This window comes from Tessaracoccus sp. OS52, from assembly GCF_020687685.1.
In the GTDB taxonomy this organism is placed as follows: Bacteria; Actinomycetota; Actinomycetes; order Propionibacteriales; family Propionibacteriaceae; genus Arachnia.
Genome location: NZ_JAJEWM010000003.1, coordinates 1 through 57,542, shown reverse-complemented (window position 1 = coordinate 57,542; position 57,542 = coordinate 1). Strand labels below are relative to the sequence as shown.

General features: G+C 67.8%; 49 protein-coding genes and 1 tRNA gene (1 of these 50 running past the window's edge). 23 read left to right on the top strand and 27 right to left on the bottom strand.

All coding sequences use genetic code 11. The features are described 5' to 3' along the window. The 13 genes from LKO27_RS11440 to LKO27_RS11375 form a co-directional block, all read right to left on the bottom strand. Positions 1 to 414, bottom strand: partial view of a 3-hydroxybutyrate dehydrogenase gene (locus tag LKO27_RS11440; RefSeq protein WP_227737638.1) — the 5' portion only. The gene continues 336 nt to the left of window position 1, outside the view; only the first 414 of its 750 coding nucleotides appear in the window; its start codon is at positions 412 to 414; its stop codon lies beyond the left edge, outside the window. Then, positions 407 to 1,075 (bottom strand): TetR/AcrR family transcriptional regulator, encoded by a 669-nt coding sequence (locus LKO27_RS11435; RefSeq protein ID WP_227737637.1) that lies wholly within the window; start codon positions 1,073 to 1,075, stop codon positions 407 to 409. Before LKO27_RS11435 ends, LKO27_RS11440 begins: the two co-directional genes overlap by 8 nt. Continuing rightward, positions 1,048 to 2,586, bottom strand: a complete 1,539-nt coding sequence (locus tag LKO27_RS11430; protein ID WP_227737636.1) for an AMP-binding protein — start codon at positions 2,584 to 2,586, stop codon at positions 1,048 to 1,050. Before LKO27_RS11430 ends, LKO27_RS11435 begins: the two co-directional genes overlap by 28 nt. Beyond that, on the bottom strand, positions 2,583 to 3,629 hold the full coding sequence (locus tag LKO27_RS11425) for a branched-chain amino acid ABC transporter permease (protein ID WP_227737635.1): 1,047 nt from the start codon (positions 3,627 to 3,629) through the stop codon (positions 2,583 to 2,585). Before LKO27_RS11425 ends, LKO27_RS11430 begins: the two co-directional genes overlap by 4 nt. After that, positions 3,629 to 4,504, bottom strand: coding sequence for a branched-chain amino acid ABC transporter permease (locus tag LKO27_RS11420; protein ID WP_227737634.1), 876 nt, complete (start codon positions 4,502 to 4,504; stop codon positions 3,629 to 3,631). The genes LKO27_RS11425 and LKO27_RS11420 overlap by 1 nt, the downstream gene beginning before the upstream one ends. Then, entirely contained in the window at positions 4,501 to 5,355 is an 855-nt protein-coding gene (locus LKO27_RS11415; RefSeq protein WP_227737633.1) for an ABC transporter ATP-binding protein, read from the bottom strand. The genes LKO27_RS11420 and LKO27_RS11415 overlap by 4 nt, the downstream gene beginning before the upstream one ends. Continuing rightward, positions 5,352 to 6,119: an ABC transporter ATP-binding protein gene (locus LKO27_RS11410; protein ID WP_227737632.1), complete on the bottom strand. Its 768-nt coding sequence runs from the start codon at positions 6,117 to 6,119 to the stop codon at positions 5,352 to 5,354. The genes LKO27_RS11415 and LKO27_RS11410 overlap by 4 nt, the downstream gene beginning before the upstream one ends. Positions 6,120 to 6,450: 331 nt before the next feature. Beyond that, a complete protein-coding gene (locus LKO27_RS11405; protein ID WP_227737631.1) occupies positions 6,451 to 7,710 on the bottom strand; it encodes a substrate-binding domain-containing protein in 1,260 nt (419 codons plus the stop codon). Positions 7,711 to 7,831: 121 nt separating this feature from the next. Beyond that, entirely contained in the window at positions 7,832 to 9,010 is a 1,179-nt protein-coding gene (locus tag LKO27_RS11400) for an acetyl-CoA C-acetyltransferase (protein ID WP_227737630.1), read from the bottom strand. After that, complete coding sequence (locus LKO27_RS11395; protein WP_227737629.1) at positions 9,003 to 9,653, bottom strand: CoA transferase subunit B; 651 nt, start codon at positions 9,651 to 9,653, stop codon at positions 9,003 to 9,005. Before LKO27_RS11395 ends, LKO27_RS11400 begins: the two co-directional genes overlap by 8 nt. Then, positions 9,650 to 10,363: a CoA transferase subunit A gene (locus tag LKO27_RS11390; RefSeq protein WP_227737628.1), complete on the bottom strand. Its 714-nt coding sequence runs from the start codon at positions 10,361 to 10,363 to the stop codon at positions 9,650 to 9,652. Before LKO27_RS11390 ends, LKO27_RS11395 begins: the two co-directional genes overlap by 4 nt. Positions 10,364 to 10,525: 162 nt before the next feature. Continuing rightward, positions 10,526 to 11,089 (bottom strand): hypothetical protein, encoded by a 564-nt coding sequence (locus LKO27_RS11385; RefSeq protein ID WP_227737850.1) that lies wholly within the window; start codon positions 11,087 to 11,089, stop codon positions 10,526 to 10,528. Between the two features lie 561 nt (positions 11,090 to 11,650). Continuing rightward, a complete protein-coding gene (locus tag LKO27_RS11375) occupies positions 11,651 to 12,565 on the bottom strand; it encodes a hypothetical protein (RefSeq protein ID WP_227737627.1) in 915 nt (304 codons plus the stop codon). 103 nt (positions 12,566 to 12,668) lie between these two features. On the opposite strand from LKO27_RS11375, the gene LKO27_RS11370 reads away from it, so the two are divergent. The 3 genes from LKO27_RS11370 (at position 12,669) to LKO27_RS11365 (ending at position 13,815) form a co-directional block, all read left to right on the top strand. After that, a tRNA-Leu gene (locus LKO27_RS11370) sits at positions 12,669 to 12,751 on the top strand. Between the two features lie 538 nt (positions 12,752 to 13,289). Continuing rightward, positions 13,290 to 13,415: a hypothetical protein gene (locus LKO27_RS15275; RefSeq protein WP_255622499.1), complete on the top strand. Its 126-nt coding sequence runs from the start codon at positions 13,290 to 13,292 to the stop codon at positions 13,413 to 13,415. A 175-nt stretch (positions 13,416 to 13,590) separates the two neighbouring features. Continuing rightward, on the top strand, positions 13,591 to 13,815 hold the full coding sequence (locus LKO27_RS11365; protein ID WP_227737626.1) for a hypothetical protein: 225 nt from the start codon (positions 13,591 to 13,593) through the stop codon (positions 13,813 to 13,815). A 281-nt stretch (positions 13,816 to 14,096) separates the two neighbouring features. Here LKO27_RS11365 and LKO27_RS11360 read toward each other — a convergent pair whose 3' ends face one another. The 3 genes from LKO27_RS11360 to LKO27_RS11350 form a co-directional block, all read right to left on the bottom strand. Then, positions 14,097 to 16,832, bottom strand: coding sequence for a cation-translocating P-type ATPase (locus LKO27_RS11360; RefSeq protein ID WP_076062388.1), 2,736 nt, complete (start codon positions 16,830 to 16,832; stop codon positions 14,097 to 14,099). Positions 16,833 to 17,094: 262 nt separating this feature from the next. Beyond that, entirely contained in the window at positions 17,095 to 17,622 is a 528-nt protein-coding gene (locus LKO27_RS11355; protein ID WP_143570989.1) for a YqhA family protein, read from the bottom strand. Positions 17,623 to 17,764: 142 nt separating this feature from the next. After that, complete coding sequence (locus LKO27_RS11350) at positions 17,765 to 20,494, bottom strand: phosphoenolpyruvate carboxylase (protein ID WP_076062272.1); 2,730 nt, start codon at positions 20,492 to 20,494, stop codon at positions 17,765 to 17,767. Positions 20,495 to 20,542: 48 nt separating this feature from the next. On the opposite strand from LKO27_RS11350, the gene LKO27_RS11345 reads away from it, so the two are divergent. The 4 genes from LKO27_RS11345 (at position 20,543) to carB (ending at position 26,081) form a co-directional block, all read left to right on the top strand. Then, positions 20,543 to 20,869, top strand: coding sequence for a helix-turn-helix domain-containing protein (locus tag LKO27_RS11345; RefSeq protein ID WP_083665557.1), 327 nt, complete (start codon positions 20,543 to 20,545; stop codon positions 20,867 to 20,869). 120 nt (positions 20,870 to 20,989) lie between these two features. Continuing rightward, complete coding sequence (locus LKO27_RS11340; RefSeq protein ID WP_076062274.1) at positions 20,990 to 21,487, top strand: carbonic anhydrase; 498 nt, start codon at positions 20,990 to 20,992, stop codon at positions 21,485 to 21,487. 59 nt (positions 21,488 to 21,546) lie between these two features. Continuing rightward, positions 21,547 to 22,665: a glutamine-hydrolyzing carbamoyl-phosphate synthase small subunit gene (gene carA / locus LKO27_RS11335; RefSeq protein ID WP_227737843.1), complete on the top strand. Its 1,119-nt coding sequence runs from the start codon at positions 21,547 to 21,549 to the stop codon at positions 22,663 to 22,665. Continuing rightward, the gene (gene carB, locus LKO27_RS11330) at positions 22,665 to 26,081 is read left to right on the top strand and encodes a carbamoyl-phosphate synthase large subunit (RefSeq protein WP_227737625.1); all 3,417 of its coding nucleotides are present in this window, start codon (positions 22,665 to 22,667) and stop codon (positions 26,079 to 26,081) included. Before carA ends, carB begins: the two co-directional genes overlap by 1 nt. A gap of 28 nt (positions 26,082 to 26,109) precedes the next feature. Here carB and LKO27_RS11325 read toward each other — a convergent pair whose 3' ends face one another. The 3 genes from LKO27_RS11325 to LKO27_RS11315 all read right to left on the bottom strand — a co-directional run bounded on the left by LKO27_RS11325 (position 26,110) and on the right by LKO27_RS11315 (position 29,700). Beyond that, complete coding sequence (locus LKO27_RS11325) at positions 26,110 to 27,288, bottom strand: ATP-binding protein (RefSeq protein ID WP_227737624.1); 1,179 nt, start codon at positions 27,286 to 27,288, stop codon at positions 26,110 to 26,112. A 234-nt stretch (positions 27,289 to 27,522) separates the two neighbouring features. Further along, a complete protein-coding gene (locus tag LKO27_RS11320) occupies positions 27,523 to 28,380 on the bottom strand; it encodes a hypothetical protein (RefSeq protein WP_076063916.1) in 858 nt (285 codons plus the stop codon). A gap of 216 nt (positions 28,381 to 28,596) precedes the next feature. Then, a complete protein-coding gene (locus LKO27_RS11315) occupies positions 28,597 to 29,700 on the bottom strand; it encodes a TerC family protein (protein WP_227737623.1) in 1,104 nt (367 codons plus the stop codon). A gap of 186 nt (positions 29,701 to 29,886) precedes the next feature. Between LKO27_RS11315 and murF the strand changes: the two genes are divergently transcribed. Further along, the gene (gene murF / locus LKO27_RS11310; RefSeq protein ID WP_227737622.1) at positions 29,887 to 31,293 is read left to right on the top strand and encodes a UDP-N-acetylmuramoyl-tripeptide--D-alanyl-D-alanine ligase; all 1,407 of its coding nucleotides are present in this window, start codon (positions 29,887 to 29,889) and stop codon (positions 31,291 to 31,293) included. A gap of 271 nt (positions 31,294 to 31,564) precedes the next feature. Here the strand turns inward: murF and LKO27_RS11305 are convergent, their stop codons facing one another. Further along, the gene (locus LKO27_RS11305; protein ID WP_227737621.1) at positions 31,565 to 33,304 is read right to left on the bottom strand and encodes an HAD hydrolase family protein; all 1,740 of its coding nucleotides are present in this window, start codon (positions 33,302 to 33,304) and stop codon (positions 31,565 to 31,567) included. Positions 33,305 to 34,008: 704 nt separating this feature from the next. Here LKO27_RS11305 and LKO27_RS11300 point away from each other — a divergent pair. Further along, positions 34,009 to 34,353, top strand: coding sequence for a hypothetical protein (locus tag LKO27_RS11300; RefSeq protein WP_227737620.1), 345 nt, complete (start codon positions 34,009 to 34,011; stop codon positions 34,351 to 34,353). 371 nt (positions 34,354 to 34,724) lie between these two features. Continuing rightward, positions 34,725 to 34,901 (top strand): hypothetical protein, encoded by a 177-nt coding sequence (locus tag LKO27_RS11295; RefSeq protein ID WP_227737619.1) that lies wholly within the window; start codon positions 34,725 to 34,727, stop codon positions 34,899 to 34,901. 213 nt (positions 34,902 to 35,114) lie between these two features. On the opposite strand, the gene arfB is transcribed toward LKO27_RS11295, so the two are convergent. Further along, positions 35,115 to 35,561, bottom strand: coding sequence for an alternative ribosome rescue aminoacyl-tRNA hydrolase ArfB (gene arfB / locus LKO27_RS11290; protein WP_227737618.1), 447 nt, complete (start codon positions 35,559 to 35,561; stop codon positions 35,115 to 35,117). A gap of 255 nt (positions 35,562 to 35,816) precedes the next feature. Here arfB and LKO27_RS11285 point away from each other — a divergent pair, with 255 nt between their 5' ends. Together LKO27_RS11285 and LKO27_RS11280 are read left to right on the top strand one after the other, a co-directional pair. Next, positions 35,817 to 36,494: a ketopantoate reductase family protein gene (locus tag LKO27_RS11285; protein WP_227737617.1), complete on the top strand. Its 678-nt coding sequence runs from the start codon at positions 35,817 to 35,819 to the stop codon at positions 36,492 to 36,494. Next, the gene (locus LKO27_RS11280) at positions 36,439 to 36,825 is read left to right on the top strand and encodes a hypothetical protein (protein WP_227737616.1); all 387 of its coding nucleotides are present in this window, start codon (positions 36,439 to 36,441) and stop codon (positions 36,823 to 36,825) included. The genes LKO27_RS11285 and LKO27_RS11280 overlap by 56 nt, the downstream gene beginning before the upstream one ends. 7 nt (positions 36,826 to 36,832) lie before the next feature. Here LKO27_RS11280 and LKO27_RS11275 read toward each other — a convergent pair whose 3' ends face one another. Beyond that, the gene (locus LKO27_RS11275; RefSeq protein WP_227737615.1) at positions 36,833 to 38,491 is read right to left on the bottom strand and encodes a hypothetical protein; all 1,659 of its coding nucleotides are present in this window, start codon (positions 38,489 to 38,491) and stop codon (positions 36,833 to 36,835) included. Between the two features lie 206 nt (positions 38,492 to 38,697). Here LKO27_RS11275 and LKO27_RS11270 point away from each other — a divergent pair, with 206 nt between their 5' ends. The 4 genes from LKO27_RS11270 (at position 38,698) to LKO27_RS11255 (ending at position 43,983) form a co-directional block, all read left to right on the top strand. Continuing rightward, complete coding sequence (locus tag LKO27_RS11270) at positions 38,698 to 39,591, top strand: serine/threonine-protein kinase (RefSeq protein WP_227737614.1); 894 nt, start codon at positions 38,698 to 38,700, stop codon at positions 39,589 to 39,591. Positions 39,592 to 39,864: 273 nt separating this feature from the next. Further along, positions 39,865 to 41,721: an ABC transporter ATP-binding protein gene (locus LKO27_RS11265; protein ID WP_227737613.1), complete on the top strand. Its 1,857-nt coding sequence runs from the start codon at positions 39,865 to 39,867 to the stop codon at positions 41,719 to 41,721. After that, complete coding sequence (locus LKO27_RS11260; RefSeq protein WP_227737612.1) at positions 41,714 to 43,642, top strand: ABC transporter ATP-binding protein; 1,929 nt, start codon at positions 41,714 to 41,716, stop codon at positions 43,640 to 43,642. Before LKO27_RS11265 ends, LKO27_RS11260 begins: the two co-directional genes overlap by 8 nt. 170 nt (positions 43,643 to 43,812) lie before the next feature. Beyond that, the gene (locus LKO27_RS11255; RefSeq protein WP_227737611.1) at positions 43,813 to 43,983 is read left to right on the top strand and encodes a hypothetical protein; all 171 of its coding nucleotides are present in this window, start codon (positions 43,813 to 43,815) and stop codon (positions 43,981 to 43,983) included. Between the two features lie 13 nt (positions 43,984 to 43,996). Here the strand turns inward: LKO27_RS11255 and LKO27_RS11250 are convergent, their stop codons facing one another. The 5 genes from LKO27_RS11250 to LKO27_RS11230 form a co-directional block, all read right to left on the bottom strand. Further along, a complete protein-coding gene (locus LKO27_RS11250) occupies positions 43,997 to 44,560 on the bottom strand; it encodes an RpiB/LacA/LacB family sugar-phosphate isomerase (RefSeq protein WP_227737610.1) in 564 nt (187 codons plus the stop codon). Then, on the bottom strand, positions 44,557 to 45,606 hold the full coding sequence (locus LKO27_RS11245) for an ABC transporter permease (RefSeq protein WP_227737609.1): 1,050 nt from the start codon (positions 45,604 to 45,606) through the stop codon (positions 44,557 to 44,559). Before LKO27_RS11245 ends, LKO27_RS11250 begins: the two co-directional genes overlap by 4 nt. A 14-nt stretch (positions 45,607 to 45,620) precedes the next feature. Then, positions 45,621 to 46,634, bottom strand: coding sequence for an ABC transporter permease (locus LKO27_RS11240; protein ID WP_227737608.1), 1,014 nt, complete (start codon positions 46,632 to 46,634; stop codon positions 45,621 to 45,623). After that, positions 46,634 to 48,148, bottom strand: a complete 1,515-nt coding sequence (locus tag LKO27_RS11235; RefSeq protein ID WP_227737607.1) for a sugar ABC transporter ATP-binding protein — start codon at positions 48,146 to 48,148, stop codon at positions 46,634 to 46,636. The genes LKO27_RS11240 and LKO27_RS11235 overlap by 1 nt, the downstream gene beginning before the upstream one ends. Positions 48,149 to 48,262: 114 nt before the next feature. Continuing rightward, positions 48,263 to 49,315, bottom strand: a complete 1,053-nt coding sequence (locus tag LKO27_RS11230; RefSeq protein WP_227737606.1) for an autoinducer 2 ABC transporter substrate-binding protein — start codon at positions 49,313 to 49,315, stop codon at positions 48,263 to 48,265. A 281-nt stretch (positions 49,316 to 49,596) separates the two neighbouring features. Here LKO27_RS11230 and LKO27_RS11225 point away from each other — a divergent pair, with 281 nt between their 5' ends. The 7 genes from LKO27_RS11225 to LKO27_RS11195 all read left to right on the top strand — a co-directional run bounded on the left by LKO27_RS11225 (position 49,597) and on the right by LKO27_RS11195 (position 57,285). Next, on the top strand, positions 49,597 to 52,533 hold the full coding sequence (locus tag LKO27_RS11225) for a Na+/H+ antiporter subunit A (protein ID WP_227737605.1): 2,937 nt from the start codon (positions 49,597 to 49,599) through the stop codon (positions 52,531 to 52,533). Next, positions 52,533 to 52,964 carry a Na(+)/H(+) antiporter subunit C gene (locus LKO27_RS11220; RefSeq protein WP_227737604.1) on the top strand — a complete coding sequence of 144 codons (432 nt, stop codon included), beginning with the start codon at positions 52,533 to 52,535 and terminating at the stop codon, positions 52,962 to 52,964. The genes LKO27_RS11225 and LKO27_RS11220 overlap by 1 nt, the downstream gene beginning before the upstream one ends. Then, complete coding sequence (locus LKO27_RS11215; RefSeq protein ID WP_227737603.1) at positions 52,961 to 54,601, top strand: Na+/H+ antiporter subunit D; 1,641 nt, start codon at positions 52,961 to 52,963, stop codon at positions 54,599 to 54,601. Before LKO27_RS11220 ends, LKO27_RS11215 begins: the two co-directional genes overlap by 4 nt. After that, entirely contained in the window at positions 54,598 to 55,230 is a 633-nt protein-coding gene (locus LKO27_RS11210; protein ID WP_227737602.1) for a Na+/H+ antiporter subunit E, read from the top strand. The genes LKO27_RS11215 and LKO27_RS11210 overlap by 4 nt, the downstream gene beginning before the upstream one ends. Next, positions 55,227 to 55,544 (top strand): monovalent cation/H+ antiporter complex subunit F, encoded by a 318-nt coding sequence (locus tag LKO27_RS11205; RefSeq protein WP_227737601.1) that lies wholly within the window; start codon positions 55,227 to 55,229, stop codon positions 55,542 to 55,544. Before LKO27_RS11210 ends, LKO27_RS11205 begins: the two co-directional genes overlap by 4 nt. Then, complete coding sequence (mnhG, locus tag LKO27_RS11200) at positions 55,541 to 56,125, top strand: monovalent cation/H(+) antiporter subunit G (protein WP_227737600.1); 585 nt, start codon at positions 55,541 to 55,543, stop codon at positions 56,123 to 56,125. Before LKO27_RS11205 ends, mnhG begins: the two co-directional genes overlap by 4 nt. 77 nt (positions 56,126 to 56,202) lie before the next feature. Next, positions 56,203 to 57,285, top strand: a complete 1,083-nt coding sequence (locus LKO27_RS11195) for a LacI family DNA-binding transcriptional regulator (protein WP_227737599.1) — start codon at positions 56,203 to 56,205, stop codon at positions 57,283 to 57,285. Positions 57,286 to 57,542: the final 257 nt, after the last annotated feature.

Here is a 57,542-nt window from a genome sequence, read left to right as displayed (position 1 = left end):
GGAGGCCACGAGCCCGTGCACCGACGAGACGTTGATGATGCGGCCCCAGCCGCCGGCGTACATGTGCGGCAGCGCGGCGCGGATCAGCAGGAATGGGGCCTCCAGCATGATCCGGTGGATCAGGCGGAACCGAGCCGGGTCGAACTCCTCGATGGGGGAGACCTGCTGGATGCCGGCGCAGTTGACCAGGATGTCGCAGTCCAGCCGCAACTCCTCCAGGGCCGCGGTGTCGGAGAGGTCCACCACCCACGCCTCCCCGCCGAGTTCGTCGGCCTTGGAGCGTGCGGCGTCCTCGTTGAGGTCGGCGACGACGACGTGGGCGCCGTCGTCGGCGAACCGCTTGGCAATCGCGGCGCCGATGCCGCTGGCGCCGCCTGTGACCACGGCCTTTCGGCGGATGAGTTCCTCAGCCATTCCGCTGCTCCTGTCTGCTGGATCGGGGTGGGTTGAGCGCGCCGTCGACCAGCACCATGAGCTGGTCCAGGACGTGCTCGGGAAGGGTGGTGGGGGCGCCGTCGTCGGCGGGCCAGACGAGCCAGCGCATGGCGATGATCTCGCCGATGCCCATGAAGGCCCACGCGGCCACCTCCGGGTCGATGTCACCGACCTCGCCGCGACGCTGGGCCGTCTTCAGGCCGCGGACGTAGCCCTCGGCGATCAGGTGGTAGTGGCGGCGCATCGAGCCCGGGTCGACGAACTCGGCCTGGCGGATGATGCGGTGGAGCTCGGGGTGCTCGGCTGAGAACTCGAAGAACGCCCGGAAGCCTGCGCGTTCGATCTCGGAGCGGGTGTGTCCCTGCAGTCCGGCCTCCGACATGGCTCGGCGGACGCGGTGGTTGAGGTCCTCCACCACTTCCCTGAACAGCTCGAACTTGCCCTCGAAGTACAGGTAGAACGTCCCGAGCGCGACCCCGGCACCCTCGGTGATCTTGACGATCGAGGCGTCGTGGTAGCCGTGTTCGGCGAACACCTTGGTGGCCGAGTCCAGGATCCGCTGCCGGGTCTTGCGCCCCTTGGCCGTGGGCGGCCGTTCGGGTTGCGGCGGATTCAGGTCGTAGGCACGCTGTGCGACCATGCCTGCGCCTCCTTCCTGAGGGCCGAGCGCTGTACCTTGCTCAGACCGGCTGTCGGCAGTTCGTCGGCCCAGATGAACCGGCGCGGGACCTTGTGCGCCGCAAGCAGCCCACGGCAGTGCGCCGCCAGTTCGTGCTCGTCGACGGGGACCTCGGGCTTGCGGACCACCCACGCCCACGGGACCTGGCCGCGGGCGTCGTCGGGGGCGCCGACCACTCCGCAGTTGGCGACGGCGGGGTGCTGCAGCAGCACCTGTTCAACCTCGCTGGGGTGCACGTTCTCCCCGCCGACGACCATGACGTCGTCGAGGCGTTCAAGGATGGTGTAGTAGCCATCGGCGTCGCGGTTGACGAGGTCGCCGGTGCGCAGCCACTCTCCTGCCATGCGGGCGGCGGTGGCCTCAGGGTCGCCGAGGTAGCCGGCGAAGACTCCAGGTCCGCGGACCAGCAACTCCCCCTCGGCCTCGCCGTCGAGATGCTCACCGGTGGCGAGGTCCGCAACGGCGACGTCGAGGTGCGGGTAGGGCTTGCCCGCCGAGCCGGCATGGCTGTAGGCGTCGGCGGCGGGCAGGCAGAGCACGTTGGGGGAGGCCTCGGTGAGGCCGTAGCCCTGGATGAGTGCGACGCCGCGCGCGTGCCAGGTGCGCAGCAGCGGGGCGGGCATCGGGGCGCCGCCGACGACGGCCGTCCGCAGGGCGGACAGGTCGGACGTCTCAAAGCCTGGGCTGGTGGCCACCATGTGGTACTGCATCGGGACGGCCATCAGGGCGGTCACGCGGCGCTCGGTGAGCAGGCGCAGGGTGCGCCGGGCGTCGAAGTGCCGCTCCAGCACGACGGTGGCGCCCACCCACAGCGCGAGCAGGGTCTGCACGTTCCAGCCACCGGAGTGGAACTGCGGCATGACCGACAACACCACGTCGTCGTGGGTCAGCGGCACCGTGCGTGAGAAGGACAGGTTGGTCCAGAAGCAGTTGGAGTGGGTCAGCACCGCGGCCTTGGGTGCGCCGGAGGAGCCGGAGGTGAACAGCACCAACAGCGGGTCGTCGTCTTGGGCGGGCCGCGGCAGGGTGACCGGTGTGCGGTGCTCCCGAGGCGGGACGCGGGCCTCCACCTCGGTGGTGAGGACGCTCGGTGGCGGCTCGGGCAGCCGGTCCAGCGCCGACCTCGTCAGGGAAGCCAGTTCGCTCTGGTGCACGACCAGGACGGCGTCGACGATCTCCAACTGGGCGGTCAGTTCCGTCGCCGACAGCCGCCACGAGAGGGGGGCCAGCGCAATGCCGGTGCGGGCACAGGCGAACAGCAGCACCACGTGGGTGGCGCAGTTGCTGGTCACCGTCGCGATCCGGTCCCCGGGTCCGTAGCCCGCATCGGTGAGGGCGCCAGCCAGGGCTGCGATCCGGGACTCGAGCTCGGTGTAGGTCACCTCGAGGCCACTGTCGTCGAGCGCCACGTGGTTGCCGAAGACCCGTGCGTTGTCGCTGACCCAGCGGCCCAGCGTGTGTAGTTCGCTCACGCCTCGACCCTCCTGGTCCTGCGGCGCAGGTCCGCGACGGCGCCGCTGATGCCACCCGGCATCAGGATCACCACGAGGATGAACAGGGTGCCCAGGATGAACATCGGCTCGCTCAGGGGGATGCGCAGCACCACGGGCAGGTCGCTGATGAACTGCGAACCGGCCAGCGCGGCGAGCCGCTGGTTCAGCAGCGTGTAGATGACCGCGCCGACGATGGCTCCCCATCTGCTCCCGACGCCGCCGAGCACCACCATGACCAGGAGGGTCAGGGTGAAGTCCGCCGACGTCGTGGTGTGGCTGGCGGTCGACTGCAGCAACAAGTAGGCCATGCCCACAATGATGGCCAACACACCGGCGGCCACGAAGGTGAAGAACTTCACGATGAACGGGTTGCCCCCCAGCACCTTCACGCGCGTCTCGTTCTCCCGGGTGGCGGCGACGACGTGGCCGGCACGGGAGTGCTCGATCCATGCGACCACCGCGTAGACGAAGATCATCACCACCAGCGCGAGCCAGTACAGGTTGCGGGTGTTCAGGACCCCGACGAGGCCCTCGGGGATATTCGTGGTGTTGAGCGACAGCCCCTCGTCGCCACCGGTCAGGCGGCCGGGGTTGCGGCGCACCAGCACGTTGGCCGCGTGCGCGAACGCCAGCGTGACCATGGCGAAGGCGATTCCGCCCACCCGCAGGCTGATCGCCCCGAGGATGTGGGTGAGGACGACGCCGCCGGCGAGGACGATCAGCGCGGCCGGGATGAGACCCAGGTCGGTCTGGTCCAGCAGGATGGCCAGACCGTAGACCCCCATGCCGAAGTACAGGGCGTGGCCGAAGCTGAGCAACCCCGCGACTCCGAACAGCAGGTGGTAGCTCAGCGCCAGCCCCGCCGTGAGGAGCGCGAGGGCCATGATCTGCAGGGATCCGGGGGTCCACGTCGGGCCGGGGAGGATGCCGAGCCCGGGGATGTTGAACAGGGGCAGCAGGAACGCGATCACGGCGGCGATCGCGACGGTGATGACGGTGCGCATCGACTTGAGGCGGGACATCAGACTGCCTTCCTTCCGAAGAGGCCCTGCGGGCGGACCAGCAGGACTACCGCCAGGAGCAGTACGACGACGAAGTCTCCGAGCCCGTAGTGGTAGTTGATGAACTGCTGCAGGACCGCCACGAGGACCGACGCCACGGCCGCGCCCCAAAGCGAGCCGAGGCCGCCGATGACGGTGACGATGAACGCGAAGATCAGCAACGTCCCACCGAGGAGTGGCGAGACGTAGCCGTAGTACTGACTGGCCATGACACCGCCGATGCCGGCGACCATGCCGCCGATCGTGAACACCAGGGTGAAGGCGCGCCGCACGTCGATGCCGAGAGCGGTCACCATGGACCGGTTCTCCACACCGGCCCGGATGATCAGGCCGTAGCGGGTCTTCTTGAGGAACAGCACCAGCGCAACCAGGACCACGACGGCGACGCCGATGACCAGGAAACGGTCGTTGGGGATGGGCGCGCCCAGGACGTTGGTGGTGGCGGTGAGCCAGCCGCGGTTGGTCAGGAAGATCGGGTCCGAGCCCCAGATGCCCTCGAACAGGGCCACGGAGGCCAGCGCGAGGCCGACGGTGACCAGGACCTGTTCGATGTGGCGCTTGTACAAGCGCCTCACCAGGAAGAACTCGGTGGCAGCGGCGAACAGGCCACCGGTGACCGCGCCGGCGAGCACGGCCAGGGTCAGGCCGGTCCAGGTGTCGAAGCCCAGGCGCCTGCCGACCTCCCAGCCCGCGAAGGCGGACAGGGTCAGGAACGAGCCGTGGGCGAAGTTGAGCACGCCCATCAGGCCGTAGATGAGCGACAGCCCGGAGGCCACCAGGAAGTAGAGCGCGCCCAGGCCGAGGCCGGTGACAAGGAGAAGGATGAAGGTGCTCACGGGGCGGAATCCTCCGTCGTGTCAGTCGGTCGGGTGATGGGCGCCTTCGCGCTGGCGGGCCCCCGTTCGGGATCCTGCTCGACGGCGCGCGCGGCTGCCGCGGCGTCGGCCCGGGCGGCGTGCCGGGCGGGGCCCCGGACCCCTTCTCCCGGCTTGGCACCATGGACCCCGAGGAGCCGCTGGAGCCGGTCGGCGTCGTCGAGCAGTTCGGCGGCGGGGCCGGTGTGGACGGTGTGGCCGGCGTCGATCACCACGACGTGTTCGGCGAGTTGCTTGATCACCTGCAGGTTCTGCTCCACGAGGAGGATCGGGACGGTGCGGGCGGCCTCCGCGAGCACCTTCGCCACCTCCGTGACCAGGCGCGGGGCGAGGCCCTTCGTGGGCTCGTCCACCAGGAGGAGCCGGTTGTCGTTGATGAGGGCGCGGGCGAGCGAGACCATCTGCTGCTGCCCACCCGAGAGGGTGCCGGCGCGCTGTGACGCGCGTTCGGAAAGTTCGGGGAAGAGGTCGAAGATGAAGTCGAACCGCGGCTTCGGCTGCCGGACCGCGAGGTCCAGGTTCTCGCGCACGGTGAGGGTGCCGAAGACCTCGCGGTCCTCCGGCACGTAGCCGACGCCGCGCTGGACAATCCGGTGGGTGGGCAGCTTGTCGATGGGTTCGCCGTCGAAAACGACGGTTCCGGTGCGGTCGATCAGGCCCATGATGGATTTCAGGCTGGAGGTCTTGCCGACGCCGTTGCGTCCCAGGACGGCGGTGACGCCGCTGGCCGGCACCTCGAAGGAGACGTCCTCAACCACCTGCTGCCCGGCGATGCTGCCGCGCAGGTGCTCGACGGTGAGCAGGGCACTCATGCGACGTCTCCGATGTAGGCGCTCTGGACGGTCTCGTTGTGCATGATGACCTCGGGGGAGTCGATGGCGAGCAGTTTGCCGTAGTGCATTACCGCCACCCGGTCCACGATGCCGAGCAGCACGTCCAGGTGGTGCTCGACGATGAGGATGGTCCGCCCGGTGTCGTTCAGGTCCGAGATGACGCCGATCAGTTCCGGCACGTCGGAGGAGTTGACCCCGGCCATCGGCTCGTCGAGCAGGATCACCGCCGGATCCATGGCGAGCAGGACGGCGATCTCGAGCTTGCGCTTGTCGCCGTGGGAGAGGTCCCCGGCGTAGGCGTCGATGGCGTCCAGGCGCACGGTCTGGAGGTGCTGGAGCGCCTCGGTGGTGGCTTCGTCGTCGTGGCGCGGGCTCCGGAAGACCGAGAGGTTGCCGCCGAGCCGTTGCTGTGTGGCGAGCCGGACGTTCTCGAGGACCGTCAGGCGTGGGAACAGGCTCGAGGTCTGGAAGGTGCGGCCCAGCCCCAGCCGCGCGCGGCGCGAGATGGAGGTGTGGGTGATGTCCTTGCCGTCCAGGAAGATGCTGCCGGAGGTCACGGGATTGATGCCGGAGATGAGGTTGAACAGCGACGTCTTGCCCGCGCCGTTCGGCCCGATCACGCCCACCATCTCTCCGCGGGCGACCTCGAAGGAGACGTCGATGACGATGTTGGCGCCTCCGACGCTCCAGCTGAGGTTCCGGACCTCCAGCGCGTTCCCCTGCTGGGGAGTTGTCTCACTCATTTGCCTGTTCCTGTAGTGGTGGGTGCGGTTGGTCTCGACACGCCCGCTCGTTCCTCGCGGGCTACTCGACCAGCGGTTTTGCCCGCTCGTTCCTCGCGGGCTACTCGACCAGCGGGTCTGCCCGCTCGTTCCTCGCGGGCTTCGGCTTGCCTTCCGCTGGTCGAGTAGCGGCTCGGGAGCGTCAGCGACCGAGGTGCGTGTCGAGACCTCTTGCCGTGGCGGTTGGTCTCGACACGCCCGCTCGTTCCTCGCGGGCTACTCGACCAGCGGTTCTGCCCGCTCGTTCCTCGCGGGCTACTCGACCAGCGGATTTGCCCGCTCAGCGGTGTGGTCAGCCGGCCTCGGGCGGCGCGACCTCTTCACCGGGGATCTCCGCCACCAGTTCGGGCACCCAGTTGGCGCCGTCCTGGACGAGCTTGACCTGGTACATCGGCTGGATCAGCGCGTGGTCGCTCTCCCGGATCTGGTAGGAGCCCTTCGGGCCCTCGAACTCCCAGCCCTCAAGGGCGGAGACCATCGAGTCGACGCTGCCGTCGCCCTCCTCCACGGCGTGGACGATCATCTGGGCCGTGACGAAGCCGTCGGGGGTGAACAGGTCTCCCGCCTTGCCGTCTGCCTCCAGGAAGTCGAGCATCGCGGCGTTCACCTCGTTGTCGGCTGCGCCGGCGAAGTAGTGGTTCAGGAACTTGATGTCCGCGGAGGCCTCACCGAAGGCGTTGTAGGTGCTGGTGTCGCCGAGTCCGGTGACGACGCTGGTCGCGTCGAAGACGCCCTGCTGGGTCAGCGCCTGCCACATGGCGCCGCTGGTGGCACCGGCCCAGGCGACGAAGACCAGGTCGGGCTTGGCATCGATGATCTGGCGGGCGAACGGGGTGAACTCGGTGGCGTCCTCGGGGACCAGAACGCTGCTGACCTCGGCGTTCTTGGCGGCGAAGGCCATCTCGACCGCCGCGACGTTGCCCTGGCCGAACGCGTTGTCCTGAGCGAAGACCAGCACCTTGGCGCCGTCCTCAATGTAGGACGCGGCGGTGGCGACGTCCTGCAGGGACTGCCTGCCGGCGCGGAAGGTGTAGTCGTTGATGCCGGTGATGGCGTCTGCGGCTGCCGGCCCGGAGATGAACAGGACCTTGTTCTGGGCGGCCTGCTCAGCGACGGCGAGCGCGACGCCCGAGGCGGTGCTGCCGGCGATGATCTGGGTGCCCTGACCGATGAGGTCCTTGGCGGCCGAGACGGCCTTCTCAGGGTTCCCGGTGTCGTCGACGTAGGTGATGTCGAGCTTCTGCCCATTGACCTCACCGGTGCCGTCGGTGGCGTAGTCGAGTCCCGCCTCGAAGCCCTCGAGGAACTTCTCGCCGTAGGCGGCGAGCGGACCGGTGCGGGAGTAGATGATGCCGACGGGTACGGGCTCGCCCGCGGGCGCCTCCGAGGTGGCCTCCTCGGAGCTGGTCTCCTCCGAGGTGGTTTCCTCGGCGGTCGACGCGCCGTCGGCGGTGGTCTCCGGGGCGGTGTCCGGCTCGGCCGGGGTGCCGGGTGCACAGGCGACGACTCCCAGGAGGAGCGCGGCGGCGCCGGTGGCCAGCAGAGACTTCATTGTCCGCATGATGTGCCTTTCGTTGAGCGGTATGTGGTTCCGGGTCGGTTGTCGGGTTGTGGTCGGTGCCCCTCGACGGGCTCAGGGCAACGGATGGGGGTGGTCGAAACGGGTGGGTGGGTCAACGGCGCAGGAGCACCGCCTCGCCCTGTCCGCCGCCTCCGCAGAGGGCGACGGCGGCCCTGCCGCCGCCGCGGCGCTGCAGTTCCAGGGCCGCGGTGAGGACGAGCCGCGCCCCGGAGGCGCCGACGGGGTGACCGAGCGCGATCGCTCCGCCATTGGGGTTGGTCTTCTCCAACGGGTAGCCCAGGGCCTTGCTGGTGGAGATGGCGACGGCTGCGAAGGCCTCGTTGACCTCCAGGAAGTCCAGCTCCTTCAGCGAGGTGCCCGACGACTCCAGCGCAGCTGCGATGGCGCCTGCGGGCTGCTCGTGCAGCTGGGTGTCGGGTCCGGCGACCTGGCCGTCGGCGCCGACGACGCACAGCCAGTCCCAGCCCCGTTCCTCCGCGTACTGACGGGTGGTCAGGACCAGCGCGGCGGCGCCGTCGGAGATGGGGGAGGAGTTGCCGGCGGTGATGGTGCCGTCCTTGGCGAACGCTGGACGCAGCTTGCCCAAGCCCTCCAGGCTGGAGTCGGGCCGGATGCCCTCGTCGTGCTCGATGACGCGGGTGCCGCGACGATCGGTCACCTCCAGGGGCGCGATCTCCTCGGCCAGGCGTCCGGCCTCCTGCGCGGCCGCGGCCCGCAGGTGGCTGTCCACGGCGACGGCGTCCTGCGCCTCGCGCGCCATGCTCCGGTCGGTGTTGCCCTGCTCGGTGAGCTGCCCCATCGAGATGTGGTGCTCGGCGTCGTCGAGGCCGTCGACGGCCAGGGAGTCCTCGAACTGCGCGGGACCGTACTTCACTCCGGCCCTCACCCGGGTCAGGTGCGGCGCCGAGGTCATCGACTCCTGACCGCCTGCGACGACGACCCGCGCGGCACCCAGCCGCAGCAGGCGGGCGGCCTGCACGACGGTGTCCAGCCCGGACAGGCAGACCTTGTTGGTGGTGGCGGCGGGCACCGACATCGGTAGTCCCGCCGCGACGGCCGCCTGCTTCGCGGGGTTCTGGCCGCTGCCGGCCTGGATGACCTGGCCCATCAGGACTTGGTCCACCTCCGCGGCGTCGACGCAGGCCCGCTCCAGGGCGTGCCGGATGGCGTGTGCCCCGAGGTCGACGGCGCTGAACCCTGTCAGCTGGCCCAGCAGGCGCCCCTGCGGCGTCCGGGCACCGGCCAGGACCACCACCTCGACCTCAGACATAGGATTCCTCCAGTTCCACGGTGAACTCCGGTTCGGTGATCTCGCGCAGTTCCTCGACGGTGACGCCGGGCGCGACGCGCCGCAGGACCAGGCCGTTGCCGGTGACGTCGAGGACGCAGCGGTCGGTGATGATGCGGTCCACCACGCCCACGCCCGTGAGTGGGAGCGAGCACTCGTTGACGATCTTGGGGGTGCCGTTGCGCGAGACGTGCTCGGTGATGACGATCACGCGCGGGGTGCCGGCAACCAGGTCCATCGCACCGCCCATGCCCTTGACCATCTTTCCGGGGATCTGCCAGTTGGCCAGGTCCCCGGAGCCGGAGACCTCCATGGCGCCCAGCACGGCGATCTTCACCTTGCCGCCCCGGATCATCCCGAAGCTCGTCGCGGAGTCGAAGATGGCCGCTCCGCGGGTGAGCGTGATCGTCTGCTTCCCGGCGTTGATGAGGTCCGGGTCCTCGTCGCCCTCGTAGGGGAACGGGCCCATGCCCAGCACCCCGTTCTCGCTCTGGAGGATGACGTCGACGCCGTCGGGCAGGTTGTTGGCCACCAGCGTCGGGATGCCGATCCCGAGGTTCACGTAGTCGCCGTCGTTCAGTTCCGAGGCCGCGATGGCGGCCATCTCGTCGCGGGTCCAGGTCATGCCATGACCTCCACCCGCTGGCGGACCGTGCGCTGCTCGATGTCCTTCGGGGCGCCGGAGTACCGCACGAGCCGGTCGACGTAGACGCTCGGCGTCACGATGACGTCGGGGTCCAGCGAGCCAGCCTCGACGATGTGCTCCGCCTCCACCACGGTCACCTTCCCGCAGGTGGCCACGACGGGGTTGAAGTTGCGCGCCGTGCGCCGGTAGGTGAGGTTGCCGAGCGTGTCGGCGGTGTGGGCGTGCACCAGGGCCAGGTCCGCGACGATGGCACGTTCGAGCACGTGCGTGCGGCCGTCGAACTCGGCCGTCGGCTTGCCGTCTGCGACGACGGTGCCCACGCCGGTGGGCGTGTAGAAGGCGGGGATCCCCGCACCGCCGGCGCGCATGCGCTCGGCCAGGGTGCCCTGGGGTACGAACTCGACGTCGAGTTCGCCGTCGATGAACTGCTTGGCGAACAGCGCGTTCTCCCCGACGTAGGAGGCTAGGACCTTGGAGATCTGGTGGTTCTCCAGCAGCAGGCCCAGGCCCTTGCCGTCGATGGCCAGGTTGTTCGACACGATCGTCAGGCCGGTGACGCCTGAGTCGCGGACCACCTCGATGAGGTCGCGCGGGATGCCACACAGGCCGAAGCCCCCGGCGGCGATCACCATCCCGTCGCGCAGGAGGTCGGTGAGCGCCTCCGTTGCGCTCTCCTTTAGTTTCGACACGCTCCACTCCTTCGTCGGCGATGTCCGTAGCCCAATCATGAAACATGATTCAGGTTTTGGAAAGGGGGTGTCTTCAACGTTATTGATTCGTTACCTTTCTTTCGCGGGCATGGGAAGGGGCGGTGGGCCATTGTTCGCCCACCGCCCCAACCAGAAGTCCCCCTACACCCAGAGGGTCAGGAACTCGTCCCCGAAGGCGACCATCTCCTCCACGGTCCCGCCGCCTAGGAGGAGCGTGCCGTCATAGACCTCTGCGGCGCAGGCCTCTTCACCTTCCTTGGCGGTGCAGAGCCACTGCCCGACGGTGGTCGTCTCCATGCCCGTCATCGTCATGTCCCTCTGCACGTCCGGGATGAACATCGTGAAGATCACGACGCCGTCCGGGCTGCTGTACATGGCGAACTCGCTCTCCGGTTCACTCACCGGGGTGTACTCGCCGACCTGTGACGGCATGATCGGCAGGTTCGAGGCGGGAGGGGCGTCGGTCGGCTGGTCCGTGGGCTGGTCGGTCGGCTCGGTGGGTTGCGCCGGTTCGTCCGTCGGCTGATCAGTTGGCTCGGTGGCCTGGTCGGTCGGCTCGTTGGTCGGCTCCGTCGGGTCGACGGTGGCCTCGTCGCTCGGGGAGGTGGTCGCAACCGTGGCGCTGGTCGTCGGTTCCGCGACGGTGTCGTCCCCGCGGTCGAACAGGTACCACGCCACCGCGCCGATGGCCGCAAGGAGCACCACCGCGACGATGATCAGAGGGAGATTGCTCCTGCCGCGCTCCGGTTCCGGCTGGTAACCCGGCTGGCCGTAGGGGCCCTGGGCTCCGTAACCCTGTTGGGCCGAGGCGTACCCCTGCGGGCCGGCGTAGGGAGGCTGTCCCGATCCATACCCGGCTTGCCCGTAGCCGGGCTGAGCGTATCCCGGGGGTGCGTAACCGGGCTGGCCCTGCTGCGGGTAGCCCGGCTGGCCGTACCCCGCCGGGCCCGGTGGGCGACCTGCTTGCCCGTATGCGCCCGGCCCCGGGCCTGGCGCATGGCCCTGGGATCCGGCCGAAGGGTAGCTCCCCGGCTGTCCGGCAGAAGCGTAGCCGCCCGGCTGTCCTGCGGACGCGTAGCCGCCCGGCTGACCTGCCGAGGGGTACCCCTGCGCGGGTTGGCCCTGGCCCGGTGGGTGACCGGGCTGAGCCGGATGCATCTGCGTCGGCGGCGTCGGCTGACCTTGAGGCTGACCAGGTCCGTCCGGACCGGGGCCGGGGGGAGTGGGGTTGTTGCTCATCGCGCTCCTTGCGGGTTCGAGCCTGGGTCAGCCGTCGATCGGGTTGCCGTAGGGATCCAGGCGCCGACCCTGCGCGTCGCGCGGGATGTCGTCGTCGGCCCGGGAGTCCGCCACCGGGCTGCCGTAATCCTCGCGATCCGCGTACGGCGGAGGCTCAGGGGAACCCTGCGGCCGGACGGTACGAGCCGGCTCGTCGAGCGGCAGGCTGTCCTCTACGACGTCCTCGTCCTCGGCGTCCTCATCCTCGACGGCGTCCTGGCTCCAGGCGGGAGAGGCGGGCTCGGGCGAGGCCTCGTTCGCGGGAAGGGGCTCGGAGGCCGCGACGACGTCAGGCTCCCCCCATGCGGTGGGGTCTTCGCTGAGTTCCGGCTCCAGGTCGAGTTCGTCCAGCTCTTCCTGGAGATCCGTGGTCAACCTGCTCTCCCGGTCCAGCTCTTCCGGGTGGTCCGTGGTCAACGACGGCTCCCGATCGGACTCGTCGAATGCCTGCTGACGGTTCTGGTTAAACTCCGACTCGCGGTCCGGCTCCTGCTGGCCGTCCCCGGCCGCGAAGTCCGCGGCCGGTTCGTCGGCGGGCGCGGCCGGAGCATAGCCCTCGCTGTAGCGGCCAGCAGCCGAAGCGGCGGTGTCCTCATCATTGGCGACTGAGTCGTCGGGGACGACCAGGGGACCGTGCATGGTCTCCTCGTCATCATCCAATGAGCTTGCGTCGACGCGGCGCCCCACGGGCGCGGATTCGGGGTCGGTGGAGAGCTCGTCCTGCGAAGGGTCGGGTTCGACGCCGCGGCGGGGTTCGCCGGGGGAGTGGCTGTGGTGTTCTTCAGCGAAGGGGCCGTCGGGGTCGACGTGGTCCTTCTTGCGGAGTCCGAGAATGATTGCGATGACGATGATCAGGGCGATGACAACGATCAGAACCCAGACCCAAACTGGCCAGTCAGCCATGTGATCCCTCCTTCGAATGGGGAACTTGCCCCAAGCGTAGTGTGATTGGGTCCTTCCCGGCGGACCGTGCTAATGTTTCTCGTCGGGTCGGATTCGGCCCACTGCGCGAGTGGCGGAATGGCAGACGCGCTGGCTTCAGGTGCCAGTGTCCTTCGGGACGTGGAGGTTCAACTCCTCTCTCGCGCACAGATAGTGCCTCTGACTAGGGCAAATACCGGGAATCGGCGAGAGGAGAAAACCTCTCGCCGATTCTCTGTCTTTGGGTGCTGGTTCGCCTTTGGCAGCGGGTGACACCCGGGGACGCGGTCCCGATTGCCGTCGAGGACAGGCTTCTTGCCTGGTTGGGGGATCATCATTCCCCACGGGTTGCCCGTGGGGAATGATGATCCCGGGCCTCAAGGAGGGGACTGACTTTCGGCCAGGCTCTGGGTCGTGTGGGCCGCAGGTGACCCGGGGCACCTGTGATACTACGGCTCGTCGTTCTTGCTGGGGGTGCGGTGTGGTCGGCGCGAGGGTGCGTCGGGGGAGTGGCTTCGGCGCTGACGATCAGGTCGCCTCCTTGGATAGTGTCGATGGTGCGGTAGCGGCGCAGGGTCTTGGCCGGCTGCTGGATGCTGACCCTGGTCGCGGCTTCGAGCGTGGGGTCCAGCGGAGGTCTGCTGACTGACACGGATGTGCGAGCCAAGTTCATGACCCTTGGCTGGGCAACGACTGTGATGTGCTGGTGTTCACCTCGGAGGAGTTCGGGCGGCTCGCGATCAGCGGCGAGGAGCCGGTCGTCGCTCAGATCGTCGCTGACGGGGTGGTCCTGCTCGGGTCGCTGCCGCAGGCGACGGTTGGTGTGGCGTGATGGCGACGCTCGAACACCGCAATCACGCACGAAGCTTCCTGAGGAAGGCCGAGGAGTACTTGGCCTCCGCGGAGGCGTATCTGAGTGCGGAGCGGTACACCGTGGCTGCGGGGATGCCATCCATGCGGGCATCTGCGCCAAGGACGCCATCGTCACTCAGCTCACCGGTTCGAGGGTGAAGGGCAAGGACCACGCGCTTGCCGCGAAGGAGCTTCGTCGGGCACTGGGGCAGCGACCGGACGCGGCCGGTGCCGAGAAGGGACTCCGCGAATTGGTGTCGAACAAGGCTGACGTTGAGTACGGCGTCAGCCTCATGTCTGTTGTGAAGGCTGAGGCGCTCGTCCGTCGCGCTCGGAGCGTGGTCGAGATCGCCGTCCGCGTCGTCCGACTCAACGGGTGACGGCGACCCCCAGGTGCCGAGCTCCCGTGCAGGCTGTCCGGTTGCTACGCTTCCGCCTGTCCCGTTCCATGGCGCCGAGGATGCTGAATATCCGCGTCGCTGGGGTCCGCTGATCGTGTGGTTGGGGGCCGGCCGTGTGGTGTCACGGTCGTGTGATGGACTCCTCTGGAGCTCTCCGGATGACCGGCATGTCCGCATCGATGCCGGTGATGCCCTCCATCTGGACGGTCTCCGCTGCGGCCAACGGGCACACGATCCGCGCTGGCTGCACCAGCCCGGCCTCAGTCGCGTCCGATGCTGATGACCACGCCCCTGCCACGATCCACGGCCTTGACGCTCTCGATAAGCACCAGCAGTCCGACACCGGCGGCCGCTGCGATCAGCAGATCGACCGCGCCCAGCGGCTCCAGCCGCAGGAGCACACCCAGCGGCGTGTAGAGCGCTACCAACTGCAGTGCCAGCACCAGTGCGGCGATCCACAGCAGCAACGGGTTGGAACGCCAGCCGATCGTGGTGAGCGAGTCGTGGTGGGACCGGGTGGCGAAGGCCTGCCCGATCTGCAGGAACGCAAGGGTGGTGAACAGCATCGACTGCCACGCCGGGTTGCCGGTTTCGTGGTACCAGAAGCCGATTCCCAGCGCCACGACGCCGATGACCAGGCCGACCCACACCGTCCGACGGCCCAGACCACCCGTCCAGAGACTCCCGCCGGGCACGTGGGGCGGCCTGCGCATCACGGTGGACTCAGCGGGCTCCTTGCCCATCGCGAGGCCGAGCAGGCCGTCGGTCATGAGGTTGAGCCAAAGCAGCTGCAGCGGGAGCAGGGCCACAGCCGCCGTGGCATCGAATGGGAGGAAGAGGAACGGGATGGGCCAGCCGACCATGACGATGATCTTGCCGAGGTTGCCGGCCACGGCGAACGAGACGAACCGGCGAAGGTTGTCATAGATGACCCTGCCCTCCTCGACGGCGGCGATGATGGTGGCGAAGTTGTCGTCGCGCAGCACCATGTCCGAGGCCTCCTTCGAGACGTCGGTGCCGGTGATGCCCATGGCCACGCCGATGTCGGACTTCTTCAGCGCGGGTGCGTCGTTGACGCCGTCGCCCGTCATGGCCACGATCTGGCCATGACGCTGCAGCGAATCGACCAGGCGGAGCTTGTGCTCTGGCGAGACGCGGGCGAACACGCTCACAGTCCTGGTGGCGAGATCGAACTCCTCGGCGTCAAGGCGGTCCAGCTCGACGCCTGTCAGCACTCCACCGTCGCGCCCGATGCCGAGCTCGCGGGCGATGGCCTGCGCAGTCAGGGGGTGGTCGCCTGTGATCATGACCGGTCGGATGCCGGCGCCCTGACAGGTGGCCACGGCTGTGGCCACCTCGGGCCGAGGGGGATCGATGATGCCGACGACGCCCAGCAGGACGAGGTCGGTCTCAGGGTCGGCCGGCGTGTGCCCGGGGCGGATGAGCCGCAGGGCGAGGCCCAGCACCCGCTGGCCACGTGAGGCCAGGTCCTTGTTGGTGTTCTCGACCCAGGCGCGCGTGGCGTCGTCGAAGGCTCGGACGCCGCCGTCGGCGAGCACGCCAGCGGTGCGGGGAACGAGCGCGTCGACGGCTCCCTTCACGAAGAGGAGATCGTGGTCCTGCGGTAGCTGCGCCAGCTCGGAGACCCGCCCGGCTAGCGCCGCGTGCCGGGTGCTCATGCGTTTACGTTCGGAATCGAAGGGCAACTCCCCGATCCTCGGCAGGACCGTGCGCAGGGTTACCACGTCGATCCCGCCCCGCTTGGCCGCGTCGAGCAGGCAGGTCTCAGTAGGGTCGCCGATCGCCTCAGCCCCCTCCCCGGCGACGTGGCGAAGCTCGGCGTCGTTGCACAGTGCCCCGGCCGCCAAGGCGACGAGGGCCAGACCTGACGGCGGGCCACCTCCCGGTGTCCAGAGGCCCTCGGGCAGGATCAGCGTTGAGACGGTCATCCTGTTCTGGGTCAGGGTGCCTGTCTTGTCCGAGCAGATGGTGGTCACCGAGCCCAGGGTCTCCACCGCAGGCAGTTTGCGCACCAGGGCGTTGCGCCGCAGCATCCGCTGGGCACCCACGGCCAGCGTGAACGTCACGACGGCCGGTAGACCCTCTGGGATGACCGCAACGGCCACCGAGATGGCGGTGAGCACCAGGTCGCTCCACGTCTCGCCGGCGAGCGCGCCAAGGACCGCAACGACCCCTGCGGTGACGACGCCCAGGACGGCAAGTTGTTTTCCGACGCTGTCGAGGCGCGCCTGGAGCGGGGTCTGCTCCGCCGTCACCCCCTGGAGCAGGTCGGCGATCCTGCCCAGTTCCGTGGCCATGCCAGTGGCGATGACCAGACCCACGCCACGGCCGTAGGTGACCTCGGTTCCGGAAAATGCCATGTTGACGCGATCACCCACGGGGAGGTCTGAACCCGCTAGAGGTGCGGTCATCTTGTCCACGGCCTCGGACTCGCCCGTCAGTGCCGCCTCCTGGATCCTCAAGGAGACCGCCTCGAGCAGTCGTAGATCGGCCGGGACCACGGTGCCCGCGTCCAGATGGATCACGTCTCCCGGTACCAGTTGCCGTGCCGGTAATGGGACGGTGCCGCCGTCGCGGAGGACCCGCACGGTGGGTACCGTCATTTGGCGCAGGGCGGCGATGGCTTTCTCTGCTCGGTACTCCTGGAAGAAGCCGAGTAGTGCGAACAGCAGCACGATCCCGCCGATGGCACCGGCCTCCAGGAACTTGCCGAGGATCAGCGAGAGGACGGTGGCCGCGATGAGGATCAACACCATCACCGAGGTGAACTGCTCCCACAGGATCTTCCAGGCCGGTGTGCCGCCGCGGTCGATGAGTTCGTTGGTGCCGTAGCGCTTCAAGCGCTCCTCGGCCTCTGGCGTCGTGATCCCGGAGGCCCGCGAGTCAGTTCGCGCCAGAGCGTGGTCGGTGGTGATCAGATGCCAGGACGGATCAGTCTCGGCTGGGCTGTCGTCGGTGAGGCTGTCCGTGGGCAAGCTGTCTCCCGGAGTGAGGTGCATACGAGTGAGGTTCATGCAAAGGAAGAACGTCGAGTCTCTCCCGCCTTACGGCCGATCCGACGGGCTTGCGCCGTGCTGACGTCGGACCCGTTGTGGGGATACTCCCTCTCCGCACAACTCGAGGGTACCTGCCCTTGGGGGCAGCCGCAACTACGCTAGACGCATGCCTGGGCCGCCCCAGTTGCGTGGGACTTGACAGTGAGACAATACGCTGGGCCGACACTTGGCGGAGATGGCCCTATTGGGGTCGGTGCCAGTTGGAGAAAGCGAAGAGCAGTGCACCGATGAGGGTGACACTTAGCCCTACCGCCAACAACTCGTCCGGTTCCGGCCTGGCAACGAGCACCTCAAGGAATCGCACCACGATCACGAGCAGCAGCGTCCCAGCCGTTCGGCCCTTGAGGTGGTCAAAGGAGAGCGTGGTGAGGCTTGGGGGCAGGTTGAGGTCGCCCACAAAGAGTTCCCACAGTCCGTAGCCGACGATGAGCATCACCGTGGCGATGAGGATCGAGTCCACGCTCTCGTACAATTTGACCAGCGCAGCGTCGGGGTTAGTCGACGCGGTGAGCAGCGTCTCGACAAACAACAAGGCCTTGCTGAGTGCCCAGAGGTAGGTGGTCACGGACAGCAGAAGTGCTGTGACCGCCCCGATGGCCGCGATGTAGCGAAAAAGCTCGAGACCCCGTTTCATCGCCCCGGCGCCCCGCATGGATGGCCCTACGCCGGGGGCCTCAGCCTCGTCCCGGTGGGTCGGCTCAGTGTTCATCACGGTCCACAGGGACAAGCGTCCGGGGGTTGCAGCACCGTGGGTATCATGCCGAGAGTGTAGCAGTCCGGCAGACGGAGCATCGGCGCGGGAGCCGGCGCGCCACAAGCAAGTTACGAGGGCACGCCGGTCGTCCTTACGGCTATCCCGTGTTCTGCAGACCGGCAGCCGCTCCGTTCACGGTCGTCAACAGGACCCGCGTCCACTGTTCCCGGTCCTCCTCAGACGGGGCGTCGTCCCCCGGACCGCCCTCGCGGATGACGCGCAGTGCGCGCAACTGCAGGTGGCTGAGCGCGTCGATGGACGGGGCCCGCAGTGCAACCCGGGTGCCGAGGCGGAGTTTGCGTTCCAATAGCTCCTCCTGCTCCAGGGTCGCCAGCACCAAGCTGCGCGTCAGCTCGTACTCCGCCAGCACGGCGCTGGTGACACTCAGCTGCCCACCGAGTGCCAGGAAGGACTTCGCCAGGCGCGGGTTGGCCTTCGCGAGGCTCATCTCCGCAATGTCGATCATGCTGGCAAACAGCGGCCACTGACGGTAGGCCTCGCGCAACCGCTCGAGGTCATCCACAGCGGCCAACCCGGAGCCCAGCCCGAACCAGCCGGGCACGTTCGCCCGGATTTGGGACCATGCGAACACCCAGGGGATGGCCCGGAAGTCACTCAGATCCCTGCCCTTCTCCGCGCCGCTTCGCCGCGCCGGGCGGGATCCGAGCCTCAGCCGCCCCAACTCCTCAAGCGGGCTCGACGCAGCCACGACATCGGCGAAACCAGGCGTGCGCACGAGGCTGAGGTAGGTCTCGCGAGAGACCCGCTCCACCGTCGTCGCGACATCGTCGAACTCCTCAGCGGCGGCACGGTTGCGGTGCACCACGTCGTCGGTGTCTGCGAGCAGCACCGCCGAGGTGAGACGTTCCAAGTGCGCCTGGGCCAGGGTCACGTCCGCGTACCGGGCAAAGATGACCTCACCCTGCTCGGTGACCTTGAACCGGCCGGAGACCGAACCCGGAGGCTGGGCCAGGATGGCCCGGTGAACAGGGCCTCCGCCACGGCCCAGGGATCCGCCTCGGCCGTGGAACAGCGTGAGTTGGATGCCGTGACGCTGCGCCCACTCAACGATCTGGGTCTGCGCCCGGTAAAGAGTCAGGGTTGCGCTGGCCGGCCCGACGTCCTTGGCCGAGTCCGAGTAACCGACCATCACCTCGACGTGCCAGTCCACCTCGTCGAGCCAGCTGCGGGTGCTCTCCAAGGTGAGCCACTCTTCAAGGACACCGACGGCCCCGCTCAAGTCGGCTCCGGTTTCGAAAAGCGGAACCACGTTCAAACTGAGGGCGGCGTCACCGACCGCGAGGCGAGCAAGGGCGCGCACTGCGACGAGGTGCTGAGCCTGCTGGGTGAAGCTCACCACGTGACGGCCGCACGACTGAGCCCCCCAGCGCTCCTGAAGCCAGGACATGACCCGAAGCGTGTCGAGCACCTCGCGGGTGGCGTCGCTGAGAGCCTGGACGTGGGCCGGCCAACCGTTGACCGCGAGCGAGTCGAGCAACTCCAGCCGCGTGGGGCTGCCCGGCGCTTCCGGGTCCCAGTCGAGTTGCCCGAGCAGTTCGTCCAAGACTCGCCGGTGCACATCGCTGTGCTGGCGCACCTCCAGGTCGGCCAGGTGGAAGCCGAAGGTTTCGGCCAGCCAGATCAGGTGCTGGAGCTCCCCGAAAGCCGCCCGTGTGTCTCCTGCCTGCTCCAGGGAGGTCTGGATCAGACTGAGATCAGCCACCAACTCAGCGGGCTCGCGGTATGCGAGATCGATCTGGCCCTCTCTGGTGGCCGTGAGCCTGGTGGCGACGAAGAGTAGCTTCTGCCGATGCGGCTCTCCCGGAGACGATTTGCGGATGAGTTGGAAGATCTCCGGCGCCGTGACCGAATCACGGGCCAGCGCACTGGCCAGTTCGGGCGACGGGGGGCTGGCGTCCTCGCTCATCGTGAGGGTGCGGGCGACGCGATCTGCTCCGGTGGCGAGCGCCTTGAGAATGCACTCCGCCTGGATGGACATGGTCTGCCGGGTGACCTCGGCCGTGACGAACGGGTTGCCGTCCCGGTCACCGCCCACCCAGGAACCGAACCGCAGGAAACCGGGAACCGACGGGCGACAACGGCCCGGCTCCCCGTCGGCGATCGCGGACTCGACTGTGCGGTACAACCGTGGCACCGCTTGAAACAGCGTCTGGTCAAACACGGACATCACGGTGCGAACCTCGTCCGAGGGTTGGGGTGGTGTGGTGCGCAGGGGGGAGGTGCGGCTGAGGATGTCGATCTCCTCCAGCATCCGGCGCTGAGCGAAGTCCCGCTCCTGCGAGCCGGAGCCTGGATCGTCGTAGCGGTCCAGTTGTTCGGCGATACGATGCAGGGCTGAGGAGACAGCGCGCCTGCGAGCTTCCGTGGGGTGCGCGGTCAGCACCGGATGGATGCGGAGGTTCTTCACGCGAGCCGCCGCGGGGCCGAGTGCGGCCACCGCTGGCCAGACGTCCGGCGCCGTGCCTGCCACCTCGGAGTGTGTCCCGCGGATGAGTCTGGAGCGGTACCGCTCCTCGCTGAGGTTGATCAGGTGGAAGTGAACGGTCAGGGCCTGCGCGAGTTGAAGCGCCTGGGTAGCGGTCAGTGCCCCGACGACCCGGCCAGGCTCCTCGGGGTCGCCGCCATCGGCGGCCCGTGCCGCAGAGTCCTGCACTTGCTGCATAAGCGTGGCGAGCGCGCCGGCTCCTCTCTCGTGGAGAACCTGCTCATGCAGTTGTGTGAGGATGTCGATGTCGGCTTCCAGGAGCCGGTCAAGACCGTACGGATCCTGGTCCAGGTGGATCGCCTCGGCAAGGGGATTGGTCATTGCTACCTCTCTATTTCGTGAATGATGAATCGTGTATCATGCTCCGCTATGGCACCTGGCGACTGGACCTTTCTCTCCAACTATGGCCACGTTCTCGTGGCCCTTGCCCGGAACCCGACGGCGCGGATGCGAGACATTGCGCAGCAGGTGGGTATCACTGAACGAGCCGTGCAGCAGATAGTCGGTGAGTTGGTGACGCAGGGTTACGTGATCAAGGAGAAGTCGGGGCGGCGAAATCACTACCATCTGGCTCCCGGCACCCACCTGCGCCATGATCTGGAGCGCGGCGTCAGGGTCGCCGACTTCGTGGCGATGGTGAGCGGGGCGGACGAAACGAACGGGGCCCGCGCGACGCCGAGCAGGGCGAAGAGTTGATGTACCCATGTGCCCACCTCGCGATCAGGCGCTGCGGTTGGTCGACCACCGCCTCGCATCAATACTACTGCCTAGTTTCCGGAATTGCAATTCGCGTGTCAAGTCGCTACTGTTTCGGTCATGGACGAGGACATCTTCGGTGATCTGATCGCTGCGAACCAGCGCTACGCGAGGTCCGGACCTCGCCCCTTCGACGGCATCGCTCACGCCGGGATCGCCGTCGTGACCTGCATGGACTCACGCCTGGAGCCCTTGGCGATGGTGGGCCTGACTCTGGGCGACGCCAAGATCATGCGCACCCCTGGGGGCCATGTCACCGCGGACGCGCTCACCGGATGCGTGCTAGCCGCACACCTTCTCAACGTGGACCGCATCCTGATCGTCCAACACACCAGCTGTGCCGTGGCAAGCGGCGACGACGATGCGATCCGCCGCCGCGTTTCGGAGACGACCGGTGCCGACCTCGGCAACCTGCCCATCGGCGCGGACCCGGACCAGCGTGGCCGGATCCATGCCGATGTCGCACTGCTGCGACAGCACCCCCTGCTCGCTGACCGGGTCAGGGTCGGCGGCTTCATCTACGACGTTGAGACCAGCCTCCTGGAACAGATCACATGAGCGCCCCCCCTGCTCAGGGCGGCTCCACCGAGGCTTCCGCAGGGACCGCTCGTCTTCCGATGCCAGCACTGCTGGTCTTGGAGGACGGGCGGTTCTTCTGCGGCACGTCGTTCGGCGCCACTGGAGAAACCTTCGGGGAGGCCGTCTTCTCCACAGGCATGACGGGCTACCAGGAGACCCTCACCGATCCCAGCTACCACCGCCAGGTCCTGATCGCGACGGCCCCCCACATCGGCAACACCGGATGGAACGACCAGGACAATGAGTCGCGCAGGATCTGGGTGGCCGGTTACGTGGTCCGCGACCCCTCACGGACACACTCGAGTTGGCGCGCCAACGGCTCCCTGCATGACGAACTGCGTCGGCAAGGGATCGTTGGCATCGCCGACCTCGACACGCGGGCGCTGACGCGTCACATCCGTGACAACGGCGCGATGCGGGTGGGCGTCTCCACCATCGAGACCGACCCTCGGCAACTGCTTGCGCGGGTGCTGGAGACGCAGCCCATGCTGGGGGCGGACCTCGTGGCCGATGTCACCGTCGCTTCGAAGCAGGTCGTCCCGGCAGTGGGCAGGAAGCGCTTCACAGTCGCCGCGGTCGATCTCGGCATCAAGGACATGACTCCCACCCGGCTCGCCCAGCGAGGAATCGAGGTGCACGTCCTGCCTGCTGCGAGCACCCTCTACGACATCACCGCGGTGGGTCCCGATGGGGTCTTCTTCTCCAACGGGCCGGGCGACCCGGCGGCAGCCGGGCGTGCGGTGGACCTTCTCACCGAGATTCTGGATGCGGGGCTGCCCTACTTCGGGATTTGCTTCGGCAACCAGATCTTCGGTCGTGCACTTGGCTTCGGCACCTACAAGCTGAAGTACGGCCATCGCGGCATCAACCAGCCGGTGATGGACCTGGCCAGGGGCACGGTCGAGATCACCGCCCAGAACCACGGCTTCGCCGTAGATGCCCCCCTTGGCCAGTCCGTATCCACCCGCTGGGGAACTGCACGAGTTACCCACGTCTGTCTCAACGACGATGTGGTCGAGGGCCTGGAGTTGCGTAACGATTCCGGCCGACTGACTGCTTTCGCTGTTCAGTATCACCCGGAGGCAGCCGCCGGACCGCACGACGCCGACTACCTGTTCGACCGCTTCGTCGACGTCATGGCCGGAAAGGACGACTGATGCCCCGTCGCACCGACATCTCCTCGATCATGGTGATCGGCTCCGGCCCCATCGTCATCGGGCAGGCGTGCGAGTTCGACTACTCCGGCACGCAGGCCTGCCGCGTGTTGCGCGAGGAGGGGTTCCGGGTGATCCTGGTCAACTCCAACCCGGCCACCATCATGACCGACCCCGAGTACGCTGACGCCACCTACATCGAACCGATCAGGCCCGAGTACCTCGAACAGATCATCGCCACCGAGCGTCCAGACGCGCTGCTCGCGACGCTTGGAGGCCAGACCGCCCTTAACGCCGCCATGACCCTGTTCAAGAACGGGGTGCTCGACCGCTACGACGTCGAACTCATCGGCGCCTCCGTCGACGCCATCGAAAAGGCGGAGAACAGGCTGGAGTTCAACCAGATCGTCACCTCACTCAAGGTGCCCGGCGCTGACGCCGGCGTGGCACGCTCGCGTATCTGCCACGACATGGACGAAGTCCTCGCCGCCGCGGGGATCCTCGGATACCCCATCGTGGTCCGGCCGAGCTTCACCATGGGCGGGCTCGGCTCCGGCATCGCCTACAACGAGGAGGAACTGATCCGGATCGCCGGGGCAGGCCTTTCGGCGTCGCCGGTCACCGAGGTGCTGATCGAGGAGTCGATCATCGGCTGGAAAGAGTTCGAACTCGAAGTCATGCGCGACGGATCGGACAACGTCGTGATCGTGTGCTCCATCGAGAACCTAGACCCCATGGGCGTGCACACCGGGGACTCCATCACAGTGGCCCCCGCCATGACGCTCACAGACAGGGAGTACCAGGCCATGCGCGATGTGGCCATCGCGGTAACCAGGGCGGTCGGCGTCGAAACTGGCGGCTGCAACGTCCAGTTCGCACTCAACCCTGTCGACGGGCGGCTGATAGTGGTGGAGATGAACCCGCGGGTCTCCCGATCCTCGGCGCTGGCCTCGAAGGCCACCGGCTTCCCGATCGCGAAGATCGCAGCGAAGGTGGCGGTGGGCTACACCCTCGACGAGATCCCCAACGACATCACCGGCGAGACGCCCGCCTCGTTCGAACCGTCGCTGGATTACGTCGTGGTCAAGTGCCCGCGCTTCGCGTTCGAGAAGTTCCCCACCGCTGACAGCACCCTCACCACGCACATGAAGTCAGTGGGCGAGGCCATGGCCATCGGCCGATGCTTCACCGAAGCGCTCGGCAAGGCTCTGCGCTCACTGGAGGACCCAGCGGCACTCTTCGACTTCACCCGCCCGATCATCGAGAGCGTGGACGAGCTGCTGCGCCGCATCGCCCGACCGCACGACCACCGCCTGGCCTTCATGATGCAGGCGCTTCGCGCCGGCGCCACCTCGGCACAGGTGGTAGAAGCAACCCGCATCGATCCGTGGTTCGTCGACCAGCTCCAGCTGATCCGCGAGACGGCCGACCAGGTGTGCTCGGCCCCAGAGCTTACGGGCGGTCTCATGCGGCTCGCCAAGCGACACGGCCTCTCCGACGATCAGATCGCCGACCTGCGCAATCTCAGCCCTGACGTGGTCCGTGGCCTCCGCTGGGCGTTCGGCATCCGGCCCGTGTACAAGACGGTCGATACCTGTGCCGCCGAGTTCGCCGCCCGGACGCCGTACCACTACTCCAGCTACGACGAGGAGACCGAGGTCGAGCCCCGGACCCGGCCCGCCGTCATCATCCTGGGCAGCGGTCCCAACCGGATCGGGCAAGGCATCGAGTTCGACTACTCGTGTGTGCACGCGGCCATGGCGTTGCGGGACGCCGGCTACGAGACGGTGATGGTCAACTGCAACCCCGAGACGGTCTCGACCGACTACGACACCACCGACCGGCTGTACTTCGAACCCCTGACGCTGGAGGACGTGCTAGAGGTGGTCCATGCCGAGCTCGCGGCCGGGCCCGTGGCGGGCGTCATCGTGCAGCTGGGCGGGCAGACGCCGCTCAAGCTCGCACAGGCGCTCAAAGACCGTGGAGTCCACATCGTGGGCACGTCGCCAGAGGCCATCCACCTGGCTGAGGATCGCGGAGAATTCGGCGCCCTCCTCAGCTCCGCGGGCCTGCTGTCCCCCCAGCACGGCACGGCCGTCTCCGCCGGACAGGCGCTGGCGGTCGCCCACACGATCGGTTACCCCGTGCTGGTTCGTCCCAGCTACGTGCTGGGCGGGCGCGGCATGGAGATCGTCTACGACGACGCCTCATTGGCGAGCTACATCCAGCGCGCAACCGAGATCGACCCCTCGCACCCCGTGCTCGTGGACCGGTTTCTCGACGACGCGATCGAGATCGACATCGATGCGCTCTACGACGGGGCGGAGCTTTACATCGGCGGCGTGATGGAACACATCGAGGAGGCCGGCATCCACTCCGGCGACTCGGCGTGCACCCTTCCTCCGATTACCCTCGGTACCGAGACCATCGACCAGATTCGCAGCTCCACCGAGATCATCGCCAAACGGATCGGGGTGAAGGGCCTGATCAACATTCAGTACGCGCTGCTCGGCGATGTGCTCTACGTGCTTGAGGCCAACCCGCGGTCGTCGCGGACCGTGCCCTTCGTCTCGAAAGCCACCGGCACGCCGCTGGCCAAGGCCGCAGCCCGCATCTCACTCGGCGCGATGATCGCCGAACTCCGCTCAGACGGAATGCTTCGCTCCGGGGGAGACGGCGCGACGGCGCTCGAGTCGGCACCGATCGCCGTGAAGGAAGCAGTGTTGCCCTTCAACCGGTTCCGCAGCCCCGAGGGCGTCGGCGTCGATCCGCTGCTCGGCCCGGAGATGAGATCCACAGGCGAGGTCATGGGGCTTGATGCGGCCTTTGGCACCGCCTTCGCCAAGAGCCAGGCCGCGTCGTTCTCCGCTCTTCCCACGAGTGGGACGGTGTTCGTCTCGGTGGCGAATCGCGACAAGCGGCACGCGATCTTCCCGATCAAGCGGCTCGCCGACCTCGGGTTCCGGATCCTGGCCACAGAGGGCACGGCACAGGTGCTGCGCCGTCACGATGTTGCGGTCACTGTGCTCCGGAAGGCGTCGCAAGGTACAGGTCCCAACGGTGAGCCGACGGTGGTGCAGGCCATCGCGGCAGGCGAGATCGACCTCGTGGTCAACACGCCGCACGGCCACTCGCTCCATGGCAGCCCCCGACAGGACGGCTGGGAGATTCGCGGCGCGGCCATCCGCGCCGGCGTGCCTTGCGTGACCACGACCCAGGCCCTCGCGGCGTGCGTGCAGGGCGTCGAATCCCTGCGCCAAGGAACCCCGGGGGTGCGTTCGCTGCAGTCCTGGAACGCCGCGATTCGAGCTGATCTCCACCGATCCGTGCCCCCTGGAGTGGGCCACAGCCCCAAGGCCACACAAGAGGCGGAGTTGCGCACCGTCGCTCCCGACGACCACTGTACTGTGCGTGGCTGAGCCGACACCCTCGTCGACACTCCCTCTTTCATGAGGCGGCTTGAGAGACCCGCTTGCTGGGCTGGCTGGTCGCGATTTCGGTGCTGGCCGGGTGGGCTGTTTGCCGGCTGACGCTGCCGGGCAACGGCTGTGCAGGTTGGGTCGATGGGGTCCACGGATCGTGTGGCTGGAGCCAGCGGCGGGGTGTCTGGGTCTTGTGTGGGGGCCGGGGTGGCGTGCTTGTGTGGACGACGCTCAATAAGTGGTCAGTTTCACAGGGGGCGTTGACAGGACTCCGGAGCTGAGGTCTCTGGTGCCAGTCCTTCTTCGCGTACTGGGTGCAGAACACGGTGGAGACGGCGTCGTAGCGGCGTTCGAGGAGTCCCAGCAGCATGCTGCGGGTGCTGTCGTCGGGTGGGTCGACGAGCCATTCGTCGATCACGAGCAGCGTGAACGCGGCGTATTTGCGGAGGAATTTCTCCTTCCCGGCGGGCCGGTCCCGGGCTGAGGCCCAGGCTTCTTCGAGGTCGGGCATGCGTATGTAGTGCGCCCGGTACCGGTGTTGGCAGGCCTGTTTCGCCAGCGCGGAGCCGAGGTAGGACTTCCCGGATCCGGTGAAGCCTTGGAACACGACGTTCTGCTGTCGGGTGATGAAGGTGCAGGTGCCGAGTTGGGCGACAGCGTGTTCTCCCCGACCCGGCCCGCCCACTGGCGGACCCCACTGGGCCGCGTCCCATTGCCGGTAGCGCGGCCCCTCGGGCAGATCGGCGTCGTGTGTGCGGTACTGGTTGAACACCCCAGGTGGTGCGAGCAGGTGGCTGGTCAGCCGCGTGTGACCGTTGAACACCTCGAGCATCGTGTCGGTGACCCGCAGGTCAACGCTGCCACCGATGCGGGTGTAGGGGACGGAGTAGAAGCTCTTCTCCCACACGACGTGCCCATTCTTCTGGACTCGACGTCCGTAGATCCAGCGGCTGATCTCGAACCCGACCGCTGGCAGCGGCCGCAGCAGCGGCTTCTCCTCCACTTCGAACACACTCAGCCGGGAGCCTGGGCGTTTCTGGAAGGGTTCGCGGTTGTAGGCCTCGACCCGCTGGTAGATCGCGGCGCGGAGCTCGGGCAGGGTCGCGAAGCGGCGGTCCCGGAGCCCGGCGATCACCCACGTCGCGACAGGCGCGACCGTGTTCTCGACGCTCGCCTTGTCCTTCTGATCCCGAGTTCGGGACAAGAAGGACTATCCCGAGGATTATGTTATCCCGAGCGTTGGTCGTCACGCCTTGTCAGCGTCCGCAGGGACAGGGGGTTTCTCGGGATAACGGCGCCCTGCCTATGTTCCGCATCTCATGAATCCCAGTCGCTTCAGTCATGAAAGCGCGAGGCCTGCTGGGCACTGGCTCAACAAGCGAGCGGGCGCCGTCTGTTGTCCGGTCAGGGATGACGTGCTTAGCGTGGTTGGCTCCGGTCAGCCTCCGAAGAGTCTTCCCCAGCCGGGAATCTCAAGGTTGGAGAGTTGTTCCCCGAAGCCAGTGATGTCTTCTCCCAATCCGCCGACCTGCTCGGATGCCCCGGCAGCGACGCCGCTCACCCCGTCAGCCAGGTCAGTGGCCCCGGGGGTGAGATCCTCGAGACCGCTGGTGAAGCCTTCCACGCTGACCAACCCGGCAAGGGCATCGAAATCGATACCGACGTTGACGGCTTCAGCGAGGAGCGGGGCGGCGATGGCGCTAACTGCCGCACCGCCGGCGACGGCGATCAGGAGTCCACCTCCCGCACTGGCAGCGGCCACCCCGACCCTCTGCCCGGTCGTGGCGGCGCCGGGTCGAGGGATGCGGGCGAGGATACCGGCCAGAAAGCCGGGCTGAGCAGCCTCGGCACGGGTGGCGGTGCGGGCAAGATCGGCCGGTTGCGATGTGCGCGGCTGCTCCCCAAGGGGTAATTCGGTGCGCAGTCGCGCGTGGAGTTGGTCCCGCTCTGCGGGAGTGAGGCGTGCGAACGCGTCTGCGTGGATCCGCTCAAGCTGGACGGGTTCGGCGGTGCGCAGCAGGTACTCGTAGCGGGCCACAGCGGCACGGTCGGCCGCCTGGTGATCCGGCGGCGATGGGGTCAGTCCGACCGATCCCGAGGGTGCTGACTGGGTGGCGGCGGGCGGCGTGAACGGCGGCTGGGCTGGTTCCGCTGCCGTGTTACCGATGAGTGCGTCCACTGTGCCCCGCAGCGTGCTTCTCCAGTCTCGGGGTTCGCTGCCGGGGGTCGGCGCTGGGGAGGGGGTCTTGTTGCGGGCCTGGGAAGCCAGGCTGGTGAGGAGGTCGAACAACTTCATTAGCGTTCCCTTCGGGGTGGGCGGTGATGTGGATAACGGCGGGTCGGTTGAGCTCGGGTCATGGCGCGTCTCGGCCGGTGGGCGTTGGGCATCGTCAGCAGTTTCGGCCAACCACCCTTCAGTCTGGCGGTCGGGTGTACCTCCTCTGACTGGCTGAGGGATCGGGTGTAGCGCCGCCGCGGGTGTTTCCCTGATCGCAGCGGGCCGGCGTTACGGTCAGTCGCCGGAGCGATCGTTCCGGCTCCCCGCGAGCACAAGTACACGGCGGCGGAAGACCGGCTCGACCGCGCCCAGCTCCTCGTCGGTGGCGATCCGGAACGCCCCTGCAGCCTCGGCCTGCACTTCGCGTCGGCCTTGGCCGCGGGTGGCTCGCAGGCTGGCGACAATGGACACCGTGATGATGGTCGCGACGACGGCGAGGCTGATCGTGGTCGGGATGTAGAGCACATCCAGGAGCAGCATCTTGATGCCCACCCAGATCAGGACGAACGAGAGTCCGATCTTGAGGTAGACGAACCGGTGGATCAGGTCAGCGAGGAGGAAGTACATGGCTCGCAGGCCGAGGATCGCGAACGCGTTGGCGGTGAAGACGAGGAACGGTTCGCTGGTCACGGCGAAGATCGCCGGGATCGAGTCGACGGCGAAGATGATGTCAGTGATCTCCACCAGCACCAGCACCGCGAGCAGCGGCGTCGCCACTACTAGTCCTGCCTTGCGGATCAGGAACTTCTGCCCGTGGTACGCGTCTGTCATCGGCACAAACCGGCGGAACAGCTTGAGGATGCGGGACTTCTCGGGGTGGACGTGCTCGTTGCGTGAGCGGAACATTCGCCACCCGGTGTAGATCAGGAACGCGGCGAATACGTAGAGGATCCAGGAAAAGTTCTCAATCAGCGCAGCGCCGGCGGCGATGAAGATTCCGCGGAAGATCAGCGCGCCGAGGACGCCGAGGAACAGCACTCGGTGCTGAAACTCGCGCGGGACCGCGAACGCGGCGAAGATGATAGCCCAGATGAACACGTTGTCCACGGCGAGGGATTTCTCGATCAGGTATCCGGCGAAATACTGCTGCCCGAATTCCGCCCCCCACAACGTCCACACCAGCACACCGAACGCGACACCGATCGTCACCCACACGATCGACCAGACGGCGGCTTCTCGCACGCCGATCACGTGGGCTGTGCGGTGGGCGATCAGGTCCACGGCGAGCATCACCAGGATCACACCTAGGACGGCGAACCACGCCCACCAAGGAACATTCATGACAAAGACCTCCACGAGTTTCGTGAAGGTCTCATCGGCCTTGTGGGCCCTGCGCACCGGATCCCGAGGTGGGGACCGTGTTGACGATGCGGAGCGAGGATTACTCCCCTTCTTGCCCCAGGAAACAGGAGAAGTGTCTCCACGTCAAGTCAGCGTCGCTCGTCGGAGATGTCAGTCGCGAGAAGCTGATCATGGTGGGCTGTAACTTGACAGACGTACCAGAATTCGTGAATGATGAATCGCATGCGTAGAGTGACCGCCGACCGGTTGGCCCGCCTGACGGGAGCCAGGCTGGTCGGCGACCCTGGCGCTCTCGTCGGCCCCGACGTGGTTATCGACTCACGCGCATGCTCCCCCGGCGCCCTCTTTGTCGCTCTGCCGGGGGAGCGGGCCGATGGTCACGACTTCGTTGAGGGGGCGGTCGCGGCTGGCGCCGCGGCCGTCCTCGTGCGCAAGGAACTCCCCATGGCGGTCCCGCAACTTGTGGTGCCCGACCCGCTGGCCGGGCTGACCGCCCTGGCAACGGCGCTTGTGGAGGAAGCCGTCGCGGCCGGACTGGTCACCGTCGGCATCACCGGGTCGTCAGGCAAGACCAGTACCAAGGACTTACTGGCCCAGGTGCTGGCGACCGCCGGCCCCACGGTCGCCCCTGTCGGCTCGTTGAACAACGAGCTCGGGGTGCCGCTGACTGCCACCAGGGTGGATGCGGCCACACGGTTCCTGGTCAGCGAGATGGGAGCCCGCGGCAGAGGTCACATTGCCTCCTTGTGCCCGATTGTGACGCCTCACGTTGGCATTGTGCTCAACGTCGGCCACGCTCACCTCGGCCAGTTCGGGTCGGTAGCGGCGATCGCGAAGGCAAAGGGCGAACTCGTGGAGGCGCTGCCCGCAGAAGGCTGGGCGGTCCTGAACGCCGACGACCCGCTCGTCTCAGCGATGGCCGGACGCACCGGCGCCCGCATCGCCACCTTTGCCGTCGGTGCTGCGCCCGGGTGGGGGGACCTGCGGGTCTGGGCCGAGCAGGTCGGGGCCTCTGACAGGCAACGGCCCACCTTCATGCTCCACGCCAGCGGCGCAGCCAGAGGGTCTGCCCCGGTGGCGTTGCAGGCGACCGGAGCCCATCAGGTGGGCAATGCGCTGGCCGCAGCCGTGGCGGCGCTGGGGCAGGGCCTGGACGTTTCCACGGTTGCCCTGGCTCTTGGCAACGCCACCGCCCGCTCGCACTGGCGGATGGAACTCAGCTCCCGTCCGGACGGGGCGCTGGTGGTTAACGACGCCTACAACGCCAATCCCGACTCCATGACCGCGGCACTGCGCACCCTCGCCTCGTTGCGTAGACCCGGCGGGCGCCTCCTCGCGGTGCTGGGCGACATGCTGGAACTCGGCCCCGGGGCCGCCGCGGCGCACGTCGAGGTCGGGGCGCTTGCCGCAGCGCTCGGCGTGGACCGGTTGATCGCGATCGGCGCCCATGCCGACGACCTGGTCTCCGGAGCCGGTGGCGTGGAGAGCACCGTGGCATCGGACAGGGCCGCCGCCGCTGCTACCGCCGCCGCCTGGTTGAGTCCTGCGGACGTCGTGCTGGTCAAGGGGTCAAGGGGTTTGGCTCTGGAGAACGTGGCCGAACGACTGTCCGCACCCCACAGGGGGTAATCGACGAGGAGCCAGAGCCATCAGCTTGCTGCTGGCCTTTACCCTCAAACACCTGGCCGGTTCTAGGGCTGTGTGGCCTGCGACTGCTGCGCGACCACGGATATGAGACGGGCAACACCGCTCACCCAGGCCCGAGAAGATTGAGGGATGGTCGCGCGGCTCACGCGTGAAGTAGGCCGCAGCCGCCCAGCAGAACCCCTTCGGATCCTTCCGGGGGCATTCCCTGCACCGTCGGGGGGCCGCGGCCGGCGCACCTCTCGCCGGGCAAGCCTCAGCCGGGGTAGCGGTGCTCGAGGGCAGCCAGGAGCCGACGCCGGGCGGCCTCAACGTTCTCCCGCCGAGCGGTGGTCATTTCGGCCTCGACCTGCTCGACTTCGGCGGCGAGGCGTTCATCGCGGAATACGCCCCGGATCCAGCGGGAGAAGTCATGGGCCTCGGCGTGGTGAGCGATGACGTCGGCCTCGCAGACGTCCAACTCACTGTGGAAGTCGCGTAGATTTGCAGCCTCGTGACCGGAGGTTGACTCCCGGCTGCGGCGAAACACGAACCGCCGATGGACCGGTAGGTCCGCCGTCGCGTACTTGTGCCAGTGGCGCTCGTGAGTGGTACGCCGGTGGCCGACTATGAAGGGGCGCAGCACTCCGGGCTCGCTGGCGCGCACGAGCAGGCCAGCCCCGGTGGGGAGGGCGGAGAATGCGGCGAGGACATCGTTGACCGAGAGCCTGCTAAACGCCGTGGTGGCGGCGACGACCGCGTCCTCCGCATCAAGGGTAGTTGGCTGCAGGGACACAAGGATGTCGATGCTGTTCCGAGCCTCAGCACTGAGTTCGGTGGGGTGATAGGTGATCATGCAGTGGCCCTTGCGGTCCGGTGCGAACAGGTGTGGAGTCTTGCTCTCTTGGCCGAGAGATTCGTGGGCCTCGTCGATCAGCACCCAGTGGGGCAGGCCGCGGTCGCTGCGCAGATCGGCGAGCCGGGGCGGTGTTTCCTGGTACCACGTGTGCCTTTCTTTCCCGGTGAGCTGGGACAGGTCGGCGATGATGCTTGTGCCATGGTGACTCAACAGGGTGCGTATGAGCCCGGTCCTGGGACCGGGCTCGTGCCCACCCAGATGAACGACGTTGGGCAGGGCGCCCAGACTGGTGTGGTCCCCCTCGACATCGATGACGACCACGGCGTAGGCGAGACGGATGAGTTGCTCGGCGATGAGCCCGGCCAGAAAGGACTTCCCGGCACGGGTGCCACCCGTCACAAGAATGTTGACCTGGGAGGCCGGAATAGTGGCAGGGGTGGCGTCGAGGTAGGTGCCGAGCGAGATCTGCCAGCGTTCGGGGTGCACGTGGGAGCGCCCGGCCAGGACGTCACCGCGCAGGATCTCGATCACCCCTTTGCCGGCCGGGGCAAGTGTGACGATGTCGGCGCGGCGCTTGAGAGACTCGACGGCGTTGGCGACGGCGACGCCAATCTCGCAGCGCGCGAGCATGGTGTGGTCGTTCTCCGCGTCGCCAATGGCGATAGTGGAGTGTCGGGACAGGCCCAGGTTGTCGAGGGCGGCGTCCAGTCCGGTTCCCTTGGTGACGCCGGCCGGCACGATCATCAGGGCGCCGCGGTTGCGCGTGAGTTGGTAGTCGGCTCCGAGCCGACGGACCTCCTCCAGAACGAGGTGGTCGTGGGTCGCCGAGCAGCCCAGGAGTACCTGCCCGCGGTCGACCCGGACCCCGCGGCCCGTGAGTGCGTCGGCCAGCGCTGGGTCGATCGGCTGAGCCAGCACCTGCGACCCCGCCCTGGTGTGGAGCACCGCGCCGTTTTCGGCGACGATTGCGTCGAACCAGTTGTCCACATCGGCGAAGCCGGCCCGCAGGTGACGCAGTGTGCGGCCGGTGACGAGCACGAGGCGGCGCCCGCGGGCGCGCGCCTCGGCCAGGGCAGCGAGCACGGCCGAGGAGGGTTGCTCACCGTCTGTCAGAGTGCCGTCGAAGTCAAGTGCGATAGCGCGGAAGTAGTCAGGCATGGCCTAACCCCCAGGGTGGCGAAGGTCTTCGTTCGCGGGGGGGATTTCCCTCGCACGCTACATTCTTCACGAATCGTGCTTCGCATGTCAACCGTACGAATGATCACGGGGCCACCAGCCCTCGAGGCGCAATGGCGCGATCGTCGAGCGATACGACATCCCGCACGCGGCGCTGGGGCTCGCGGGACTTTCACTCGGAATCAGGGACGCAATTCGATACGACGACCTTGCGATGGGCACCCGGGTGCCGCTCCTGTCGTGCGCTTGTAGCGCCTACGACCGCCGGGTGGTCGCAGACGTCTCACGCGATGCGGACTCCGTCTGTCTGTCACGACCATCGGCTGAGCTGAGTCAGGCTCGGGCGGTCGACCAGGGATCCTTTGAGTATGTCGCTTGACTTGGGCCCACCAGGGCGTTTGAAGTGACCATCGGCCTGCGGGTGAACTGACGCCCTCCTGTGTCGGCGTCCCTTCGTGGCAACTGCGGTCGTCCGCCTTGGGGGAGGACGGGCTGTCGATAACGGCAAAGGAGCACATCACGCTACCGGGCGTCACGTGGTGCTCACGGGCAGCCGTGGCGTGGTCAGGTGGCGCGAGGGTGGCAGGGGCTTAGGGCCCCCGTGGTGTCCGAAGCTGTCCACCGGCTGCGGTCGGCAAGCGTTATGCGGGGTGACTGGCTCGTCTGGCTGATGACAGGAGGCCGCGATGCAGCGCGAGATGCGACGCCGGGGTGGGGGGTTCGGCTTCGACGAGGACCGGGTTCAAGTCTTCGACGCGGCGGGCACCTTCGTGCCGGGGCCAGCACCCGACGTCCGGGGCGAGAGGGTGTTGGCCGTGAGGGTCGTCGCGGTCAACGAGGAGGTCGTGTCCGCGCGTGACATCGCGGCGGGGGTTGCCGATGATGCCGTCCAGATCCTGCGCCTGCACGCCACGTCACTTGGTGGCCGGATCGCGGCCTTGGTGTCGTCGGTCGCAGGCAGCGACGCCGCGGGGGTTCGAACGCTCGCGGCCTTTCCATCGACTTGCTGGCAGGGCGGCGGTGAACCGTGAGGCTCTCGGCGGCGATCCGTGGGTGCGAGCCGAATATGCTGAGGGACAGCCTTGGACGCGAGATCCGCGCGGGTCTCGGGTGCAGGGCTATTCCCCACGTATTCCCCACGGCAAGGTGACGAAGTGGCAATCAAGCCGCATAAGTCCTTGTCAGGGGGTCATTATCGGCTGACAGAAGAGAGCTTCAACTCCTCTCTCGCGCACAAACCTGAAACCCCAGTTGACCGGCTCAGATGCTGGTTGGCTGGGGTTCGTTTGTTTGCGGTGCCTGGTGGGCGCGGCCTTCGGTGGAACATGGATGTCTTGGCTTGGCACCCGCGGACTCGGAGTGGTCCGCCACCATGGCGGGCCCCTGCGGGTACGGTCTCGGTATGACGCAGACCCCGGATGAGCACGACGTCGATACCCGCGCGCACTTGCTGCCCGAGGAGCAGGCGGTGGGCAGTGATTCGCCGCGCGACCAGGCCGAGGCCATCCTGGAGGAGTCCCTGGAAAGAACCGAGGACCCTGAGGGCACCAGGAAGTCGTCCTCCCAGACCCCGGGCTAGGGCAGGCGGCTCGCGCCTCACGCGCCTCACGCGCCACTCGCGCCACTCGCGCCACACGCGTCATCGCCGCGCCTTCAAAGTGTGCGACTCGCCGGGCCAGCAAAGGGTTGCTGACTGCTCCGGATGGATCGAGTCGCACAGTTTGAAGGTCCCGCGCAGCGCCGCTCCCAGCGCGCACCGAGACGACGCTTCCGTAGACAGTGGAGGCGATCGCTAGTGGTCACCTGACGGGCGGGCCCGGTGGCGCTTGACTTCGGACACCCTGCGCTTGTTGGTGAGCCGGCGTTCGATGGAACCCCGCGTGGGGCGGGTGCGACGTCTGGGTGGCGGCGGCGGGGCGAGTGCCTCCCGAATCAGCGCGGCGAGTCGCTCCCTGGCCAGGGCACGATTCTGCCGTTGTGAGCGGGACTCGGCCGAGACGACGGTGAGTACTGTGCCGCTCAGTCGCGAGCCCAGCCGGCGAAGGAGCCGGTCGCGCTGGTCGTCGTCGAAGGCCGTTGAGGTGCCGAGGTCCAGGGACAACTGCACCCGTGAGTCCGTGGTGTTGACGCCTTGACCTCCCGGCCCTGAGGCGTGCGAGAAGCGTTCCGAAAGTTCGGCGCCGGGTATCACCAGACCCTCTGGCATGCCCGGCCCCGGCGCAATCGGCAACTCGCTCACCCACCCCACACTAGGCGACGGCGTCAGCCTGCTGACGTCGCGGAACACCAAGGCCTACCACGGGCCGCCTGGAACGGGGTTGCCTTGATATCGGACCGCGCCGCCAACCCTGTGGCACCGAGCCCGGGAGTGCCCCCGCCGGACGATAGATTGTGCGCGGTTTGGTCGGGGGGGCGAGCCCGACTCCGACAGCGGCCAGCCAGACCCCCAACCACAGCGAGAGTCGGGCTTCGACCCGCGGACGAGGACACCAGCATGAACCAGACCGTCTCCTCGCCCCCCGGCGGTCGGGCAGGCGCGAGCGCCCGGGCCATCTCCCGAGGGAGCAAGTCGGTCCAGGAGGTCGCGCCCCGCGTCGCCATCCTCGGCGCCGGGGTGATCGGCCGGGTCCTGGCGGCCAGGCTGCATGAGGGCGGCGTCGACGTGACACTCGTGGCGCGGGGGAACTCCCTGGAGCGGCTGCGCGCGGAAGGCGTCAGGTTGCGGATGCGGGGGAGGCAGGAGCACGCCCTCGTCAGGATGGCGGATGCTGCTGACCCGGGACAGCACGACGTCGTCTTGCTGTGCGCGAGGGCCAGCGACCTCGACAGCATCCTGCCCGTCGTGGAGGCGATGGGCAGGCCGACCGTGGTGCCGACGATGCACCTGGGCAACCGTTGGCCGGACCTCGTCGAGCGCTTCGGTGAGGAGAGAATCGTGCGCGCGTTCCCGGGGCTCGGCGGCTACATCGATGAGTCGGGCACGGTGGAGTGGCTGAACCTCGGCGGCAAGCAGCCGAAACACAGTCGACGGGGAAGCGGTGCGCTTCAGCCAGGTCTGGACCGTTTTCCGAGCTTCAGGGCTGGCGCTGGCCCGCACCCGGGACATGGATGGCTGGATGAAGGTCCACGTTGTCCTGGTGGCCGCGCTCGCCGCCGCCATCCTGACTGCTGACGGCGACCTCAACGCGCTTGCGGCCGACCGGAGGCTCCTCAGGCGCTGCGTCGAGGCAACGCGGGATGGGTTCGACGCACTGGTGGACCAAGGGGTGCGGATCGCCCCGCGGTCCATCGAGGTTCTCTACCGGCGGATGCCCCGCTGGTTCGCGGTGGAGTACTGGCGACGGGCACTACCCGGTCCGGTGGGAGCCATCTCGATGGCACCACACGCCAGGTCGAGTGCCGGTGACGAGTTGCCCGTGCTGTGGGCGGAAGCCACAAGCCTGACCGGCGGTGGGCGTTCGGGGGCGTTCGGTCGTTTCCTCCAGCCGGTCACGGATCTCTGACCGGACGTCAGTTCCCGGTGATGGTCGCGAACAGGCCCAGTTGCGATTGTGACGAAGCCTTGTGGGAGTAAAGACTGCTCTCCAGACCGACGATGGCGACGAGCCTGTTGGCGTCGTCGACCACTTGCAGGGCCTCGTAGACGTGCCCGCCAGCCCGGGCGGGAAGCGAGTAGCTCACCGTCGCGGGACTGGCGGCCTCGCAGCGCTTGCGGTGCTCCACCAGCGACGTGCCGGCCACGTACGCCGGGCACAGGCCGTGGCCTTCTGCGACGAGGGAACTCACCATGTGGTGCCAGACCATCTTGCCCTCGCTGGGCAGCGGGCACATGTAGGAGTGCCAGCCGTAGGCCACTCGCCCGCGGACGGCGGGGGGCGTGACGATGCATCCGCCGCCGGTGGCGATGTAGTCCTGGAAGCGGAACGACTGCCTGGAACTCAGCACCGCCGGGCTGCCGACCGTCTGCGTCCAGAGCGTCTTGTCCGCGCCTCCGGCGTTGAACGGGAACAGCGACTGCGAAACCTGTGCGGGATCGACGGAATTCGGCGGCTTCCAGGGGAGTCTGGAGATCTCGGGTGCCAGCGAGCGGCCCGTCCCGCGTGGACTGGTGGAGCCGAACATGAAACCGATGGCGTTGACCGCGTTGGGATGGCTGTGGCCCGTCAGCCGAAGCTCGCTGAAGGACTGGCCCTGCGGTGTGACGTTGATGTAGGTCTCCGTGATCGGACTGTTGTTCCAGTAGAGCTTGATGCGGTTGCCGTCGGAGCCGGGGATCGCCCCGTAGGTGCCGGTTCGAACGGTTGGCTTGCCCAGGAAGGTGCGGGCCGTTCGGACGTCGCAGTCGCCGGCAGGCAATTGGGGAAGGCTCAGGAGGGAACGGTCCGACGAGTCCTGTTTGCTGGACAGGCAACCAGTGGGCGGGTCGGGAATGGGCGCCCGGAACTGTGCGTAGTCCTTCTCGACGGCCATGTCGAAGGTGTAGGCCCAGTAACTCTCGCGGAACGTGCCAAGCCGACCACCAGGATCGAGTTCGATGTTGGAAAGCCGGCCGATGCCCTTGGCCTGGGCTCCCGCATTGGTCTGGGTTATCAGGTTGCCGAGCGTGAAATGGCGACGCCCCTGCAGGAAGGCCGGAGCCGACTTCATCGGCGCGGCCGTCGGGTAGGTAACCGGCGTGCCCGAGCCGGGGGTGAAGCGGACCATGTTGTTGAAGACCCACTTGGTCACCCACCTGAACCCGCGGCTGCCCGAGCTTGTGGTGTAGGACTCGACGACGCGGGCCTCGATGTAGGAGCGGCAACCGTTGCGGCCGGTCACAGCAGTGTCGCACTCGGTGCGCCACTTCCGGCCATCGGTGGCCGTCCATGCGACCTTGCCGCCATCGACGCCGTTGGCGGCGAGCGGATTGGTGTTCCACAACGATCGGGCCGAGGCGGCGTAGGTCAGATTGTTGAACACCCAGCCGGTCTTCTGGACGAACCTGCCATTGACCTGGGTGACCTGTGTGGCCTGGATCTCAGTCCTGCACCGGGTGGTCTGCGAATACGGCTCGCAGGCGGTGTTCCAGAGCCGACCGTTCACCGTGTGCTCGCCGGGAGTGACGTACACGTCAACCTCTGCCTCCGCCTGCCCGGCGACCAGCATCAACGGCGCCGCCAAGACCGTCATCAGTGCAGACACAACCCACCGCGACCTGCGTATTCGCATTATCTCCCTGACGATTAATCCAGCTGTTCCAGCGAATCCTAACCCGGCGCCCCCCGACGCGGAACGCGGGGGCGGTTCCGCCGCTTGACCTCGAGGCGGCATTCGAAGCCTTGTTCGGTTATGATTTCTATCGATCACCTCCTTTCCGTTGGTGGATCGGAGGAACGGTGGAACGACTTAGGCCGGGAGTGGTCCTCTCGGAGCGGTATCGGCTGATTGGACACGTCGCCTCGGGTGGCATGGGCCAGGTCTGGGAAGCGCTCGATGACGTCCTGCAACGACGCGTGGCGCTCAAGATCATGCACCCCCACACCCAGGACGAGATCCGGCTGGCGGAGCGTTTCAAGGATGAAGCCCGGTTCGCCGCCCAGCTGGTCCACCCCAACATCGTGACCATCCACGACTACATCGAGTTCGAGGGCCTGTCCTTCCTCGTCATGGAGATGGTCGACGGCCTGACGCTGGGCGAGTTGCTCGCCCGCGGCCCTCTCACCCAGGAGCAGGTCCGGACGATGCTTTTCGAGCTGGCCTCGGCCCTGGTCGTCGCCCATGACGCGGGGATAATCCACCGCGACATCAAGCCGGCAAACGTACTGATCTCCGAAACCGGCGCCAAACTCACCGATTTCGGGATCGCCCGGTCAGTCGAGGGTCACTCGCACACCATCACTGGTCAGCTCCTGGGCACCGCACACTACCTGAGCCCGGAGCACGCCCTCGGTCAGCAGCTCGGGCCGGCTTCGGACATCTACGGCCTGGGAGTGCTCGCCCACGAGATGCTCACGGGCGTCAAGCCCTTCGATCGCGGTTCGCCCATCGCGACGGCGCTCGCGCACGTCCAGGACCCGCCGCCGCCGTTGCCCGCCGGAACTCCTGAGGACCTCGTCGAGCTGGTTGCGGCCTGCCTTGCGAAGGAGCCGGGGGACAGGCCGTCGGCCGAGCAGATCGCACGCATGCTGGAGGCGCCGGCCCCGGCCGCCACCGAGGCGCTTGAGGTCGTGGACCCCGACGCCACCATGGCCCTCCCGGTCCTACCGCGCCGGGGGATCCTGCAGAACTAGCCGACGTCGTCGGGACGTCTGCTGCGTCCCTGATGCCTCTCGATCGGGCCACGTGTCCCAATGGTTGACACGGGCTTGCGGGGTGCCTAGTGTTTTCCTGTCGTCGACGTAGGAGGTGCATGCAGATGTTGATCGTCTCTGCCGCCCTCGGTCGGCTGCGCGCGTTCGCAGCCTGATCGTCCCGCGCCCGGGCTCCGCCCTCCTGACGCCCACAGCGTCCCCCTCTTCCATGTTTTTCGCGTCTCAGACGACGCCGTCCGTCAGGACTCCAAAATGCGTGCAAAGCCCCGCGGGCGCTACGACTTCCCGCCTGCGATCCCACCCGGGTCGCGCCCCGACGTCCGCTCTCCCAGCCGGTTCCTGTTCTGGCTGATGGGCACTTACGGCTGGGTGGTCCCCGCGATGACCCTCGCCGCCTCGTCCTGGCTCGTCCCGGCAGCCCTCACCCCCTGGCTCCTGGGCCGGGCCATCGACGCCGGGGTCTCCCGCGGTGACGTCGCTGCCTCCAACGCGTGGGTGGGTCTCCTGCTGCTCGTGATCGCCGTCGGCGTCAGCGGCGGGATCATGTTCCACACCTTCGCGGTGCGGATGTGGCTGCTCGGCATCTACGGCATCCAGCGCCGCGTGTCCCGCCACGCGGTCCACCTGGGCCATGTCCTCAATCGCCGAGTGCCCACGGGGGAGGTGCTGAGCGTCTCGTCGTCGGACAGTGCACAGTTCGGTGCCACCATCGAGTCCTTCGGTCACGTCGTTGCCGCCGCCGTCAGCTTCTGCCTGGCCTCCGCGCTGATGCTGAACACGTCGCCAACCCTGGGCGCCGTCGTCCTCATCGCCACACCTCTCCTGCTGCTGGCTTCGACCCCTGTGCTGCGTCCGCTGAACCGCGCCCAGGCGGCCGAGAGGTCGGAGAGCTCCTCGCTCACCTCGCTGGCGACCGACATCGCCACGGGGCTTCGGATCCTCCGCGGCGTGGGCGGTGAGCGCACGTTCGCCGCCAATTACGAGCGACAGTCGCAGAAGGTCCGTGCGCTGGGAGTCCGGCTCGGCACCTGGCAGGCCGTGGTCGAGGCCACGAGCATCCTGTTGTCGGGGTTGCTGCTGGTCACGCTGGTGTACCTGGGCTCGCTGCGCCTGCTGGAGGGCACGCTGAGCGTGGGTGAACTCATCAGCTTCTTCGGTTATGCGGTGTTCCTGACCTCCCCCATGCAGACCTTCTTCGACTTCGCGCAGAAGTGGGTCCAGGGCCTGGTGGCCGCGCAGAAGACCATGTCGTTCCTGGGGACGCAGGTCCCGTGGCGGGAAACGGGCCACCCAGTCGCGGACACTCCCGTTCTCTTCGACGAGGAGTCCGGGGTGACGGTGCGCCCCGGCCGGATGCTCGGGATCGTGAGCGCCGATCCGGACGCGTCGGCGGCGCTCGCCGACCGGTTGGGCCGCTACCTGCCGCAGGAGAACCCGGAGCCGGTGGACGACGACGAACTGACAGGCCGCGCACGCAAGCTGGCCCGCCGCGAGCGGCTGGCCCAACGGGCACGCCGAGCCCGCGAGGACGCCGAACTGGCCGCCCGCCCCTGGGGTGTGACGGCCGACGGCCTCGACTACTCGCTGGTGGCCATCGACGACCTCAGGGAGAAGGTCGTCGTCTCGCACACGGGCGCGCTGCTGTTCTCCGGAACGCTGCAGACAGCCGTCGACCCGTGGGGCACCCACAGCCGCGAGGAGGCGGAACGGGCGCTCGTCGTCGCGGCCGCCGAGGACATCTACGGCTCGCTGCCCGGCGGCTGGCAGGGCCGGATAGACGAGAAGGGCCGCGGGCTCTCGGGTGGGCAGCGGCAGCGGATCATCCTTGCCCGCGCGCTCCTGCGGGACCCCGAGGTCCTCATTCTCGTCGAGCCGACGTCGGCGGTCGACGCGCACACCGAGGCGCGGATCGCCGAGCGGCTGGCGGAGCACCGACGTGGGCGCACCACCGTCGTGGTCACCGCCTCGCCGCTGCTGTTGCGGCACTGCGACGAGATCGCAGTCCTCGCCGACGGGCGCGAGATCGCCCGAGGGCTCCACGAGGATCTCCATGACCAACCCGACTATCGCCGCGTCGTCGCGCGCGGGATGGAGGACACCGATGAGTGAGCACCAACTGTCGGCCACCTCGGCCGCAACGTGGCGGGAGGGTCCGCCGTCGTCGCGGCTGCTTGCCGAGCTCGACGTGCCGCGCGGCGTTGGGCCGCGTCGTCGACTGGCGGCGCTGGTCCGGCGCCATCGGATCCGCGGCGCCACGGCCAAGGGCACCTACGCGGATGCCCGTTCCCCGCAGACCGGGTTTCCGGTGGCGACGTCGGCGCGGGCCCTGGGCTTTCTCGGGGCGCTCCTTCGGGGACGCCGCGCCGCGCTCGCCCTGGCGATCGCCTTCAACCTGGCGGCGGCGGGGGCGGGGCTGGTCGCCCCGTTCCTCCTGGGGCGGCTGGTGGACCAGGTCACGGGCGGTCTGCTCGACCGGGCTGGTCTGACCACGACGGTGTCGATCATCGCGGGCGTGATCGTCGCGCAGGCGCTGCTCACGTTCGCGGCGCGGCGGGCCTCCGCGGTCGTCGGCTACGACCTGCTGGCGGCGGCTCGCGAGGAGGTCGTCCGCATCGTCCTTCGGCTTCCGCTCGGCCACGTCGAGGCGTCCGGGTCCGGTGACCTGCTCACGCGGATCACCTCCGACGTGGCGAAGATGGCCACGGCGGCGCGATGGGCGTTCCCCAACCTCATCGTGTCGGTGGTCCTGATCGCCGCCGCCCTTGTCGCCATGCTGGTGAACTCCTGGTTGCTGACGCTCCCCATGCTTGGGACGGCGCTGGTCATGTGGCTGGGCGGACGCCACTACCTGGCTCGCGCCACTCCCGGCTACATCACCGAATCCCGGTCCTACTCCGTCATCAACACCACGACGACGGAGACGGTCGAGGGTGCCCGCACCGTCGAGGCCCTGGGTCTGGGCGAGCTGCGGACCGCGCAGATCGACGAGGACACCGAGGAGTCCGGCCAGGCCGAGCGGTACACGATGACCCTGCGCAACCTGCTGTTCGCCATGGTGGACTCCTCCTTCCAGCTCCCACTGGTCGGGGTGGTCCTGCTCGGTGTCTGGGGGTACTCCGAGGGCTGGGTCACCATCGGCCAGATCACGACGGCGGCGCTCTACATCTCGCAGCTTCAGGGGCCACTGGACAGGGTGATCGCCGTGCTGGACCACCTGCAGCTCGGGATCGTGTCCACCGCCCGGCTGATCGGGGTTGCACAGCTCGAGGACGACCGCACGCCTGGCGACGCCATGCCCACGGGTGTGAAGCTCACCGGCAACGGCCTCAGGTTCGGCTACCGCCCGGACGTGGACGTGCTGCACGGCGTCGACGTCGACCTCAGGCCGGGGGAGCGCCTGGCGATCGTCGGTCCGTCCGGGTCGGGCAAATCGACCCTCGGGCGGCTGGTGGCCGGGATCAACCGGCCGCGGACGGGTGAGGTCACCGTCGGTGGCGTCGACGTCATGGACCTCCCGCTGGACCGGCTCCGCACCGAGGTGGCGCTGGTCACCCAGGAACACCACGTGTTCGTCGGCACCGTCCGCGACAACGTGGTGCTGGCCCGGGAGACCACGGCCTCCGACGAGGAGGTCGAGCGGGCCCTCCGCGCCGTCGACGCCTGGGGATGGGTCTCGCGACGGCCGGGCGGTCTGGACGCCGAACTCGGACACGGCAAGGCCAGCCTCACGCCCGCGCAGGCGCAGCAGGTCGCCCTGGCCCGTCTCATCGTCGCGGACCCCCACACCCTGGTGCTGGACGAGGCGACGTCGCTCATCGACCCGTCGTCTGCGCGCCATCTGGAGGGGTCGCTCGCCGCGTTGCTGGAAGGCCGTGCTGTGATCGCGATCGCGCACCGGCTGCACACCGCCCATGACGCCGACCGGATCGCGGTGGTGGATTCCGGCCGCATCGTGGAGATCGGCTCACACCACGAGCTCCTTGAGCTCGACGGTCAGTACGCCGACCTGTGGCGGACTTGGCGGGACTAGAGCGGTCGAACCCCGTTCGGCCAGGCAGCGTCTGGTCGAACGGGGTTCCAGCTTGTTTGGCGACCCGACAGTGCGGCGCGGCACCGACCCGGGTTGACGCGCTGCCCGATTAGAGTGTCACCAGGGGGCGGACCGCTGGTCCGACAAAGGTGTCGAGACAAGGAGCCGTCATGCAGGACGCGCGGCGCGGGGTCCGTCTGGCCACGGTGCTGATCAACCTCGTCGTGCTCGTCATCGTCGTCGTGCTCGCGACGATGCTCATCCCGCAGCCCAGGACCGACGACCCGGACAGGCCGTCGGCCCCGAGGTCGGAGCCCGCCCCGCAGCCACGTTCCAGCTGAGCCGGATCCGGCCTCAGAAGGAGAGCCGGACCGGCTCCGGACCGAGCTCGACGGTTCCGGGGTCCACCACCTGGAACCCGTTGGCCTTGTAGGCCTCGTAGTCGAAGTTCTCCGTCTCGTCGTAGCCGAGCTTGTGGTACTCGTAGAACCCGTCCCAGTCCTCGTATCCGTCACCGAGTGAGTTCTCCAGGAACGCATCCGCCATGCCCGCGCCCAGCCGGGGGCCGGCCCAGAAGGCACCCATGGCCAGGACGTTGCAGTTGTTGGCCGTGGCGGCGCGACGGGCTGCCTCGACGCTCTCGGCGACGGCCGCGTGCACGTGCGGGCACTTGCTGGCGGCCACGTGGATACCCATCCCGCTGCCGCAGAACAGCAGTCCCTTCTCGAACTCCCCTTCCGAGATCTGCGAGCCCACCAGGAAGCCGACCCGGTGATACATCGGTGCGGTGTCCTTGTCGGGGGTGAGGTCTGTGACCTCCCAGCCCTTGCGCTCCAGGTGCTTCCTGACGTACTCCTTCAACGGGAAGCCGGCGAAGTCGGCACCCATCACAACTTGCTTGTCCTTGGTCGTCCTCACTTCGACGACACCTCCTTGTTCCTCTTGAACCAACGGAATCGATTGCGGCCGTTCAGGCCGCTGGTGGCAATGACGAGCAGCAGCACGCCGCCCCAGATCAGGTCTCGGTAGAAGTTGCTGATCTGGGGGAACAGGTTCAGCCCCGACGACAGGATCTGCAGGGTCACGATCGCCAGCACCACCCCGAAGAGTCTGCCGCTACCGCCGTTGGGGTTGACCCCACCGAGCACGACGATCAGGACCGTCAGCAGTGTGTAGACGACGCCGTAGTCCGCCTTCGCGGAGTTGTAGTTGGCGAGCATCACGAGGCCGGCCATCGACGCGAGCACACCCGAGAACATGTAGGTCCGCAGGAGCAGCCACGTCGAGTTGAGGCCACTGAACTTGGCGCTGGTGGCGTTGGTGCCCAGCATGTAGATCTTGGAACCGAAGGTCGTTCGGCTCATCACTAACCCGATGATGACGACGGCGACGACGAACACCACGAACTGCATCGGGATCACCCCGAACAGTCGCGCCGCCATGAAAGCGCTGTACTCCGGCGGCAGTCCTGAGATGGGGCTGCCGGCGGTGATGACGATCGCTATGCCCGTGAACAGCTCGAGCGTTCCGAGCGTGGCCAGGATGGCCGGGATCTTCACCTTCGCCACCAGGAACCCGTTGAGGAGGCCGGCGAGGGCGCCCAGGACCAGGGACGCCGCCATGGCCGCGATGATCGCCGTGGCACTGCCGCCGGGGGCGAGCGCCAGCATCACGCTCGCGGCGACGATGGAGGTCATGTTTGCGATCCCGACCACCGAGAGGTCGATGCCACCGGTGATCATGCACAGCATCACGCCCAGGGCCATGAGCCCGAACTCCGGGAACTGGACCGCCATCGAGATCCAGGTGGCGTCGTTGGCGAAGTTCCTCGGACGCAGCACGGCGAAGATCACCAGCAGGGCCAGGAGGATCACGACAAGGCGGGTGATGTGCGGGTCCAGGCGGGTTACCGAGGCCAGCCTCGCGCCGATGCCCTGCTTCGCAGGGGTAGTTGTGGTAGTCATAGGTCCATCCCCTCTCACGCCGCCACGATGCGGTTGCGCCTGCGTCGTCTGGTCAGCTGTACCGCGGAAATGCCGGTGCCGACGATGATGAGCACACCCAGTGCCACCCGCTGCCAGTAGGTGGGAACCCCCACCAGGATCATCGAGTTCTGCACCATGACGATCAGCAGCGTGCCGAGCATGGTGCCGGTGAGGCTGCCGGTGCCGCCGGTGATTGCCACACCGCCCAGTACGACGGCTGCGATGACCATGATCTCCATGCCCAGCAGGTTGGTCGGGTGCATCTGGCCCATCATCGACGTCCTCACCAGGCCACCGAGGGCGGCGATCACGCCTGCCATCACGTACAGCCAGAACTTGATCCGCCTGACCTTGAAGCCCGCGCGCACCGCGGAGTTCTCGTCACCACCGATGGCGTAGACCCCCCGCCCGAACATGGTGAACCTCATGACGAAGAACGCGATGGCCACGACGGCCACGAGCAGCAGGAAGGCCACCGGCATGCTGGAGGTCAGTCCGGACTCGGAGTTGCGCGCCACGAATAGGGTGGCCCGTCCGAACTCGGCCATCGACGGCGGCAGCGTCGGGATCTGCACCGACTCCAGCGCCCCCTGCATGATGCCCTTGAACACGTTGGCGGTTCCGAGGGTGATGATCAGCGTCGGGATGGCCAGTCGGGCGGCGAACACGCCGTTCAGCGCTCCGAGCACCGCGCCGACCACGATGACCAACACAAAGGGCAGCCACACGGCGCCGTCGTAGCCGTTGTCGACCAGGCCGCTCGTGACCGCATAGACCGCGAGCGAGGCCAGGGCGGGGAAGGAGACGTCGAGTCCACCGGAGACCAGCACCATGTAGGTGCCGACGGCGAACAGGCCCGGCACCACCATCGCGTTGGCGAGGTCGACGAGGTTGTTGGCCGTGAAGAACTGGCCGCTGCGGGCCTCGATGACCACGGCGAGCACGATGATCACGATCAGCAGGTAGAACTCGTTGGAGCGGACCAGCTTCTGGGCGAAGGCCTTCATCAGTTGGACCCCACTTCCAGCGGGCCACCGGTGATCATGTCAGACAGCTCCTGTTCGGTCTTGGTCCTGGGGTCCACCTCGCCGTCGATGCGGCCCTCCCGCAGCAGCAGCACACGGCTGCAGGTCTGCTTCAGCTCGCCGATGTCGTCGGAGATCACGATGATGCCCATGCCGCTGCGCGCGAGATCCATCAGCACCAGGTGGATGTCGGCCTTGGAGCCGATGTCCACGCCGACGGTGGGGCCGTTGAGGATGAGGATGTCGGGGTTGGTGGCCAGCCACTTGGCCAGCACGACGCGCTGCTGGTTGCCGCCGGAGAGCGTGTTGACCGGGTTGTCCGGATTCCGCGTGGCGATCTTCAGCTCGTCCACCCAGCGGCGCACCTCCGCGCGCCGCTTGCCGTGGTCGATCAGCCCGAGCGGGCCGGTCATGTTGTCGATCTCGGCGAGCACTATGTTGTCCGCGATTGAGCGCTCCAGGGCCAGGCCCTCCGTGAGCCGGTCCTCGGGCACGTAGCCGATGCCGTGGTCGATCGCGTCGGAGATGCTGTTGATCCGGGCCGGTTTGCCCGCCACCTCGATGGTTCCGGACTCGGCGGGGAACACGCCGAACAGGGACAGTGCGAGCTCCGTGCGGCCCGAGCCCAGCAGGCCGGTGATGCCCAGGATCTCGCCCTTGTGGAGCGTGAAGGAGACGTCGGAGAAGGCGCGGCTGAGGGTGAGGTCGGACACCTTGAGCACCGGCTCGCCGATGCCCTCGTCGTCGCTGAAGACGGTCTCCTCGAAGCCGCGGCCGGTCATGTATTCGGCGAAGGACTTGTGGTCGAGCTCTTCGGGCAGGCTGGTGATGACCTGCTTGCCGTTGCGCAGGATGGTGAACCGCTCGCTGATCTCGAACACCTCGCCGAGCTTGTGGCTGACGAACAGGATCGCGATCCCCCTGGACTGCAGGTCGAGGATCACGCGAAACAGGGCCTCGACCTCACGGTTGGTGAGTGCCGTCGTCGGCTCGTCCATGATGATGAGCTTGGTGTCGCTCATCAGCGCGCGGGAGATGGCCACCAGCTGCTTGTCTGCCACGGACAGGTCGCCGACGATGGCGTCCAGGTCCACGTGGAAGTTGATCTTCGCCACCGCCTCCTTGGCGATCCGGCGGAAGCGTCCCCAGTTCACGAGCTTGCGGTTGTCGGCCAGCTCGGTGTTGAGGGCGAGGTTCTCCATGACCGTGAGGTTGGGGAACACGGAGAAGTCCTGGTAGATGACCTGGACGCCGTTGTGGATGGCCTCGATGGGGGAGAGCCGGGTGTACTCACGGCCACCCATCTCGATGGTTCCGCTGTCCGGCGTGTAGACGCCGGAGATGATCTTGATGAGGGTCGACTTCCCGGAGCCGTTCTCGCCGGCCAGGCAGTGGATCTCGCCGGCCTTGATCTCCAGGTTGATGTTGTCGAGTGCCTTGACCCCGGCAAATGCCTTGCTGAGGCCGCGCACGGCGATGACGATGTCGTCAGCCATCTGCAGTCCTTCGGTGATAGGAGCGAGCGGGCGGGCGATCGGCCCGCACGCGTGTGGGATGGAGAAGGTGAACAACGGGGAGGGCGGACCCGTGGGCCCGCCCTCCCTGTTCGATCAGAAGCCGAACTCGTCGACGTTCTCAGCGTTGATGACGATCCAGCCTGCTCCCTCGAGCACCTTGTCGCTGCCCTCGGCGAACTTCATGTCCTCGTAGCCCTCGACACCGAGGTCCACACCGTCGGTGATCTCCTCGCCCTCGAGGATCAGTCGGGCCAGTTCAGCCATGGCGTAGCCGGCGTTGGCCGGGTCCCACAGCGTCAGCGACTTGACCAGACCCTTCTCCAGGATCTCCTTGTTGTCGGCCGGCATGCCGGTTCCGGAGGTGAAGACCTTGTCCTTCAGCCCGAGTTCCTCGATGGCGCGTGCCACGCCGGGGGCGTCGAACGATGAGGTGCCCATGATGCCCTTGAGCTCCGGGTAGGCCTTGAGGAGCTCCTTGGCCTTCTGGTAGGCCTTCTCGCCGTCGTCCTCGGACTCGACGCGGGGCTCGGCCTCGAGCAGCGTCATGTTCGGGTAGGCCTCCTTGGCCTTGGCGACGCCGCCGTCTGCCCACTCGTTGTGGGAGGCGTTGGTGACGTGACCGACCATCGTGGTGTAGACGCCCTCCTCGCCCATCGCCTCGGCGAGGTTGTCCATGATGAAGCCGCCGTAGTCGGCGTTGTTGAACGCCTCGATGTCGTACATCGTGTTCTCCTGGCTGGCGCCCTCGTGGGTCACGACGACGATGCCGGCGTCCATGGCCTCCTTGAGGACGGGCTCCAGTGCGCCGGGATCAACCGGCACGACGCCGATCGCGTCGACTTCCTGTGCGATCAGGTCGCGGATGACCTGCGACTGCATCGTCGCGTCGGTCTCAGCCGGTCCGCGCTGGAAGACGTCGAGGCCGGTGTCCTCGGCGTACTTCTTCACGCCGGTCTCCATCCGGACGAACCACGGGTTGGTGGAGTCCTTGGGGACGATGGCGATCGTGTAGTCGCCGCCTTCCGCGGCGGGGGCGTCGGTGCCGTTGTCGGTGGGTTCGGTGGTGTCCCCACCACAGGCCGTCAGTGCGATGCTTGCTACCGCAACCACACCGATGAACTTGCCGAGCAAGCGTCCTTGCTTCATCTCTGCTTCCTTTCGACGGTTCTTCGTCTGGCCCCCCTGCCGTAGGGGTGAGCCTTCCGGATGCCTGGCGCCAGCGCCCTGCGAAGAAGAGCACATTAAAGCGCTTCAATCCGATGGCACGACCGTATCGGTCCGTCGCCCAAGAAGGAAGTTGGGGTCCCGGATTGATACCGGAACGTGATCTTCGGGTTCGTGAGGGGCCGTCTTGGCCGAGCCGATAAGGTCGGGGCTGAGGGCTGAGGGCCCGTGGCTGACCTGGAACCGACGAGGGGATTGCGCCGGTGATACTGCTGATCGCTGTTCACGCGGTGCTCAGCATGCTCACGCCCGCTTTCAGCCGGTTCCTGAAGTCTCGCACGTTCTACCTCCTGGCTCTCGCCCCCCTGGCAGCCGGCCTGTGGCTGGTCTCGGTTGCGCCGACGGTGCTCGCCGGCGGTGTGATCCGCCAGGACTTCTCCTGGATCCCGATGCTGGGGGTCGACATCTCGCACCGCCTGGGTCTGGTGCAGTGGGTGCTCGCCATGATCGTCAGCTGGGTGGGTGCGCTCGTCCTGCTCTTCTGCCGCTGGTACTTCTCCGCCAGATTCCCCGCCCGCAGCGCTGCCCTGTTGCTGGCATTCGCCGGCGCGATGCTCGGCCTCGTCACCGCCGACGACCTGGTCATGCTCTACGTGTACTGGGAACTGACCACCGTCCTGTCCTACCTGCTGATCGGCCACGACCCGACCCGCCGCGCCAACCGTGGCGCCGCGCACACCGCCCTGATCGTCACCACCTTCGGCGGCCTGGTGATGTTGCTGGGGATCATCGGCCTCGGTTACCGCGCCGGATCGTTCTCCCTGGCGGAAATCCTGTCCGACCCGCCCACCGGACCGCTGGTGACCGCCAGCGTGCTCGCGATGCTCGTCGGGGCCATGAGCAAGTCAGCCATGGTGCCGTTCCACTTCTGGCTGCCCGGCGCCATGGCAGCGCCGACCCCCATCTCGGCCTACCTGCACGCCGCGGCGATGGTCAAGGCGGGCGTCTACCTGGTGGCCGTCCTGTCCCCGGTCTTCGCGGGCATCCCGTTCTGGCGGCCGACGGTGATGGTGCTGGGCTCGGTGACCATGATCCTGGGTGGTTTGCGCGCGCTCCGGCAGAAGGACCTGAAGCTGCTGCTGGCCTACGGCACCGTCAGCCAGCTGGGTTTCATGATCCTGCTCGTCGGACTCGGCAGCCAGACCGCCGCTCTGGCCGGCATGGCCGTGGTCATCAGCCACGCGCTGTTCAAGTCCGCCCTGTTCCTGCTCGTCGGCATCATCGACCAGGCGGCCGGGACCCGCGACATGGACGAGCTCAACGGCGTGATGTACCGCGCGCCCGTGCTCGCCGTCGGCGGGGCCCTGGCCGTGATGTCCATGGCGGGGCTGCCGCCGACGGTGGGCTTCATCGCCAAGGAGGCGGCCTTCGAGTCCCTCAACTACCTGGTGCTCGGCGATGCTGGCGTGGTCACGCCGCTGGCGGGGATGGCGTTCGCCGTCGCCGTCGTGTTCGGTTCGGTGATCACGGTGGCCTACTCGCTGCGCTGGTGGTGGGGCGCGTTCGCGCCCAAACGCACCGACGTCGTCCTCAACTGGAAGGCGCCCCCGGCGCTCAAGCTTGGCATCCCGGCCCTGCTCGCGCTCCTTGGGCTGGTGGGCGGCTTCATGGGCGAGGAGTTGACGGCGGTGCTGCGTCCCTACGCGGCCTCGCATTCCACCGGCGTCCCCGGCCACGGGCTGGCGCTGTGGCACGGTTTCGGCTGGCCGTTGCTGATGACGACGGTGGCCGTCGGGCTCGGCGTCGCGTTCTTCGCCTTCCGCGAGCAGATCTCGGCTGTCCAGGCCACGTTCCCCAAGATCCGTACGGCGGAGGAGACCTACCACCGCGGCCTGCGCAGCCTGGACCGGGTGGCCGTCGAGGTGACGGCGCGCTCGCAGAGCGGCTCCTTGTCGGTCTACCTGGGCATCATCCTGGTCACGCTCGTCTCGCTGGCCACCTTCGCGATGCTCCGCATCCGGGTCTGGCCCAGCTACCGGATCTTCGACGACTGGGCTCAGCTGATCGTCGCGGCGGTCGTCGCCTCGGCCGGGGTGCTGGCGGCCTGGTCCCGTGGCCGGATCCGGGCCGTGGTGCTGGTCGGCGTCACCGGCTACGGCCTGGCTCTGCTGTTCGCGATGCACGGCGCTCCGGACCTCGCGCTCACCCAGGCGCTCGTCGAGACCGTGACGCTGGTGGTCTTCATCCTGGTGCTGCGCAAGATGCCGCGGTACTTCACCAACCGGCCGCTCACCTCCACCAGGTGGTGGCGCGTGGTGGTGGCGGTGGCCGCCGGACTGACGGCAACCTTGACAGCCCTGGTCGGCATCGGGGCCCGCGTGGCCGAACCCGTCTCGCTCCGCTGGCCCGAGGCCGCCTACGAGTACGGCTACGGCAAGAACGTGGTCAACGTCGCGCTGGTCGACATCCGCGCCTGGGACACGCTGGGCGAGATCTCGGTCCTGGTGATCGCGGCCACCGGCGTCGCTTCGCTGATCTTCCTGCGCTCGCGGGTGGGCGTCCTCAGCAGCACCGCCGACGCGCTGGCCGCCCGGGACCAGGAACTGCAGGCGGACTCTAACCCCGGGGTCTGGCTCAGGGCCGGCCAGACCCTCCACCCCGCCGTGCGCTCGCTGGTGTTCGAGGTGATCGTGCGCATCCTGTTCGGCGTCGTGATGGTGGTCTCGGTCTACCTGCTCTTCGCCGGCCACAACCGTCCCGGCGGCGGGTTCGCAGGCGGCCTGGTGGCCGGGATGGCGCTGGTCCTGCGATATCTCGCTGCGGGGCGTCACGAACTCGACGAGGCCATCCCGTTCGACGCCGGACGCCTGTTGGGTGCTGGCCTGTTCTGTGCGCTGCTGGCAGCCATCTCGCCGCTGTTCGTCGGCGGTGTCGTCCTGCAGAGCTTCGAGGTCACGGTGAACCTGCCCGGCCCGGACGTCTGGGTGCTGCCCTGGGGTGCTGAGCTCCCGATGTTCGGGGAGCTCCACGTCGTCAGCTCGACGCTGTTCGACATCGGTGTCTATCTGGTGGTCGTCGGCGTCATGCTCGACCTCGTGCGCAGCCTCGGTTCCGGCATCGACATGCAGAGCGATTCCGACGACGCCCCCACCCCGCTCCCGCTCTCCGCCAAGGCCCTGCCTGCGAAGGGGAACCGCTGATGACCGCCAACCTGACCCTCGCCGTCCTCGCGGGCGTCCTCGTGGCGTGCGGCGTCTACCTCCTGCTGGAACGCTCCCTGACGCGCATCCTGCTGGGCGTGATCCTGGCCAGCAACGGCGTGAACCTGCTGTTCCTGGTGGCCTCGGGCGGGAACGGGGGTGCGCCGATCATCGGGGACACGCCGGTTGAGGAGATGTCGGACCCACTGCCCGAGGCCATGGTCCTGACCGCCATCGTCATCACCCTCGCGACCGCCGCGTTCGTGCTGACGATGGCCTACCGGAGCTTCCAGTTGCACGGCAACGACGAGGTGGCCGACGACCTCGAGGACGCCCGTATCCGGGAACTCGCGGCCCACGACGAGGCCTCCGAGTCCTATGAGGAGACCGTGTTCACCGACGCCGGCGAGGATGCGGTGGTGAGCGAATGATCAACCTCCTGACACTGCCAGTGCTGTTGCCGATCTTCGGTGCCGCGGTCGCGCTGGCGCTGCCCCGCCGGCCCAGGTTGCAGCGTTCGATCTCGATCCTGAGCCTCAGCGGCGTCGTGCTGGTGGCCGCGATCCTGATCCGGCAGACGGACTCGCAGGGCACCGTCGCGTTCTGGGTGGCCGGTTGGGACGACGCGCTGGGGATCGTTCTGGTGGCCGACCGGCTGTCGGCGCTCATGCTCTTCGTGGCCTCCGTCGTGGCGCTCTCGGTGCTGCTGTTCGCCCAGGGGCAGGACGAGGACGAGGTCCGCCGCGAGACACCGGTGTCGATCTTCCACCCGACCTTCCTGCTCCTGATAGCCGGCGTGGCCAACGCGTTCCTCGCGGGGGACCTGTTCAACCTGTTCGTCGGTTTCGAGATGCTGTTGTTCGCCTCCTATGTGCTGCTGACGCTGGGGGGCACAGCGGACCGCATCCGCGCTGGCACCACCTACACGGTCGTCAGCCTCCTCAGCTCGGCGCTGTTCCTCACCGCCATCGCCGCCATCTACGGGGCCACCGGCACCGTCAACCTGGCCCAGTTGTCGGTCCGGCTCGCCGACCTCACCCAGCCGGTCCAGCTGCTGCTCCAACTCATGTTGCTGGTGGTCTTCGCGATCAAGGCCGCGGTGTTCCCGCTGTCGGCCTGGCTCCCGGACTCCTACCCGACGGCGCCCGCCCCGGTCACCGCCGTGTTCGCAGGGCTGCTGACCAAGGTGGGCATCTACGCCATCATCCGCACCCAGACGCTGTTGTTCCCCGACAGCCCACTGTCGGAGATCCTGCTGGTGGCCGCGCTGCTGACGATGCTCATCGGCATCCTGGGCGCCGTCGCGCAGGTGGAGATCAAGCGCATGCTGTCGTTCACCCTCGTGTCGCACCTCGGATACATGGTGATGGGGGTGGCGCTCGCCAACGACGCGGGCCTCGCCGCGACGATCTACTACACCGCCCACCACATCACCATCCAGGCCGCGCTGTTCCTGGTGGCAGGGCTGATCGAGCGTCGCGGCGGTACCACCCACCTCGACGGGCTCGGCGGGCTCATGAAGGCCGCCCCCTTCCTGGCTGTGCTGTTCCTCGTCCCCGCGATGAACCTCGGCGGGATCCCGCCCATGAGCGGGTTCATCGGGAAGCTCGGTCTCCTGTCCGCCGGTGCCCAGCTGGGCACCCCGCTGGCCTGGATCGTGATGGCCGGAGGCGTCGCCACCAGCCTCCTGACGCTGATGGCGATGGCGAAGGTCTGGAACCGGGCGTTCTGGGGCGTCTCGCCGCAGGAGCGGGAGGCCTCCGACGCCGCCGTCGCACCAGTGCCGGGTGCACCCGCTTCGGACGCCGGCGAGCAGCGGGCGGCCGCGGTGGCGGCGCCCGGCGTCGTCGGTGTCGTCGTCGAGGACGAGGAGGATTTGGCGCAGGAGATCGAACGGCACAAGAACCCGATGCCGCCCCTGATGGCGGCCGCCACCACGGGTCTCATCCTGTTCAGCCTCGCCCTGACGGTGTTCGCTGGCCCGCTCTACGACTACGCCGCCCGCGCCGCTGACGGGCTCCGCGACGGCAGCTATGTGGCCGCCGTCCTGCCGGAGGGGGAGCGATGAACACCGAACCGGTCCGCCAGAAGGGTTGGAAGAAGAGCGAATGGCGCTCGGGGCCGAGCTTCCTGCCGCTGTCGGTGGTCGTGATGACCGGCGTCTGGGTCTTCCTCTGGGGTGACTTCGCGCCCTTCGGCATCATTTCGGGCATCGCAATCGCGTGGTTGGTCAAGGCCCAGTTCCCGATGCCGCCGGTCTACTGGCCCGGCACGCTGCACCCGCTCGGCGCGATCCGCCTCCTGTACGCCCTGCTCCGCGACCTGGTGGTGTCCTCCTGGCGGGTGGTCCGCCTCACGCTGGACCCGCGTCGCGAACTGCGCCCCGGAATTGTGCGGGTAAGCCAGTACACCGACGTCGACCTCTACCAGGTGCAGGTGGCCGAGTTGATCTCGCTGGTGCCCGGAACCGTGGTCGTCGAGCTCGTGAGCAACCCGCGACGCCTGTACCTGCACGTCCTCGACATGGACGAGAACCACGACGCCGAGGCCGTGCGGGCCATGGCCACCGAGATCGAGCACCGCGTGCTCGAGGCGTTCGGCAGCAGGGACGAGCAGGACAGGTTCGCGCGGGAGCACGACCGGCCGGTGCGGCGGCGCCGGTCCGGTTTCATGGACCGCTGGGAGATCGAACAATGATCTCTATCATCACCGACCTCGTCCTTTCCCTTGCTGCGATCATCATCGGCGCAGCCGGGCTGATCGGTGTCGGGCGCATCGTCGCCGGGCCCAGCTCGATCGACAGGATCATCGCCTCGGACCTGATGGTCGCCATCGTGATCGGCGGCGTGGCCCTGTGGATCGTCCACACGGGGCAGGACAACCTGCTGGTGGTGCTGCTGGTCCTGAGCATGCTCGGCTTCACGGGTGCCACCGCGCTTGCCCGGTTGCTGGGTGACAGGGCAGCGCTGGCTCGCAGGCACAAGGACAAGGACAAGGAGGCGCGGCCATGAGTGAGTGGCTCGATCTTCTCGGTGCCCTGGTGTTCCTGGTCGGAGCGTTCCTCTGCCTCGTGACCGCGATCGCACTGGTGCGCTTCCCCGACGTCCTGACCAAGATGCACTCCATCACCAAGCCGCAGGTGCTCGGGATGGTGCTCGTCGCCACTGGCACCACCCTCACCTTGCGCACCTGGTGGGTGTTCGCGGTGTGCTCGGTGATGGTCGCGCTGCAGCTGCTCACCTCTCCGGTGTCGGCCACCATGCTTTCCCGCTCCGCCTTCCGGTCCGGCCTGGTCGACGAGGACCTGCTCGTCATGAACGACCTCTCCGACGACCTGGCCCGGGCCGGCTACAAGCTGACCGAGCGGCAGCCGATGTCGCCCACGGGCCCTGAAGCTGACTTCAGTTCCGCCGATTTCGTCGCGGACGACGAGCCGACCGCCGCCGAACAGGATGAGGTGGTCATGGAGGGGACCCAGCCGGAGGCGTCCGCTCAGCGGGAGGATGCGGAGGCCGGGTTGCCGGCAGACGACGTCGGCGCCCCGCGCGACGATGCCTTGCGCGAGGCTGGCGAGGGGGAAAGCCACTCGTGAGCGCTGGTTGAAGCGCTTCAAACTGAGCTAGGCTTGGTCCACCCGGACTTGCCGGGAACGCATCAAGGAGGTGCGCCATGGACCCCGACGAAGCGGTCGCGGCGGATTCGGTACCGGGCAGCGCGGGGAGGGTACGTCTCAGCGACGTGGCCCGGCACGTGGGCGTCTCCATCGGAACCGTCTCCAACGTCCTGAACCATCCCGAACGGGTCGCGCCCGCGACCCAGACGACGGTGCTGGCGGCCATCCGGGAACTGGGCTTCGTGCCCAACCAGTCGGCACGGGTGCTCACCGGAGCGCCGAGCAACGTGATCGCCCTGGTCGTGCTGGACGTGATGAGCCCGTTCTTCATGGAGGCCGCCGACGCCGTCGAGCGGCTCGCGAGGGAGCGCGGGCACGTCGTGATGTTGTGCAACTCCCAGAACGATCGCGCCAAGGAGGCCGAGCTGCTGCACCTGCTGGGTGGCCAACGGGTGCGCGGCGTGGTCCTCGTCCCGGCGGCCGGTGACGACCCCGTCGCTGAGCGGATCCGCGGTCGTCTTCCTGTCGTCCTCATGGACCACGAGGGCGTGGAGGACTGCTGCTCCGTCGCGGTCGACGACGTGTCCGGGGCAGACATGGCCGCGACGCACCTGCTCGGGCTGGGCCACCGTCGGCTCGCTTTCGTCGGGGGCCCGCGGGACCTGCGCCAGATGTCGCAGCGCGCGTTGGGGATGCGACGGGCGCTCGAACGTGCGGGCTTCGATCCCGCGGCGGCGCTGACCGAGGTCTACGTCGAGACCGGAATAGGAATCCGGGCAGGGATGGAAGCTGCCGAAAGACTGCTTTCTGCTGGGCTGCCGACGGGCATCGTCTGTGGCAACGACATGCTCGCATTCGGCGTCTACCGTGTGCTCCATCGCGCCGGGATCGCCGTCCCGGACGACGTCGCGCTCATCGGTTACGACGACATCGACGTCGCGGCGGATTGGATCGTGCCGCTCACCTCCGTTCGGCAGCCAACCCAGGAGATGGGGTACCGGGCCGCGCAACTCCTGTTGGAGGACACCGGCCAGCCCGGGCACGTGCACCAACACGTCCAGCTGCAACCGGAGCTTGTCGTGCGCAACTCGTGCGGCGCGTTGATGGTCCCCAACCGCCACTCCGCGGTGGCGGGCTGACCCGGGCAGTTCCGGAACTTGGCGCGGAACGAAAAGGGCTCCCACCCGGTCGGCACGGGGGATTGCCGATCCCGGGCGGGAGCGCTTCGATGCCACTTTCGTGACAACGGAAACACTATCCAATCCGAGGGTCAATGTGGCTCTTCACAATCGAGGGTGTAGGTGGGGTCTGAAGCCGCCGGTCTCGAGTAGGGATCTGGCGATGTAGTTGGTGAGGTTGCGGAACCCGAGGGCGGAGCCGCGTAGGTGTTCGAGTC

Coding starts and splice junctions, on each gene's coding strand:
- LKO27_RS11435 (WP_227737637.1), bottom strand. CDS start 1,075: ATGGTCGCACAGCGTGCCTACGACCTGAATCCGCCGCAACCCGAACGG.
- LKO27_RS11425 (WP_227737635.1), bottom strand. CDS start 3,629: ATGTCCCGCCTCAAGTCGATGCGCACCGTCATCACCGTCGCGATCGCC.
- LKO27_RS11415 (WP_227737633.1), bottom strand. CDS start 5,355: ATGAGTGCCCTGCTCACCGTCGAGCACCTGCGCGGCAGCATCGCCGGG.
- LKO27_RS11410 (WP_227737632.1), bottom strand. CDS start 6,119: ATGAGTGAGACAACTCCCCAGCAGGGGAACGCGCTGGAGGTCCGGAAC.
- LKO27_RS11405 (WP_227737631.1), bottom strand. CDS start 7,710: ATGAAGTCTCTGCTGGCCACCGGCGCCGCCGCGCTCCTCCTGGGAGTC.
- LKO27_RS11400 (WP_227737630.1), bottom strand. CDS start 9,010: ATGTCTGAGGTCGAGGTGGTGGTCCTGGCCGGTGCCCGGACGCCGCAG.
- LKO27_RS11395 (WP_227737629.1), bottom strand. CDS start 9,653: ATGACCTGGACCCGCGACGAGATGGCCGCCATCGCGGCCTCGGAACTG.
- LKO27_RS11375 (WP_227737627.1), bottom strand. CDS start 12,565: ATGGCTGACTGGCCAGTTTGGGTCTGGGTTCTGATCGTTGTCATCGCC.
- LKO27_RS11355 (WP_143570989.1), bottom strand. CDS start 17,622: ATGAACACTGAGCCGACCCACCGGGACGAGGCTGAGGCCCCCGGCGTA.
- LKO27_RS11350 (WP_076062272.1), bottom strand. CDS start 20,494: ATGACCAATCCCCTTGCCGAGGCGATCCACCTGGACCAGGATCCGTAC.
- LKO27_RS11345 (WP_083665557.1), top strand. CDS start 20,543: ATGGCACCTGGCGACTGGACCTTTCTCTCCAACTATGGCCACGTTCTC.
- LKO27_RS11340 (WP_076062274.1), top strand. CDS start 20,990: ATGGACGAGGACATCTTCGGTGATCTGATCGCTGCGAACCAGCGCTAC.
- carA (WP_227737843.1), top strand. CDS start 21,547: ATGCCAGCACTGCTGGTCTTGGAGGACGGGCGGTTCTTCTGCGGCACG.
- carB (WP_227737625.1), top strand. CDS start 22,665: ATGCCCCGTCGCACCGACATCTCCTCGATCATGGTGATCGGCTCCGGC.
- LKO27_RS11320 (WP_076063916.1), bottom strand. CDS start 28,380: ATGAAGTTGTTCGACCTCCTCACCAGCCTGGCTTCCCAGGCCCGCAAC.
- murF (WP_227737622.1), top strand. CDS start 29,887: ATGCGTAGAGTGACCGCCGACCGGTTGGCCCGCCTGACGGGAGCCAGG.
- LKO27_RS11305 (WP_227737621.1), bottom strand. CDS start 33,304: ATGCCTGACTACTTCCGCGCTATCGCACTTGACTTCGACGGCACTCTG.
- LKO27_RS11300 (WP_227737620.1), top strand. CDS start 34,009: ATGCAGCGCGAGATGCGACGCCGGGGTGGGGGGTTCGGCTTCGACGAG.
- LKO27_RS11295 (WP_227737619.1), top strand. CDS start 34,725: ATGACGCAGACCCCGGATGAGCACGACGTCGATACCCGCGCGCACTTG.
- LKO27_RS11285 (WP_227737617.1), top strand. CDS start 35,817: ATGAACCAGACCGTCTCCTCGCCCCCCGGCGGTCGGGCAGGCGCGAGC.
- LKO27_RS11280 (WP_227737616.1), top strand. CDS start 36,439: ATGAAGGTCCACGTTGTCCTGGTGGCCGCGCTCGCCGCCGCCATCCTG.
- LKO27_RS11275 (WP_227737615.1), bottom strand. CDS start 38,491: ATGACGGTCTTGGCGGCGCCGTTGATGCTGGTCGCCGGGCAGGCGGAG.
- LKO27_RS11265 (WP_227737613.1), top strand. CDS start 39,865: ATGCGTGCAAAGCCCCGCGGGCGCTACGACTTCCCGCCTGCGATCCCA.
- LKO27_RS11260 (WP_227737612.1), top strand. CDS start 41,714: ATGAGTGAGCACCAACTGTCGGCCACCTCGGCCGCAACGTGGCGGGAG.
- LKO27_RS11255 (WP_227737611.1), top strand. CDS start 43,813: ATGCAGGACGCGCGGCGCGGGGTCCGTCTGGCCACGGTGCTGATCAAC.
- LKO27_RS11245 (WP_227737609.1), bottom strand. CDS start 45,606: ATGACTACCACAACTACCCCTGCGAAGCAGGGCATCGGCGCGAGGCTG.
- LKO27_RS11240 (WP_227737608.1), bottom strand. CDS start 46,634: ATGAAGGCCTTCGCCCAGAAGCTGGTCCGCTCCAACGAGTTCTACCTG.
- LKO27_RS11235 (WP_227737607.1), bottom strand. CDS start 48,148: ATGGCTGACGACATCGTCATCGCCGTGCGCGGCCTCAGCAAGGCATTT.
- LKO27_RS11230 (WP_227737606.1), bottom strand. CDS start 49,315: ATGAAGCAAGGACGCTTGCTCGGCAAGTTCATCGGTGTGGTTGCGGTA.
- LKO27_RS11220 (WP_227737604.1), top strand. CDS start 52,533: ATGACCGCCAACCTGACCCTCGCCGTCCTCGCGGGCGTCCTCGTGGCG.
- LKO27_RS11215 (WP_227737603.1), top strand. CDS start 52,961: ATGATCAACCTCCTGACACTGCCAGTGCTGTTGCCGATCTTCGGTGCC.
- LKO27_RS11210 (WP_227737602.1), top strand. CDS start 54,598: ATGAACACCGAACCGGTCCGCCAGAAGGGTTGGAAGAAGAGCGAATGG.
- LKO27_RS11205 (WP_227737601.1), top strand. CDS start 55,227: ATGATCTCTATCATCACCGACCTCGTCCTTTCCCTTGCTGCGATCATC.
- mnhG (WP_227737600.1), top strand. CDS start 55,541: ATGAGTGAGTGGCTCGATCTTCTCGGTGCCCTGGTGTTCCTGGTCGGA.
- LKO27_RS11195 (WP_227737599.1), top strand. CDS start 56,203: ATGGACCCCGACGAAGCGGTCGCGGCGGATTCGGTACCGGGCAGCGCG.